This is a genomic window from Methylobacter sp., assembly GCF_036845245.1.
GTDB lineage: Bacteria > Pseudomonadota > Gammaproteobacteria > Methylococcales > Methylomonadaceae > Methylobacter_A.
In genome coordinates this window covers 57,672-109,374 of the sequence record NZ_DAIUEH010000010.1, presented here as the reverse complement: position 1 = coordinate 109,374, position 51,703 = coordinate 57,672, and the positions used below count along the sequence as shown (strand labels likewise).

46 protein-coding genes (1 of these 46 running past the window's edge) are annotated in these 51,703 nt (G+C 47.2%); 24 read left to right on the top strand and 22 right to left on the bottom strand.

Going from position 1 to position 51,703, the window contains the following annotated elements; all coding sequences use genetic code 11:
* Both V7051_RS06600 and V7051_RS06595 read left to right on the top strand, forming a co-directional pair.
* On the top strand, positions 1-1,374 hold a 1,374-nt coding region (locus tag V7051_RS06600; RefSeq protein WP_333874143.1), incomplete at its 5' end, for a cadherin-like domain-containing protein.
* Positions 1,375-1,563: 189 nt separating this feature from the next.
* A complete protein-coding gene (locus V7051_RS06595; protein ID WP_333874142.1) occupies positions 1,564-3,816 on the top strand; it encodes a DUF6165 family protein in 2,253 nt (750 codons plus the stop codon).
* 12 nt (positions 3,817-3,828) lie between these two features.
* On the opposite strand, the gene V7051_RS06590 is transcribed toward V7051_RS06595, so the two are convergent.
* The 4 genes from V7051_RS06590 to V7051_RS06575 all read right to left on the bottom strand — a co-directional run bounded on the left by V7051_RS06590 (position 3,829) and on the right by V7051_RS06575 (position 8,218).
* Positions 3,829-5,280, bottom strand: coding sequence for an efflux transporter outer membrane subunit (locus tag V7051_RS06590; protein WP_333874141.1), 1,452 nt, complete (start codon positions 5,278-5,280; stop codon positions 3,829-3,831).
* A complete protein-coding gene (locus V7051_RS06585; RefSeq protein WP_333874140.1) occupies positions 5,277-6,236 on the bottom strand; it encodes an efflux RND transporter periplasmic adaptor subunit in 960 nt (319 codons plus the stop codon). Before V7051_RS06585 ends, V7051_RS06590 begins: the two co-directional genes overlap by 4 nt.
* A 71-nt stretch (positions 6,237-6,307) precedes the next feature.
* Positions 6,308-7,054, bottom strand: a complete 747-nt coding sequence (locus tag V7051_RS06580) for an ABC transporter ATP-binding protein (RefSeq protein ID WP_333874139.1) — start codon at positions 7,052-7,054, stop codon at positions 6,308-6,310.
* Between the two features lie 3 nt (positions 7,055-7,057).
* Entirely contained in the window at positions 7,058-8,218 is a 1,161-nt protein-coding gene (locus V7051_RS06575) for an ABC transporter permease (RefSeq protein ID WP_333874138.1), read from the bottom strand.
* 309 nt (positions 8,219-8,527) lie between these two features.
* Between V7051_RS06575 and V7051_RS06570 the strand changes: the two genes are divergently transcribed.
* Entirely contained in the window at positions 8,528-9,469 is a 942-nt protein-coding gene (locus V7051_RS06570) for a DMT family transporter (RefSeq protein ID WP_333874137.1), read from the top strand.
* A gap of 100 nt (positions 9,470-9,569) precedes the next feature.
* Here V7051_RS06570 and V7051_RS06565 read toward each other — a convergent pair whose 3' ends face one another.
* Together V7051_RS06565 and V7051_RS06560 are read right to left on the bottom strand one after the other, a co-directional pair.
* A complete protein-coding gene (locus tag V7051_RS06565; RefSeq protein ID WP_333874136.1) occupies positions 9,570-10,016 on the bottom strand; it encodes a DUF1810 domain-containing protein in 447 nt (148 codons plus the stop codon).
* A gap of 59 nt (positions 10,017-10,075) precedes the next feature.
* Positions 10,076-11,113: a hypothetical protein gene (locus tag V7051_RS06560; RefSeq protein ID WP_333874135.1), complete on the bottom strand. Its 1,038-nt coding sequence runs from the start codon at positions 11,111-11,113 to the stop codon at positions 10,076-10,078.
* Positions 11,114-11,246: 133 nt separating this feature from the next.
* Between V7051_RS06560 and V7051_RS06555 the strand changes: the two genes are divergently transcribed.
* On the top strand, positions 11,247-12,248 hold the full coding sequence (locus tag V7051_RS06555; RefSeq protein ID WP_333874134.1) for an IS701 family transposase: 1,002 nt from the start codon (positions 11,247-11,249) through the stop codon (positions 12,246-12,248).
* Between the two features lie 237 nt (positions 12,249-12,485).
* On the opposite strand, the gene V7051_RS06550 is transcribed toward V7051_RS06555, so the two are convergent.
* The 6 genes from V7051_RS06550 to dusA all read right to left on the bottom strand — a co-directional run bounded on the left by V7051_RS06550 (position 12,486) and on the right by dusA (position 18,641).
* Positions 12,486-13,061 (bottom strand): transglycosylase SLT domain-containing protein, encoded by a 576-nt coding sequence (locus tag V7051_RS06550; protein ID WP_333874133.1) that lies wholly within the window; start codon positions 13,059-13,061, stop codon positions 12,486-12,488.
* Between the two features lie 10 nt (positions 13,062-13,071).
* Positions 13,072-14,274 (bottom strand): formate-dependent phosphoribosylglycinamide formyltransferase, encoded by a 1,203-nt coding sequence (gene purT / locus V7051_RS06545; RefSeq protein WP_333874132.1) that lies wholly within the window; start codon positions 14,272-14,274, stop codon positions 13,072-13,074.
* Positions 14,271-15,869, bottom strand: a complete 1,599-nt coding sequence (locus V7051_RS06540) for a MutS-related protein (RefSeq protein ID WP_333874131.1) — start codon at positions 15,867-15,869, stop codon at positions 14,271-14,273. Before V7051_RS06540 ends, purT begins: the two co-directional genes overlap by 4 nt.
* A gap of 154 nt (positions 15,870-16,023) precedes the next feature.
* Entirely contained in the window at positions 16,024-16,992 is a 969-nt protein-coding gene (hemH, locus tag V7051_RS06535) for a ferrochelatase (protein ID WP_333874148.1), read from the bottom strand.
* Positions 16,993-17,017: 25 nt separating this feature from the next.
* On the bottom strand, positions 17,018-17,566 hold the full coding sequence (gene folE, locus V7051_RS06530; RefSeq protein WP_333874130.1) for a GTP cyclohydrolase I FolE: 549 nt from the start codon (positions 17,564-17,566) through the stop codon (positions 17,018-17,020).
* A gap of 73 nt (positions 17,567-17,639) precedes the next feature.
* Positions 17,640-18,641, bottom strand: a complete 1,002-nt coding sequence (gene dusA / locus V7051_RS06525; protein ID WP_333874129.1) for a tRNA dihydrouridine(20/20a) synthase DusA — start codon at positions 18,639-18,641, stop codon at positions 17,640-17,642.
* 156 nt (positions 18,642-18,797) lie between these two features.
* Between dusA and V7051_RS06520 the strand changes: the two genes are divergently transcribed.
* Positions 18,798-19,283, top strand: coding sequence for a YchJ family protein (locus V7051_RS06520; RefSeq protein ID WP_333874128.1), 486 nt, complete (start codon positions 18,798-18,800; stop codon positions 19,281-19,283).
* A gap of 72 nt (positions 19,284-19,355) precedes the next feature.
* Here V7051_RS06520 and V7051_RS06515 read toward each other — a convergent pair whose 3' ends face one another.
* The 7 genes from V7051_RS06515 to glyQ form a co-directional block, all read right to left on the bottom strand.
* Complete coding sequence (locus tag V7051_RS06515; protein ID WP_333874127.1) at positions 19,356-19,763, bottom strand: hypothetical protein; 408 nt, start codon at positions 19,761-19,763, stop codon at positions 19,356-19,358.
* A gap of 85 nt (positions 19,764-19,848) precedes the next feature.
* The gene (locus V7051_RS06510; RefSeq protein WP_333874126.1) at positions 19,849-20,595 is read right to left on the bottom strand and encodes a lysophospholipid acyltransferase family protein; all 747 of its coding nucleotides are present in this window, start codon (positions 20,593-20,595) and stop codon (positions 19,849-19,851) included.
* Entirely contained in the window at positions 20,561-21,106 is a 546-nt protein-coding gene (gene gmhB, locus V7051_RS06505; RefSeq protein ID WP_333874147.1) for a D-glycero-beta-D-manno-heptose 1,7-bisphosphate 7-phosphatase, read from the bottom strand. The genes V7051_RS06510 and gmhB overlap by 35 nt, the downstream gene beginning before the upstream one ends.
* Before the next feature lie 106 nt (positions 21,107-21,212).
* Entirely contained in the window at positions 21,213-23,279 is a 2,067-nt protein-coding gene (gene glyS, locus V7051_RS06500; protein WP_442919631.1) for a glycine--tRNA ligase subunit beta, read from the bottom strand.
* A 22-nt stretch (positions 23,280-23,301) separates the two neighbouring features.
* A complete protein-coding gene (locus V7051_RS06495; protein ID WP_333874125.1) occupies positions 23,302-23,853 on the bottom strand; it encodes a hypothetical protein in 552 nt (183 codons plus the stop codon).
* Positions 23,843-24,940: an AAA family ATPase gene (locus V7051_RS06490; protein ID WP_333874124.1), complete on the bottom strand. Its 1,098-nt coding sequence runs from the start codon at positions 24,938-24,940 to the stop codon at positions 23,843-23,845. Before V7051_RS06490 ends, V7051_RS06495 begins: the two co-directional genes overlap by 11 nt.
* Before the next feature lie 3 nt (positions 24,941-24,943).
* On the bottom strand, positions 24,944-25,858 hold the full coding sequence (gene glyQ, locus V7051_RS06485; RefSeq protein ID WP_333874123.1) for a glycine--tRNA ligase subunit alpha: 915 nt from the start codon (positions 25,856-25,858) through the stop codon (positions 24,944-24,946).
* A 285-nt stretch (positions 25,859-26,143) separates the two neighbouring features.
* Between glyQ and V7051_RS06480 the strand changes: the two genes are divergently transcribed.
* A complete protein-coding gene (locus V7051_RS06480; RefSeq protein WP_333874122.1) occupies positions 26,144-26,599 on the top strand; it encodes a ferritin-like domain-containing protein in 456 nt (151 codons plus the stop codon).
* A 137-nt stretch (positions 26,600-26,736) separates the two neighbouring features.
* Here the strand turns inward: V7051_RS06480 and V7051_RS06475 are convergent, their stop codons facing one another.
* Both V7051_RS06475 and V7051_RS06470 read right to left on the bottom strand, forming a co-directional pair.
* The gene (locus V7051_RS06475; protein ID WP_333874121.1) at positions 26,737-28,014 is read right to left on the bottom strand and encodes a TolC family protein; all 1,278 of its coding nucleotides are present in this window, start codon (positions 28,012-28,014) and stop codon (positions 26,737-26,739) included.
* Complete coding sequence (locus V7051_RS06470; protein ID WP_333874120.1) at positions 28,001-28,615, bottom strand: TetR/AcrR family transcriptional regulator; 615 nt, start codon at positions 28,613-28,615, stop codon at positions 28,001-28,003. The genes V7051_RS06475 and V7051_RS06470 overlap by 14 nt, the downstream gene beginning before the upstream one ends.
* Before the next feature lie 395 nt (positions 28,616-29,010).
* On the opposite strand from V7051_RS06470, the gene V7051_RS06465 reads away from it, so the two are divergent.
* The 12 genes from V7051_RS06465 (at position 29,011) to V7051_RS06415 (ending at position 39,904) form a co-directional block, all read left to right on the top strand.
* On the top strand, positions 29,011-30,027 hold the full coding sequence (locus V7051_RS06465) for an HlyD family secretion protein (protein ID WP_333874119.1): 1,017 nt from the start codon (positions 29,011-29,013) through the stop codon (positions 30,025-30,027).
* Between the two features lie 104 nt (positions 30,028-30,131).
* A complete protein-coding gene (locus V7051_RS06460; RefSeq protein WP_333874118.1) occupies positions 30,132-31,046 on the top strand; it encodes a DHA2 family efflux MFS transporter permease subunit in 915 nt (304 codons plus the stop codon).
* Between the two features lie 34 nt (positions 31,047-31,080).
* Complete coding sequence (locus V7051_RS06455; RefSeq protein WP_333874117.1) at positions 31,081-31,701, top strand: hypothetical protein; 621 nt, start codon at positions 31,081-31,083, stop codon at positions 31,699-31,701.
* A gap of 93 nt (positions 31,702-31,794) precedes the next feature.
* Positions 31,795-32,361: a YceI family protein gene (locus V7051_RS06450; protein ID WP_333874116.1), complete on the top strand. Its 567-nt coding sequence runs from the start codon at positions 31,795-31,797 to the stop codon at positions 32,359-32,361.
* 40 nt (positions 32,362-32,401) lie between these two features.
* Positions 32,402-33,007: a glutathione transferase GstA gene (gstA, locus tag V7051_RS06445; RefSeq protein WP_333874115.1), complete on the top strand. Its 606-nt coding sequence runs from the start codon at positions 32,402-32,404 to the stop codon at positions 33,005-33,007.
* Between the two features lie 128 nt (positions 33,008-33,135).
* The gene (locus V7051_RS06440; RefSeq protein ID WP_333874114.1) at positions 33,136-33,315 is read left to right on the top strand and encodes a hypothetical protein; all 180 of its coding nucleotides are present in this window, start codon (positions 33,136-33,138) and stop codon (positions 33,313-33,315) included.
* Between the two features lie 112 nt (positions 33,316-33,427).
* The gene (locus V7051_RS24625) at positions 33,428-33,580 is read left to right on the top strand and encodes a hypothetical protein (RefSeq protein WP_442919632.1); all 153 of its coding nucleotides are present in this window, start codon (positions 33,428-33,430) and stop codon (positions 33,578-33,580) included.
* 21 nt (positions 33,581-33,601) lie between these two features.
* Entirely contained in the window at positions 33,602-34,351 is a 750-nt protein-coding gene (locus tag V7051_RS06435; RefSeq protein WP_333874113.1) for a glycerophosphodiester phosphodiesterase, read from the top strand.
* Positions 34,351-35,943 carry a glycerol-3-phosphate dehydrogenase/oxidase gene (locus V7051_RS06430; protein WP_333874112.1) on the top strand — a complete coding sequence of 531 codons (1,593 nt, stop codon included), beginning with the start codon at positions 34,351-34,353 and terminating at the stop codon, positions 35,941-35,943. The genes V7051_RS06435 and V7051_RS06430 overlap by 1 nt, the downstream gene beginning before the upstream one ends.
* A gap of 181 nt (positions 35,944-36,124) precedes the next feature.
* Positions 36,125-36,913: a PhnD/SsuA/transferrin family substrate-binding protein gene (locus V7051_RS06425; protein ID WP_333874111.1), complete on the top strand. Its 789-nt coding sequence runs from the start codon at positions 36,125-36,127 to the stop codon at positions 36,911-36,913.
* A 46-nt stretch (positions 36,914-36,959) separates the two neighbouring features.
* On the top strand, positions 36,960-37,895 hold the full coding sequence (locus tag V7051_RS06420; RefSeq protein WP_333874110.1) for an ABC transporter substrate-binding protein: 936 nt from the start codon (positions 36,960-36,962) through the stop codon (positions 37,893-37,895).
* A complete protein-coding gene (locus V7051_RS06415) occupies positions 37,892-39,904 on the top strand; it encodes a TonB-dependent receptor plug domain-containing protein (protein ID WP_333874109.1) in 2,013 nt (670 codons plus the stop codon). The genes V7051_RS06420 and V7051_RS06415 overlap by 4 nt, the downstream gene beginning before the upstream one ends.
* Before the next feature lie 200 nt (positions 39,905-40,104).
* On the opposite strand, the gene V7051_RS06410 is transcribed toward V7051_RS06415, so the two are convergent.
* Complete coding sequence (locus V7051_RS06410) at positions 40,105-41,409, bottom strand: DUF917 domain-containing protein (RefSeq protein WP_333874108.1); 1,305 nt, start codon at positions 41,407-41,409, stop codon at positions 40,105-40,107.
* A 259-nt stretch (positions 41,410-41,668) separates the two neighbouring features.
* On the opposite strand from V7051_RS06410, the gene V7051_RS06405 reads away from it, so the two are divergent.
* The 6 genes from V7051_RS06405 to V7051_RS06380 all read left to right on the top strand — a co-directional run.
* On the top strand, positions 41,669-42,859 hold the full coding sequence (locus V7051_RS06405) for a cytochrome P450 (RefSeq protein ID WP_333874107.1): 1,191 nt from the start codon (positions 41,669-41,671) through the stop codon (positions 42,857-42,859).
* A 125-nt stretch (positions 42,860-42,984) separates the two neighbouring features.
* Positions 42,985-45,312 carry an alpha/beta fold hydrolase gene (locus V7051_RS06400; RefSeq protein ID WP_333874106.1) on the top strand — a complete coding sequence of 776 codons (2,328 nt, stop codon included), beginning with the start codon at positions 42,985-42,987 and terminating at the stop codon, positions 45,310-45,312.
* Between the two features lie 122 nt (positions 45,313-45,434).
* On the top strand, positions 45,435-46,574 hold the full coding sequence (locus V7051_RS06395; protein ID WP_333874105.1) for a thiolase family protein: 1,140 nt from the start codon (positions 45,435-45,437) through the stop codon (positions 46,572-46,574).
* Positions 46,574-48,937, top strand: coding sequence for a 3-hydroxyacyl-CoA dehydrogenase/enoyl-CoA hydratase family protein (locus tag V7051_RS06390; protein WP_333874104.1), 2,364 nt, complete (start codon positions 46,574-46,576; stop codon positions 48,935-48,937). Before V7051_RS06395 ends, V7051_RS06390 begins: the two co-directional genes overlap by 1 nt.
* Positions 48,938-48,952: 15 nt before the next feature.
* Positions 48,953-51,385: an acyl-CoA dehydrogenase gene (locus V7051_RS06385; protein ID WP_333874103.1), complete on the top strand. Its 2,433-nt coding sequence runs from the start codon at positions 48,953-48,955 to the stop codon at positions 51,383-51,385.
* A 114-nt stretch (positions 51,386-51,499) separates the two neighbouring features.
* Positions 51,500-51,703 carry the start of an LTA synthase family protein gene (locus tag V7051_RS06380; protein ID WP_333874102.1) on the top strand. The gene runs 1,671 nt beyond the window's last position, so 204 of the gene's 1,875 nt are visible here — the first part of the coding sequence; it begins with the start codon at positions 51,500-51,502; its stop codon lies beyond the right edge, outside the window.

Below are 51,703 nucleotides of genomic sequence, written 5' to 3'. Positions count from 1 at the left end.
CATAACGCCAACTATAACCTATATCTAATGCTATTAATGCAATTAAACACTAGCAATGGCACGATAACGCTCAACACCAACGGCGTTTCCTGGACATTCACGCCTAACTCAAATTACAACGGCCCGGTTAGTTTGAACTATAACGTGATTGACGGTCATGGCGGCAGCGTTAGCGGCAGCAATTCGTTTAATTTAGCGGCTACCAACGATATACCGATATTAACCGGTACACTAGCTAACCTAGTCGCGGGCACTGAAGACACATCCTATAGCATTAAAGCCGCGGATTTATTACAAGGTTTTACCGATACTTCAGGCCATTCCTTAAGCGTTACCGGGTTGGCAGCAAACCATGGTTCTATTGCGGCGAATGCCGATGGCGTTTCCTGGACATTCACACCCAATGCAAATTACAACGGTTCAGTTGCTTTGAACTACAACGTGATTGATGGCCAGGGCGGCAGCACTACCGGCAGTAACGCGTTTAATTTAACGGCGGTCAACGATCTGCCGACAGGTGGAGTCACCATTAGCGGCACTGCCACGCAAGGCAAAATTTTAACCGCTTCCAACACCTTGGCTGATGTCGACGGCTTAGGAACAATCGGCTATCAATGGCAAGCCGGCGGCGTTAACATCAATGGCGCAACGGGCGGCACTTACACATTGACACAAGCAGACGTCGGCAAGGTCATCAGCGTTGTGGCAAGTTATCTTGATGGCGGCGGCACCAATGAAAAGGTTGCCAGCGGCCCCACTACAGCTGTAACAGCTGTAGTGACTAATGGAGATGGCTGTGAAGATGATCATGATGATGAAGACAACGATCATGACCACAATAATCATCAAAACCATTCCGGTCCTGATAGCGATGATTGTGACGATGAAGACAACGACCATAACCAAAACAATCATCAAAACCATTCCGGTACTGATAACAATGATTGTGATGACAACCACAGGAGTAATCAAAACTATTCCAATACCAATAAAGGCAACAACAGTCACTACGCCAATCTAAAACTTTCCGGCACAAATAAAGCGGATAACCTGAAAGGCGGCAATGGCGATGATATTTTATTTGGCGATAAAGGTAATGACGTTTTGACCGGCGGTAACGGCAAAGATGTTTTTGTATTTGCCAAGCAATCCGGCGTCGATCACATTACTGACTTTTCAGTGGCTAATGACAAGATTTTGCTGGTCGGCAATTATAAGTGGGGCAATGTTGCACAAAGTTATGCTAACGGCGTCGACACGATTAAAGTGGGATCCAGCAGCGATGCAATTACAATCACTCTGACAGGCGTTACAGGAAAGCTGAATCAAGACAGTTTCAGCTTTACAAAAGATATGCCTGATTATTTTAGTTAACTGCAATTCACCCAGCAGTTTTTAGCAACATCCAAAACCAACCTTCGCTCGGAACATTAGAATGAAGGTTGGTTTTTTTGTGCCTACAAAAACAGTATCTTCTGATGTCGGCAACAGCTGCTTAATTGTACGTTTTAACTGAGTAAAATTACCGCCAACCTGGCGAAAACTTCAGAATCAAAGACAGCGATGAATCCAGAGCAAATCAAAAGAGATCCTAACGGTGCGCTTCAGATAGCCAATGAGTTCTACAAGTCGGGTAGCTTGAATGAAGCATTTGATTTATTCAGAAGTATTTTGTCGCTCTATTCTAAAAACACATCCATCATAAACATTCTTGGCGAAATAGAACTCAGGCGCGGGAATTTGCAAGAGTGCGTAAAGTTTTTAAGCGCCTCGATTAGCTTGGATCCTAAACAACCCTCAGCCTATTCCAATCTGGGAGTTGCTTTAAATAAACTCAAGCGCTTTGATGAAGCTCTTGCCAGTTATGACCAAGCCATTGCATTAAAGCCGGACTTTGCCGATGTCTATTCCAATCGCGGCGGTACGTTAAAGGAACTCAAGCGCTTTGATGAAGCCCTGGCCAGTTATCAGCAAGCCATCGCACTAAAGCCAAACTATGCCGAGGCGTATTCCAATTGCGGTATTGTCTTAAAGGAACTCAAACGCTTTGATGACGCCCTGGCCGATTATGACCAAGCTATCGCGTTAAAGCCGGATTATGCCGCGGCCTATTACAATCGCGGCATTGTTTTAAAGGAACTCAAATGCTTTGATGAAGCCTTGTCCAGCTATCAGCAAGCGATTGCGTTAAATCCGAACTATGTTGCTGCCTATTCCAATCTCGGTAACCTGTTAAACGAACTTAAGCGTTTTGATGAAGCCCTGTCCAGCTATGAACGGGCCATCGCACTAAAGCCGGATTTTGCTGAAGCGCATTACAATCAGGGTATTATTTTACAGCAACTCGGGCGATTTGATGAAGCCCTGGCCGATTATGAACAAGCCATCACGCTAAAGCCGGACTATGCTGAGGCGTACTGGAACAAGTCGTTATTGAAGCTTCTTTTAGGCGACTATGAACAAGGCTGGCGGTTTTACGAATGGCGATGGAATCTGGAGTCATTTACCCGAACTAAAAGAAATTTCCAGCAATCTTTATGGCTGGGTGGAGAATCAATCGAGGGGAAAACGATACTGCTCCATTCCGAGCAAGGCTTAGGCGATACCATACAGTTTTGCCGTTATACTGCTATGGTAGCCGCTCTCAAGGCAAAGGTCGTCATTGAAGTGCCCAAACCCTTGATCTCTTTGATTTCAGGGTTAAAAGGGCATTTCACCATTGTTGAGGACGGCGGCTCACTACCGGATTTTGATATTTACTGTCCATTGATGAGCTTACCGCTCGCGTTTAAAACAACGATTACAACGATTCCATCGGCAGTGCCTTATCTGTACGCAAAGGATGAACTTGTGGAATCGGTCGCTGCCGGTTTGGATAATTTATCAGGCTATAAGATTGGGCTTTGTTGGCAAGGCTCTAAAACCCATAAAGCCGACGCCGACCGATCTCCCGGTTTGGAGCCATTCAAAAAACTCTTTGAAGTGTCAGGCGCGCATTTTTTTACCTTGCAGACCGGAAGCCGGGCTGAATTTACCAGGGCTGCAGGGGCAAGCGCTGTCGATCTGGGCCACGAAATCGACGAATTTACTTTACCCTTCGAAGAAACCGCCGCATTGATCATGCAGCTTGATTTGGTCATTACCAGCGACACGTCGATTGCTCATTTGGCAGGGGCTCTGGGGAAAACGGTATGGATTGTTTTGCCCTTCATGGCCGAGTGGCGTTGGCTGACCGATCGCGAGGATAGCCCCTGGTATCCGAATGCCCGATTGTTCCGGCAGCGTCAAAGAGGTGATTGGGCTGAATTGTTCGACCGGATTACGACTTGTTTAAAGAGTGTGATCGCAGGCGAATCATTGGCGCTATGGTCATTAAGTCAAGCCACGCAGCCTATTTCCGCCAACTCATCAAATATCCAGGTGCCTGTTTCTATAGGTGAGTTGTTTGACAAAATTACCATACTGGAAATCAAGGCTCAGCGAATTACGGACCCAAAGAAGCTGGCGAACATTGAAAAAGAGCTTGCTGTCATTGGCGCGTTGGCTGAAGCGTCGGTCGAGCTTGACGCCGATGGGCTCAAATGTCTCGATGAGCTGAGAGAAGTCAACAGCCGCCTTTGGGACATCGAAGACGCCATTCGCGAATGTGAAAGCCGTCAGCACTTCGGCGAGCATTTTATCGAACTCGCCAGGTCGGTCTATAAGCACAATGACAGACGCGCGTTACTGAAAAGAAAACTCAATGAACTGACCGGCTCGGAGCTTATTGAGGAAAAATCGTATGCCGATTATGAAGCAACGCCCGAATCCGGTTAATAAACGGAAAGTTTATTTCTTAATCTCGCTCACAATAGCCTCGGTTTGCCAGCCGCCGCCTAGTGCTTTGTAAAGGGCAACCAGATCGCTGGAAAGCTGGGATTCGCTGGTGATCAGCAAGCTTTGAGTTTGATAAAGCGCGGTTTGGCTTTCCAGTACATCGAGAAACGCGGTCAAGCCTTTTCGATAGCGCTCGTCGGCTAATTGAACGGCCAGCTGGTTTGCTTCAACGGCTTTTGCCAGCGCTTTATGCCGCTCCTGCTCTTTGCTGTATGCGATCAGAGCATCCTCCACTTCCTTAAACGCAGATAACACCGTGGATTGATAAGTCAGGAAGACTTGCTCGAATTGCGCTTTTTTACTTTTGATATTGGCGTTCAGTTTGCCCCAATTGAAAATCGGCATCGATAACGAGGACGCGGCCGACCATGATTTTCCGAGCGGGGTGAAGTCGGTGATGGTTGTGTTTTGCAAGCCGATGAACGCAGCCAGGTTGACTTTCGGGTACAGCTCGGCGGTCGCAATGCCAACGGATGCATTAGCAACAGCCAGTTGCCGTTCGGCGCGGCGGATATCCGGCCTGCGTTGTAATAGTTCGGAGGGGAGGTTGGTTATCACATTCGCGGCAACAGCCGGGATAAGGCCTTGTTGATCGAGCCGAATAGCCAGCGCGCCGGGCTCTTTGCCGAGCAATACGCTGAGAGCGTGTATCGATTGTTTGACTAAGGCTTCATAGTTCGGCAATTGCGCCTCGGTCGTGGCAGACAGGGCTTGCGCTTGCGTCACTTCCAGCATGCTAGCAAGTCCGGTTTGTTGCCGGATTTGAGTCAGCCCCAGCGTATCCAGTTGCGTATGCAAGTTGTCACGGGTTATTGCGGCTAGCCGTTGATTGGCACGCAGCTCGATGTAGTTGCGGGCGACGTCGCCCAACAGGGTAATCAGAACGTCCCGGCTGTTTTCCACTTCGACATCAATGGTTGCATCGGCGGCTTCAACCGCGCGTCTGACGCCGCCGAAAAAATCCAGTTCCCATTGGGCGTCAAAGCCCATCTGGAAAATATTGATCAGTTGATTGCCGATACCAAAACCGCCGCCTGCGGAAGATGTACCGCCGGTTTGGGAAGACGGCGTGGATGTGTTGTTGAAACGCCTGCTGATATTGCTCCTGGCGTCCAAGCTGGGCAAGCCTGCTGCAATGGTTGCGGAGCGCAAGGCACGGGCGTCTTTAACCCGTTCCAGCGCAAGTTTTAAATCCAGATTGGATGCAATAGCGTCGCCGATCAGTGTATCGAGTACCGGATCATTAAAGGTTTTCCACCATTTATCCGGTTGAAAACCTGGCGCAGCGGTTGTTTCAGCCCATTGTTGGGGAATCGGCATTTTTGGAGGTTCATAGTCGGGACCGACCGCAAAGCAGCCCGATAAAAGCAAGGTGACAGCAAGCGCAAGCGGACGGCGGATCATAACGGTGAACCGCCGTTGCCGGGATAATCCTTGGCCTCAATGAAAACGTCCATCTGCTGGCCGACATAGACCGGCAGCTGGCTTCGGTCGAAACTGTACAGCGCTTGCAATACGCGGGTATCAACCTGCTCGGTGCTGTCGCCGGTCAGCGATTTTTTCGGTATGACGTAGGGCTCGACATAAGCCGGAACCAGGTCGGTTTTGAAGTTCCGGTTGCCGCGAAGGTAGGCGACGGCCTTACTGTTTTTATCGAACCGCCAGGCATCGTTTTCGTCGATGTCCACCCGCACATGCAGCTGGTCCATATTGCCCAGCACCAGCAACGGCGTGGCTAAGGCTCCGGCCTGGGCGAACTCGCCGGGCCGGATATTGACTTGCAACACCTCGCCGCCGACCGAAGCCTGCACGGTAAGACGGGCCAGTGTGGTTTGCGTCGTTATCAATGCAGCTTCGGCTTGCTGAACCAGGGCCTTGGCGCTGTCCAGTTTAGTGGTGTTAATCAGCAGGGCATTGCGGCGTCTAAGCAGTTCCTCAGAGCTGATCGCACGGCGGTCGCTTATCGACTCGGCCAAATCGCTCAGCGATTTTGTATCTTTGACTGATGCTGAGGCTTCGTTAACGCCCGCCTTGGCTTTGGCAAGGTCGGCAAGTTTAACTGCCAGCTCGGCGCGGGTCTCGCGGTCGTCCAGGTAAAACAGCGGTGCGCCAGCTTTGACTTTGTCGCCGACGTTGACCGCCACGCTCTTGACGATGCCGGATAACGGCGTGCCGATCGCGATATTCCGGCTTTTGGCCTCGACAATGCCGGCTCCGGCAATAAAGGATTTAAACGGCGCGGAAGCGGGCGGCGCAACGGCCGGAGCGACCGGAATCGGCTTATTGCTGTTGACGACGGTATAAGCCGCAAAAAGGAAGCCGGCCGCCGCCAGTATCGGTAATGTATATTTGACTTGCATATTAGCTCTTGGATGTAATTTTACGGTTTGACCATTCGACAAGCTCGCAGTTCACCACGAAAACACGAAGTTTATGTTTCTGCTTCGTGGTCTTCGTGTCTTCGTAGTGGGCTTAATATTTGGGATGTCCCTTTTACCTGAACTATATGACCGTCATCCATTTCGGCGATACGGTCGGCAAAATCGAAAATCCGGGCGTCATGAGTAACGATAACCAACGCCCGGTCGTTATGTAACGCCACTTCCTTCAGCAAAGTCATCACATTGCGGCCGGTTTCATGATCCAGCGAGCTGGTCGGTTCGTCGCAGACAATCAGTCTCGGGCTGTGAATCAATGCACGGGCAATCGCGACGCGTTGCTGCTGTCCGCCGGAAAGTTCCGAAGATAAAGCTCTCACGCGCGCGCCCAAGCCGACTTGTTCCAGCATGGCAACGGCTTTGCGTTCGGCATCGTTACGTTTCATGCCGTTGATGACAAGCGGCACCGACACGTTTTCAGCCGCGGTGAGCGACGGCAGCAGATTAAAGGCTTGAAAAACAAAACCGATGTTGCGCGCCCTGAAGTCCAGCCTGTTCCGGCCGCTCATGTTCAGCAAATCTTCGCCGAACACTTCGCAAGAGCCGCTGTCCTGGTCGAGAATACCGGCAATCACCGAAATCAACGTGGTCTTGCCGCAGCCTGACGGCCCGACCAGCATCATCAGCTCACCCAGCGCAATGTCCAGGTTGACGCCGTTAAGCGCGGTGACTTTTTGTCCGCCGGTATCGTAAATTTTGACCACATTCCGGCAGCGTACCGCCAATGATGAAGAATTCATGCTTTAGCCTTTAAACACAATAGCCGGTTCCAGACGGATGACTTTAAGTATGCTGATCATCGCTGCGAAAATACAGATCAGGCTAACCCCGCCGCCGCTAAACAATAGCAATTCCCAGGGAAACTTGAATGCCAGTATCGTGTTACGCATCGAATAGCCGAACAATGCGGTCAAACCCACGCCTAAACCATAACCGATCGTACCCACGACAACCGCTTGTAACAAAATCATGCGCAGCAAGACCCAGTTGCTGGTGCCCATCGCTTTCAGTACGCCGAATTGGCGCAGGTTTTCCAGCGTGCTGTTGTAGAAAGTCTGTCCGGCAATCGCTGCGCCGACGATGAACCCCAACATGACCGAAATGCCGAAATTAATCGGGATGCCGGTGTTGTGCATAAAATATTCGTAAGTCAGGGACATGAATTCTTCGCGCGTGTAAGCCGCCAAGCCGGTAGCGGAGCGGATGCGATGGGTTAATTCGGCAAGGTCCTGCCCCGGTTTGGCTTTGACCAGAACGAAGGACAACAGCTTGCGTTCTTTGGGCGCATAATTTTTGGCGCGGGAATAAGTGGTGTAGACCACCGGTTGGGACTGAAAGGTACGGGTGACTCTGGCGATGCCGACTACGATTGCGCGGTGGTCGTTTAGCTCCAGACTGTCGCCGACTTTAAGCGGGATGGGCTCGCCGCCGGGCGTCGGCGAAGGCTTGCCCAATTTGTCCCGGGCGCCGTCTATATCGACGATAACGCCGTCGCTGCGGCGCAGGTCTTCAACCGTTCCTTCCAGCATGACCGGCGGGCCGCCGATCAAGGTGGCGTCATCCAAACCGACGACATTGCAGGTTTGAAAAGTGCCGTCCATCAGCCGCGCTTTTAACAGTCCCTTGTACATCGGCATCGCCCACTCCACCCCGGAAATGCCGCGCACCCGGTACAGTTCGGTATCCTGCAAGGGCTTGATGTCATCGACGAACTGCACTTTCGAGTCCATGACCCATATATCGGGCAAACCGACATCCGATATAAAACTGTAAGAACGCGCCATCAGCCCCAAAAAAATCGCCGGTTGCTGGGTCATGATCAGCGAGGCAAAGGTCAGGCCCATGACAATGCCCAAATATTTGCCTCGGTCTCCCATTAGCATTTTTAAGGCAATGTAATTCATGGCTATGAACGTTGGTTAAATTAAATGGTAAAGCATATTATCATTTGTAGCTAAATTTAAAAGGTACAATTTCAGTCAACGTCAATTGACACAGCAAAGGCCTGTCCATAGAATACAAACCATGAACCCAATCACTTTATCCCTGAAAATTAGCACACGATGGCTGCGAAAGATTATTAGCTTTCACCGCGGTGCTGTTTTTTTGGTTCATTAATCCCATTTTACCAAAGCAACTGCGGGTCTTGACCCCGTTGCTTTTGTAGTCTTTCCGGCAAGATTCGCAGTTTTTCCATCATCAAGGAGAAGTTTGTGCATCAACCCGAATCCGTTATACCTCAAAACAATCGACAGGCTATTTTCGGTTACTTGTTCGTTTTACTCGGCGCCTTTGGTTTTTCCGCCAAGGCGGTACTGGTCAAACTGGCTTTCAGTTACAGCCCGCAATTGGATGTGATCACCTTGATGGTGTTGCGCATGGCGATTTCATTACCATTTTTTCTGGCGGTTGCGTTATGGTCGGCCAACGGTTCGGCAAAAACAAACGATGCCCAACATTTAAACAGGCTGGACTGGCTGATGATTTTCGGCCTGGGCCTATTAGGTTATTACATCGCCAGCTTCCTTGATTTTGCAGGGCTGCAATATATCTCGGCAGGCCTTGAACGCTTGATCTTATTTCTCTATCCGACCTTTGTCGTTTTATTTACTGCGGCGGGTCAACGCCGGGCCATTAACCGGTATCAGGCGCTTGCATTGGCGTTAAGCTATGCGGGCATGATGCTGGTGTTTGCCGACAACCGGGGAGCAATGGCATCATCGGGACTGTTGTTAGGATCGGCATTGGTTTTGGCTAGTGCTGTCGCGTTCGCTTTTTTCTTGATGGGCAGCGGCATGATGGTCAAGCGGATAGGGTCGACACGATTTACCGCCTACTCAATGACAGTAGCCTGTTTGGCGACTGGCCTGCATTTCGTGATTCAGCATGGCGTTGAACTGTTGAGTTTACCGGCCAACGTTTATTGGCTGGCGCTGATCATGGCGGTATTCTCCACCGTGCTCCCGGCATTTTTTATGAATGCCGGTATCAGGCGCATAGGTGCCGGTTCGGCATCTATTATCAGTTCCATAGGACCGATAGGTACTTTAGCATTGGCATTTTTGTTGTTAGGCGAGACATTGACGTCGTCGCAACTGGCCGGAACGGTTTTGGTGTTGGTCGGGGTTTATGTGATCAGTCGGGCTAAGGTTTAAAGATATATAGGATATTCCGAGATACGAGAGGTCTGTTCTGAGCATGTTGAAAGCGCATCTTGTTGTTAACAGTGGGCAAAAATTTGCCCACCCAATTAGCTTATTTTGTCTGAAGTTTCTCTAATAATTGGAGCGTCAAAGCATCTCGCTCTCCATTAAAATACTTGTCAAGGACACGGGCAAACACGGAGCATGGAGCTGACACATAGGCAAACAGTGTCATGGAAGATTTAAGCTTTAAATTATCAGGATAGCCAAAGATTTCTGGAATTGATCGTCCTTCAACGGCAAAAACCGCTTCGGCGCATTCCAACAGTCTTTTTCCAAGAACAGGATGATTCAGGTATTGTCGAGCTTCTTCCAGGCTCTTAATGGCATAGTGTTTTGATGTTGTACTGCGGGCTAAGCCATCAATTTGCGGGAATATGTACCACATCCAGTGAGTGCGTTTCCGGCCGTTTTTTAACTCTGCGAGGACATTAGCATAGATGCTTTCTTGCGCAGTCGTGAAACGGCTTAAGTCGACGGTGTCGCTTGCGTTTATCATGCTTGGCTCCTTGTTGATCTGCCCAACAGGTTGTGAGTGGCTGTGGGATGGTGATTTAATTATGGTGTTTTCCGAATCAGTATCTCCCAGCCAAACGGCGCATGATAAGGACGCTCCTCCTTCTTGATAGTCGCCAACCAGTACACTGCCTTTCGATAAAATTCTGAAAGCCTACTATTTAAAGTATCAATATTATCAAAACCTATTTTGTTTAATTCCTTATGGAGAGAGCTTCTTTTTCCACCATGTACTATCTTTGATCTTATTGTGTAAGCTCCCTTCATTAATAGCTGTGCCTCTGTAAAATCAATAGACTTATCTACAGCCAACAACACCGCAGCACCATTGAGAGAGAATCTATACGATACCTCACCTTTAATAGGTTCGCTGTTTTTTACAGTTAGCAACAACGACTCCCAAGCTATTACAAAATCAACAATGCGTTCTTCTGGTACAAGTTCATCTTGTCCGATTAAGAAACGCGAAAAGGAACGCTCCAAAACACTATCTTTAGGAATAATGGTTTTAATAATTGAAAACGCATCCCTTAGACCATAAACATCGGCATTACCTAAAATAATACTGTTAAATGGATCAATGTACTTCAGTTCTATTGGACGGGTTTCTCCTCCGTCGAATAGCGGAGTATGAAGCGATATTGGATAAACTTCATAAGTGCTGGGATGATATAGCTTGATTGCTTTAACGACATTCTCAAGTATTAAATGTAGCTCAGTTTTTGCCTTACTAGCCACGTTGAAATATGACGATACGCCATGTGGAACGATTTTATATGAACCTTTTATGCTTATTTCCGTATTGAAATTTGAGTAATCTACTATTATAGGAATATCGCATGCATCGCTAAGCAAAGGTTGACGTTCATTAATGGCATCTTCATCAAGGCGAACTAGCAGGATATTTTGCTCAAGTTCAATTGAATCAGTCTCAAGCTTTACACCATGTAACCGTCCAGTAATCATGAAGTCGTGAGATTCACTGGAAGAGAGTATTACAAGTTCATTTAACTTTTTAAGCAATTGTTCTGGGTCGAAGTGTTGTTCTGATGGCAGAAATGCGCCTTTTATAAGCTTCATTACTAACTGCTCTGGCTGTGTATTTCTGCCTGCGATTGAAATCACAGTTCGCACGCTATCAAGTTTCTCAAGGTATTCTCGTAACCTAATTAGGACTTTCGCAACCCTAGTCGTATAGGTTATGTTAACAGGTATGATTACGAAATACCGTTACGTAGAATACTTGATTTGCACGCCGATCAACTACACTTGTTTCAACCTGGCCGAGCATTTGGACGATGTCAGCCACGATGTGGTGAGCAACTTTCTGAAACAGAGTCGGATAACAGCGCGGCAGGTGTGGGAGCTGGTCAAGGGGCTGATCAACAATACCGAGGACTCGTTCTTGATCATTGACGACAGCGTACAAGATAAGCGCTATTCCAAGTCGATTGAGTTGGTCAAGACACAGTACAGCGGTGCGGTGGGCGGCTTGGTGCGAGGCATCGGCGTCGTCAACCTGGTTCACAGTGACGGCCAGGAACATTATCCGGTGGATTACCGGATTTATCACAACGCGGCCGACGGCAAGACCAAGACTGACCATTTCAAGGACATGCTCGTCAACGCCATTGCCGACAAAGGACTCAAGGCGAAAACGGTGTTGTTCGACAGTTGGTATGCCTCTTGGGAAAACCTGAAGCTGGTTCACACGCTCAAGCGAACCTTTTACACGACTCTAAAAAGCAACCGCATGGTCAGCCTCAGTAAGGAAGAAGGTTATGTACATCTTGATGCGATCGAGTGGACGCCCGAACGGCTCCAAGCCGGCGTCGTCGTCAAACTGAAAAAAGTACCGTTCAAGGTCAAATTGTTCAAGCTGGTCGCCCCAGACGGCGACATTGACTGGCTCATTACCAATGAACTCGATGACAACCTGACCACGCAGGTCGCTCAAGATGCGAACGACGTGCGCTGGCAGGTCGAAGAATTTCACCGCGAACTCAAACAGTTGACCGGCTCCGAGAAATGCCAATGCCGCAAGGCCCGCTCTCAACGCAATCACATCGCCTGCTGTTACCACGTGTGGATTTCCTTAAAAGTCAAAGCCAACACCTTGAAGAAGTCTCTCTATCAAGTCCGGGCCGACTTATTTTCCGATTATTTGCGAGCTGAACTGCGTGACCCTAGAATTAAGGCTTATTCAGGAGGATAGCGAAAGTCCTACTAATATAGGCTACGTGGTTTTTGAGTGAAAAAGCTGTAAAGCTAACAGGTATATCAACTAAATCAATAAACGTAAGAGTCGTTTTGTCATTGCACAGAATCCATTTCTGGTCAGTATATTTCTTTTGACGAGAGAATTGAATGTTTGCAGCACTACAAATATCGATTGCAATTGCTTCCAGTCCTGTATACCTCATAAGGTTGAACAAGAAATCATCGTGTCAACTTAAGAGTGTCTGTTATACAAAGCCAACACTGTTTTGACGTAGTTGCGCGTTTCGGGGTAGGGGGGAATGGAGTTGTTGTATTTCATCACAGCACCTTCACCGGCGTTATAGGCGGCAACGACCAGATCCAGGTTTGAATCGAACATCCTGAGTAAATCTTTCAAATAATGAGTGCCGCCGTCAATATTCTGAATGGGGTTGTTCCTGTCAACAACGCCATAACGTCTTGCGGTATCGGGCATTAGCTGCATTAAGCCGACGGCGCCGGCGGAGGATATTGCGGTTGCATTGTAAGCGGATTCAGCCTGAATAACGGCATGAACCAGCCTAACATCAACCTGATGCCGGTTGGCCGCCTCGGAAATAAGATCGGTGAACTTCTTTTTGTTGGTGCCCATATAGGGCAGGGCAGCGGAATAATTTAATGCACGGGTACGTATGATACGTTTGTACAGGTTGTTTTTAGGCTTATCGGTATAGTAAATGCGGCCGTCATTATCCGTAAATTTGTAAATATCGGCCAGCACCTCGTTTGAGATGAGTAAAGTAGTTAAGATAACGGCAATTCTCATCATATCTTTGCTCCTACCGGTCAGGTTTAATAACGATCATACTTGCGGCTTTAACCGCTCTGTTTCTGGCCTCATCGACCGTTTCAGCGGTGGCTAATGCAACGCCCATTCGCCTGTGCGTAAAAGCCTCAGGCTTGCCGAACAATCTGATTTCGCTGGTCGGGACGCTGAGCGCCTTGTCCAATCCTTGATAAGTTACGCCTTCGGCGTCCACACCGCCTAATATGACGGCACTAGCTCCTGTGTTTTGCATGCCGGTATCGACGGGCAAGCCTAAAATGGCTCTGGCGTGCAATTCAAACTCGTTTTGTTTCTGGGTCACCATCGTCACCATGCCGGTATCATGCGGCCTGGGGCTTACTTCACTAAACCAGACGGTGTCGCCCTTGATAAACAATTCAACGCCGAATAAACCGAGCCCGCCTATCTCATTGGTTATTTTAAAAGCAATGTCCTGAGACGCTTTTATTGCGGCGGAGCTCATGACTTGCGGTTGCCAACTCTCCCGGTAATCGCCGCTTTCCTGCACATGGCCTATCGGTGCGCAAAAGTGAGTTTCGGCTTCGCCGTGCTGATTCAGGGTGCGTACCGTCAGCAGGGTGATTTCAAAATCAAAGTCGATTTTTGCCTCGACAATGACTTTTCCGGTATCCACCCGGCCGCTGGATTTGGCGTAATCCCAGGCCGCCTTAAGCCCATCTGCGCTTTTAACCATCGACTGGCCTTTGCCGGATGACGACATGGTCGGCTTGATAAAGCACGGATAACCGATCCAGCCATCAACCGCAGCCTGCAATTCATCAAAACTTTGTGCAAAGGCATAGTCCGAGGTGGGGATTTTTAACTGCTCGGCGGCCAGAGTCCTGATGCCTTCACGGTTCATCGTCAACTGAATCGCCCGGGCGTTGGGTACAACTATACACCGACCTTCCGCCTCGATGTCAAGCAGTGCCTGAGTTGCAATCGCTTCAATTTCCGGAATGATAAAATCCGGCTGTTCCAATGCAATCAGTTTTTTGACCGCTTCGGTATCGGTCATGTCGATCACATGGCTGCGATGCGCGACATGTTGTGCCGGGGCATTCGGGTAGCGGTCTACGGCAATCACTTCCACGCCGTAACGTTGCAGTGCAATTGCCAGTTCCTTACCCAGCTCGCCGCTGCCGAGCAGCAGGGCTTTGGTTGCGCTGTTTGATAATGCGGTGCCTATTTTCATTGTGAATCTGCCAGATAGTTGTCTATATCTTCTTTGGAAAAACCGATTTTTTTAGCCACGCGGTCCGCATGACTGACTCGGGAAATGCCAGGAACCAGTTTGTAGGTCGGCGCGTCATCGGCAAACTCGACCTGTCTTGGCAGGCCTATGCCTTGAGCGACAAAATGATCGACCAGCTGATGATTGTGGGTGATTAAAATGGTGCTGTTGCCTTTCCGGTAAAATCCGTTCAATACATTCGACGACGATTCCATTTTTTCTTCGAAGGTCGTGCCTTCGGATAATTCATCCAGCACCACCAGGCTTTTCGGGGTCGCGGCCAGGAAAATATCTTTGGTGCGTTTCAACTCGGTGCCGAAGCGGCCTTCACCGTCATCCAAATGGCTGATATCGGGGGCCTGATAAAAGATTCGGTCGGCGACGGTCAGTGTTGCCGTCTTGGCCGGAACAAAGCAGCCGATTTGCGTGAGCAGCTGGATTTGGGTGATGGTTTTGCAAAAAGCCGTCTTGCCGCCGCTGTTGGGGCCGGTGATCAACACCAGTTTGTCGTCATCCAAAACAAAATCGTTACCGACATAATTCGGGTTTTGTTTGCCTAAGACCGGGTTTCTGGCGTCGGTCAGGTTTATCCTGTGATGCGGCGCGTCAACCAGTTCAGGCAACACCTTGCTGCCGCCGAATGCCTCGGCAAATTTTATAAACGACAGCAATTCATCGAGTTGACCGAACGCATCCAGCGTTTCAGCTACCGCCGGGGATTTTTTGAACTCATTTCTTAGCGGGATAATGCAGCTGTCCCGGTCAAAGCCGCCGACGATCGGATAATAAACCAGCAAAAAAGGTACGAAGAAAATACTGGCAGTCGGGATGGCCTCAACCGAAACCTGGAACATGTCGGTTGGAAAAAAATGCGCCAACGCCCAGACGGCCCCGAAAAACAGGCTGATCAGCAGCGGCTTGAATAGCCGGGGTCTAAAGATAATTGCGGGCGAGAAAGAGCCTTGCCTTTGTTCCTTGCACTGAACATTGTTTTCAGTGATGTAAACAGGTCCTTCCATTAAGGAATAAGGGCGTGTTTCGGCGAAGGCTTTGATCTTGTCGCAAATATCTTTAAGGTAATCGCTTTGCGGGGCTTCTATGGATTGAATCCGATCGACCAGTTCCAGCATAAAACGGATGCCGCGTTTATATTGAAGATAGCCGTAGCCTTCAATTTCATGCTCTTCTCTGGCTGTGCCGAATGTTCCGAGAAATTCGCCGAACAGCAGTAAATAGAAGTTTTTTTCATCGGGCACAGCCTGTTGCACGATCTGTTCAAGCTGTTCTTTGAGCGCCGGATTATTACGCAATTCTTCAACGGCTTGCTGTTTGGCCTTAATCTGATCCAGTTCATTCAGCGGTTGGGTTAAAGATCGAAATAGCACCGCTTGCCCGGCAATTGTTGAGGCATGGTTGACGGCGTCGAACAGCTCATCGACTTCAATGGTATTGAAGGTTCTTTGGTCGATAACCCCGTCGTCGGTGTCCAGGGGTTTGCTGGATTTGATGGTCGGCCAGCTGCTGTCTTGCCAGTTTTGTAATAATGTTTGCATCATCTTTTACCCATTTGCCCGCTGTTTTCAACATCAAAAGTGCGTATATTCAATCAATAAATGTAAGCAGATTGATTGATTCACCACGAAGGCACGAAGAACACGAAGTTTTTATGTTGGCGTTTTCTTAGTGCCCTTCGTGGTGCAATATCTAAAATTAAAGCTTTTGCTCAAGCAGTCTAACTATAGCATCAACATGAGCTTCGGAATCATTCAGCGCCGCTATATAACGGTATTCTTCTCCGCCGGATTCCATAAAAACAGCCTTGTTCTCCATCGCTATTTCTTCCAGTGTTTCCAGACAGTCCACAGCAAACCCCGGACAGACAATATCAATTTTTTTAATGCCTTGTCCCGGAAGCTGTTTTAACGTGTCCACGCAATAGGGTTTTAACCATTGCGCTTTGCCGAAACGGGACTGGAACACAATCATCCATTGTTTCTCATCAAGACCTAATTTTTCGGCAATCAGGGTTGCGGTTTTATGACACTGGTGAAAATACGGATCGCCCCATTTAGTGAGCTGTTCGGGCAAGCCGTGAAACGACATCAACAACAGCTCGTTTTTGCCGTGTTCCCGCCAGCTTTGCTCGATGGACTCGGCAACCGCAGCAATATAATGGCTATGCTGGTGATAATCGCTGATAAAGTGAATGCTGGGCAGGTGTTTCCAGTGGCTCAGTTCTTTCACCATATCATCATAGATTGATGCGGTGGTGGTTGAGGAATATTGCGGATACAACGGCAGGACAATCAAATTATCGACGCCCGCATTTTTGAAAGCTCTTAACTGCTTCGCTATTGAGGGTTCGCCGTAGCGCATCACATGCTGGGTAGTAACACCTTTATGAAGCAGCTTATCGGCAACCCGTTCGCTTAATTGCAGGGTCAGGAAAATTAACGGCGAACCTTTTTCTTGCCAGATTTTGCGGTAGGCTAAGGCCGATTTGCGGGGGCGAAAAGGCAGCACGAAAAAATGCAGTATCATCCACCACAGCGGCCTGGGCAGGTTGACGACGCGCGGATCCCAAAGAAACTCCTTAAGAAACCGCCTGACTGCCGATGTGGTCGGTGCGGTAGGCGAACCCAGGTTCGCCAGTAATATGCCGGTCTTTTTTGCCGTCATTAGTTCGATTTCGCTCACTACGGGCTCAGGTGTGACGGTTAATCAAATTTAAAAATTCCGAGCGGGTGCTGATTTCCTTACGAAAAATCCCGGTCATCACTGATGTTGTCATCACCGAGTTTTGCTTTTCAACACCGCGCATCATCATGCATAAATGCTTGGCTTCAATAACCACAGCCACACCTCGGGCGCCGGTTGCCAGTTCAATTGCATCCGCTATTTGTTTGGTCAGCACTTCCTGGATTTGCAGGCGGCGTGCGTACATATCGATAACGCGAGCCACTTTGGATAAGCCCATGACTTTGCCTTTCGGTAAATAACCCACATGACATTTGCCGATAAACGGCAGTAAATGATGCTCACATAAAGAATACAGTTCAATATCCTTCACAATAACCATGTCTTCAGTGTCGGCAGTAAAAATAGCGCCGTTCAGCACTTCTTCCAGCGTTTTTTCGTAGCCGTTGTTTAGAAATTTGAAAGCCTTGGCTGCGCGTTTTGGCGTATCGATCAGACCCTCGCGAGTTAAATCTTCACCGACGCCCTCGATAATCTTGGCAAAATGCTCTTCCATTGTTTCAATCCCAGTTATAAAAATAGCTGGTCAGTATACAGTATTGAGTGTTGAATTTTAAAGCTCCAGCTCCCTACTTAAATGCCTCTGTAGGGAGCGCTGCCAAAACCACATTGATGTCTGCTCCGGGTTTGCAAACATTCTCGCTCAGATGACGGCGCCAGCCTTTGGCCCCCGGCTCGCCATGAAAAAGACCCAAGATATGCCGGGATATGCTATTCAATCGGACTCCGTCATTAAGCTCAAGCTGTTCCCGGATATAGGGGATTAACAATTGCATAATCATGTCCCGGGACCGCGGCTCTTTGGGTTCGCCATAAAACCGCCTGTCCACATCGGCCAATAAATAAGGGTTGTGATAAGCCTCCCGGCCTACCATGACGCCATCGACATGCGCCAAAACGTCTTCGGCCTGATCCAGTGTGGTGATGCCTCCGTTCAGGATGATTTCCAGCTGCGGAAAGTCCTGTTTTATTTGGTAGACCACATCGTAGCGCAACGGCGGAATATCGCGGTTCTGCTTGGGTGACAAACCGCTTAGCCACGCTTTTCGTGCATGGACAATAAAGGTTTCGCAACCGGTATCGGCAACTGTCGAGACAAAATGAACCAGCTCTTCATAAGAATCGCGATCATCAATGCCGATTCTCGATTTAACCGTGACAGGAATCGAAACCGCCTGAGCCATAGCGCCAACGCACTCGGCGACAAGTTCGGGTTCTGCCATCAGGCAAGCGCCGAAACGGCCGTTCTGGACCCTGTCGCTCGGACAGCCGACATTCAGGTTCACCTCGTCATAGCCGTAATCTTCAATCATCTTGGCACAGATGGCTAACTCACGCGGGTTGCTGCCGCCCAATTGAAACGCAACCGGGTTTTCAGCGGCATTAAATTGTAAAAAACGGTGGTGGTCGCCATGAATCAAAGCGCCGGTAGTCACCATTTCGGTATACAAAAGCGCGTGTTGTGAAATCAGTCGATGAAAATAACGACAGTGTCTATCGGTCCAGTCCAGCATCGGGGCAACACAGAATTTTCTGTCGGGGCCGGAGGTTTTGTTTTTATTGCTTATCAATTTCTTATCGGAACGTTGAGGGTGATTGCGGATTGACGGGGAGTTCGACTCATGAGCTTGAACATTATAACGGGACTTCTTCCCGCAGCCCATTCACAATGCTATCAAATACGGATCAATGTAAAATAAACCAAAAATTTTAACGAGGAACTTCTTTTGAATATACCGACTATCTGTCTTTGCGGCTCAGGCATCGAATATACCCAATGCTGCGGCCCATTCCATTCCGGCGAAAAAAAGCCTTTAACTGCCGAGGCTCTGATGCGCTCGCGCTTTACTGCTTACGCTATGCATAATGCCGGCTATTTACAGGATACTTGGGATGCTACGGTACGGCCTGAATTGATCGATTTCTCCAAGGAAAAAGTCGATTGGCAGCGCTTGGAAATCGGTAACACTAAAAAAGGCGGGGTTAAGGATACTAAAGGTGTGGTGGAGTTTAAGGCGTATTATTTGCAAGATGGCGAAGAATACGTGATGAATGAGATCAGCCAGTTTGTTAAACGCGCGGGCGGCTGGTTTTATCTGGATGGGCTGGTTAAGTCCATTGGCAAAGTAGGTCTACAAACTAATCTGGGTAAAAATGCTCCGTGTTCCTGTGGCAGCGGTAAGAAGTTTAAACGGTGCTGCGGAGCTGAGTGAGGCAGGGCATAAAGAGCGGCCTGCTGGCCGCTCTTGGCTGGGTTGGTTTGATCGGGTTACTCAAAAACAACGTTATTTTTCATCTTTTGTCGGTTCTTCCGATTCCCCGATCAGAGCGGACAAACAGTCCATCTGGCTTTCGGTATAGTTGGAATGGGCTTCTGCAAGCTCTTTTGCCGAGCCGAAATCATTACGTAATTCTTCAAGGGTCTTTTTAGGATCTTTAGACGAGGACAGCGTCAACATTTTTGTGTAGTTGCGGTAAGCCATCAAGCGTTTGGGATCAAAAGCAAAAATGCCGGGCATATTGTTCGAAGTGGTATCCACAACGCATTTAGCCATGCGCTCGGGAGATAACTTATAGTCTTTAATGTCTTTTTCCAGCTGCATTTGCTCCAATACAGTTTCTTCATATTGTTTTTTATCTGCGCAACCGGAGAGTAATAATGCCGACAGGGAAATGAGCAGTAGTTTTTTCATGTGAGTGGTACCGTTATTTAATTGAAAATGCGCTGTGCGGCATTATACGCATATCCGTCAGGCGCAAGGCAAAAGCTTAAAAATCTTAATCCATCTCCTTCATTGCCTGCGTTATCCAGGCTTCCGCTTCCGCATTGATGTCGGCGGCTTTGCGTCCTTTGGTCTCTATGACCGGGCCGATTTTTAATTTGATCACGCCGGGATATTTTAAAAAACTATAACGCGGCCAGAAGTCGCCGGCATTATGCGCGACAGGGACTACAGGAACGCCGGTTTTATGGGCTAACATCGCACCGCCGATATTAAATTTCAACACTTCCCTGGCTCCGGCGCGGGTGCCTTCAGGAAAAATCAGCACCCACAAGCCTTGGTTTAAATATTTAGTGCCTTGTTCGAGCAAAGAGCGTAACGAAGCGCGTTGGTTTTTTCTGTTGATGACGATGGATTTCAGGGTGAGCAGCGACCATCCCCAAATCGGCAGGTAAAGCAGCTCACGTTTTATGACTACTGAATGAGGGGGCAGAATATATCTTAATGCCAGTGTTTCCCATGCAGACTGATGATTGCTCAAAATAATGGCAGGTTGTTGCGGATTGATGTGCTCCAGGCCTTCTACTTCATAGGTGAGGCCGCAGGTAACTTTGGTTATCCAACCAATAATAGCGCACCAGGCATGACCGATTTTCCAGCGTATTTTAAAGGTCGTCAGCATGCCTAGAATCAGTAAAATTCCGACTATGGTAGCGGTAGAAAAAATGCCCACAAATAACAGGGCCGAGCCTATATAGTTTTTAGGTCTAGGGTCTTGATGTGAGGTATTTTGCTGCGTCATATAAGTTCTCAAAAACAGGAATATCGAGATTAGGATTTTCAGTTAGGGTTTTTTGGCCTTTACCGGTTTTGACCAGTATCGGGCTGGCGCCGACAGTCTGGGCTGTCTGGAGGTCGCGGAGCGAATCTCCGATAACAGCCATGCCGTTCAGGTTGACATGGTGGTCGGCGGCGAAGGCCTCAAGCAAGCCCGGCTTGGGTTTGCGGCAGTTGCAATCATCGTCCGGACCATGGGGGCAAAAATAGATCGCATCGATTTCCCCGCCTTTCTCTTCGGCCATACGCTGCATTTTTGCATGGATTTTTTCCAGCGTTGGGGCATCGAATAAACCGCGGGCCAGACCGGACTGATTAGTGATTACAACGACTTTGTAGCCATGTTCATTGAACAGGGCAATGGCTTCAAGGCTGCCTTCGATCGGCAGCCATTGTTCCGGGGATTTTATGAAATCGTCTGAATCGTGGTTAATTACGCCATCACGATCCAGCAATACGTAGCGGTTTTCAGGCATGCTTTTATATAGTGCTTCGGTACACCATTCGCAAATGATGCGCTTCACTGCGTTTAGCGCATCCTACGGTATTCTCGCCGGAGCGTGATGATGATAGACGTTTCATTTACGATTGCAGTTTGGAAATATCGGCGCAGGTCAAAAACTGTTCGGACAACAGGTTCAGCAATGCCAACCGGTTGGCGCGCAAGTCAAGATCGTCGGTCATCACCATCACATGATCGAAAAATGCATCGACGTCATTGCGCAACCCCGCCAGACGGTTAAGTGTTGCCTGGTAATTGCGCTGTGCCAATAACGGTTTAATATCATCTTCGGATTGCAGTGCAGCTTGCAATAATTGTTTTTCTTGCGGTTCAAGCAATGCGCCGATCTTTGCTGCCGGTTGCGATTCCGATTTTTTCAGGATATTGCGGATGCGTTTATTCGCGGCTGCCAGGCTTTCGGCTTCGGGCAGTTGCCTGAAAGCTTTAACCGCTTCTAAACGCTGCATAAAATCCAGCGGTTCGGTGGGCATTACAGTAATGACGGCATCGAATTCATCGGCAGTGTAGCCGTGATCCAGGCAATAGCCTTTCAAACGCTCAAAAATAAAGTCGATAACCCGGTCGGCTGTTACGGATTGATCGGCAGTTGTTTTAATTTGGGCGCCTGCGAATTCCGTCAACTCAATGATATTGATGTTGAGCTTGTTCTCTATGATGGTCCGGAGTATGCCTAATGCGGCGCGGCGCAATGCATAAGGGTCTTTGTCGCCGGTAGGAATCAATCCGACCGCAAAAATACCGACCAGAGTGTCTATTTTTTCCGCAATAGCAAGAATTTGTCCAGTTGTGCTGCCAGCAGTCGGACTGCCGGATTGTTTAGGAAAATATTGTTCTTCAAGCGCAATAGCGACCGCTTTCGGTTCGTGCTCCGCCAATGCGTAATAACGCCCCATAATGCCCTGAAGATTGCCGAATTCGCCGACCATTTCGGTCATCAAATCGGTTTTTGCCAATAATGCCGCGCGCTCGGCTAGTTCAACATCGGCGCCCAAATGACCGGCAATGAATTTTGCCAGGTTTCGAACCCGTATCGTTTTATCGTAAACCGTGCCCAAATTTTCCTGAAAAACAACGCTGGACAGGCTTTCCACGCGATCTTCCAGCATTTTCTTTCTATCCTGCTTCCAGAAAAACTCCGCATCGGAAAGGCGCGGAGTCACTACGCGCTCATTACCCTGTTGTATGGATTTGGGATTGCTGCTTTCGATATTGCTGAAGGTAATAAAGTTCGGCAGCAAACCGCCGTCTGTATTTTTAACCGGAAAATATTTCTGGTTGGTTTGCATCGTGGTGATCAGAACTTCCGGCGGCAGCTCCAGGAAACGCGGATCGAAAGTCCCGGTAATCGGCACCGGCCATTCGTTCAACGCGGCGATTTCTTCCAGCAAATCGTCTTCGATATGGGCAATGCCGTTCACAGCAGCGGCGGCTTTTTGCGCCGCGTCATGGATGATGGTCTTTCTTTGTTCAAAATCGGCAATGACGCGGCCCTGCTTGTAGAGAGCATCCGCATAGTCTTCCGGCTTGGCCAGAGTGATTTCTTCCGGCGCGTGAAAGCGGTGTCCTTGCGTAGCTGCGCCCGTTTTGAGGCCCAGAATTTCGGTGTCAATGACATTTTCGCCGTAAAGCAAGACAGCCCAGTGTACGGGTCTGACAAACTCGGTAGTAAAACTGCCCCAGCGCATACGCTTGGCAATCGGCAATCCGGCGATGCTTGATCGGATGATGTCGGGGATCAGATTTTCGGTTGCTTGTCCTTTGATGGCTTGGGTAAAGCTAAGCCATTCGCCTTTGTCGGTAAGCAGGCGTTCCAGTTGATCGAAACTGGTGCCGCAGCTGACTGCAAAACCCAAGGCCGCTTTGCTGGGTGTGCCGTCGGGGGCAAATGCCGCTTGCAGTGCGGGGCCGCGTTTTTCCACGGTTTTGTCGGGTTGCGCGGTGGATAGGTTTTCGATGAAAACGGCCAGACGTCTGGGCGTGGCGTAAGCCTTGCTGCCGGTAAAAGTTAACTCGGCGGCGTTAAGGCCTTGAATGATGCCGTTCAATAAAGCGTTGCTCAGTTTCAACAAGGTCTTGGGCGGCAGTTCTTCTGAACCTAATTCGAAAAGTAAGTGTTGTTCGGTCACGATAAGTTGCCTTTATGTGTCATTATAAGTTTATTAATTCGTGCTTATCAGCATTATAAGGATGTTCTTTTAAATACTTTGTCCAATTAGCCAACAGATTGATACCGATTGAATTTTGTTTTTGTAAGTCGCGGAATAAGATTTTGAACTTTGGATCTTTTTTACTGAACTCGTTTTTTGTCTCATTAATGAGCCCTTTTAATGTCGTTGGCAAATTATAAAACTCTAAAGAAATACCTACTTCTTGAGCTTCATCAAGAAGCCATTGCTCAATTGGAGGGTGAAAGATCAAGTAATGATTTTTTTCTTTATGTTTATATAATTTTAAATTTTGCTTTTTAACTACTAATTCAAATTCAGAAGTACGTGATAATGCTCTTCTATCTTGATCGACAATACCTACAGCAAAATTATCTTTCAATTTCCCTATCATTTCATCAACGATTTTATTGCAACTATGCTTATGGTTATATCCGTGTGTATTACCAATTCTTTCGGGAGGTACAATCGTTTCAACTAGATTAGTGTCAATATAACATTCCGGCATAATGCAAAAGTTAATATTAAATTTCATCCGTAAATAGCTCAGCATTAAAGAACAGGTCTAGTCCGTATTCATAAACATCATTTAATTCACTATCTGTCAGTCTTTTAATAACAGTCTGACCGTCTTTAAAATCGGCCATAAATATTGCTAAATCAACGCGAGCATTTTCTAAGAAAGCATCAAGAATATAAGGACTATGTGTAGCAATAAAAAACTGGTTGCTTTCCGAACTAATTATTTCTTTAGCAATATGCGTAATGTAAGGAGGAAAGCAGTGTGCTTCGGGTTCCTCAAACAGCAAAATAGAGTTTTTATTAGAGGCAATAGCTGTTTTAAAGAATATTATTCTTTGCAGCGTATCGGCTATAGAGCTGTAAGGAAACGAAACCATTGCATTATCTTCTCTCAAGGTCTTCATTATCCTTAATGTATGGCTTGTTTTATCTAAAAGAAGTTGTAACCCATACTCTGAAAACAACTTGGACAATTCCTTTTCAAGTGACTTATTACGTTGAATAACATCAAGTAAATTAACTCCAACAGGTGGTATTAAATGAGACGTTAAGTTATTAAAAAGGTCCGATTTCTTTGATATAAAAGTCTCAGGAAACTTATAGTAATTAACTTTGCTTGGCGAAAATCCAGTTGATGGGCGAGTTCCACCTTTAAATCCTAAAATAAATCGATTATTGATACCAACCTCATATATATCGCTCGCTCTAAGATTTGACTGAGCTAATATATCTTTCAAAAGAGACTCATCAATGGGAAAATCTGGCTTTAAGTCTATTTCAAATTGAACTAAATTTTGTTGCTCTAAATAATCGACAATACAATAACTATTATCATCGGTGCGAACAGTGATTTTCTTGTCAACATTCCCATCAAAAAATAATTCCGCGATATTTTCAAACCGGACCATTTGAGTCAATAAATTTTTATTCTTGCCATATCTAAAATAAGGCAAACTAAATAAACCAATCGCCTCAAGAATATTCGACTTTCCAACATTCGGTTTTCCAATCAGCAAATTAATCCGCTTGCAATCGCTTAAAGTGACATCCTTAAGCGACTTGAAATTGGTAATATGTACCGAATTGAAAAACGTGGACATGAATTACTCGGCTGAACTCTGACACATCGGAAATCCCAGCGATTCCCTGCGTTGGTAATAGGCTTCGGCTACAGATTTGGCTAAATTCCTGACTCGTAACAGATAACGTTGACGCTCGGTAACCGAAATCGCATGGCGCGCATCCAGCAGGTTAAAGGCATGCGAAGCTTTCAATACCATTTCATAAGCCGGTAACGGCAGATTCAATTCGATCAGCTTGGTGCATTCCTGCTCGTAAGTGTTGAAACACTCGAACATGAACTCGACGTTAGCATGCTCGAAATTGTAAGCGGACATTTCCACTTCATTTTGATGGAACACGTCGCCATAAGTAACGGTGCCGAACGGGCCGGTAGTCCAGACCAGATCGTAAACGCTTTTAACGCCCTGCAAGTACATCGCGATGCGTTCCAGGCCGTAAGTGATTTCTCCGGTGATCGGTCTGCATTCAAGGCCGCCGACTTGCTGGAAATAGGTGAACTGGGTCACTTCCATGCCGTTCAGCCAGACTTCCCAACCCAAACCCCATGCGCCCAAAGTCGGCGATTCCCAGTTGTCTTCGACGAAGCGCACATCGTGCTCCAGCAAATCCAGGCCTAAATGGCGCAACGAGCCCAGATACAGCTCCTGGATATTGTCAGGCGACGGCTTTAAAACCACTTGATATTGGTAATAGTGTTGCAGGCGGTTGGGGTTTTCGCCAAAGCGGCCGTCGGTCGGCCTGCGCGACGGCTGCACATAGGCCGCGTTCCAAGGCTCCGGGCCGATGGCGCGTAAAAATGTGGCGGGATGAAACGTCCCCGCGCCAACTTCCTGATCTAACGGCTGCAATAAAATACAGCCTTGGTCCGACCAGTATTTCTGTAAGGCCAGGATGAGTCCCTGAAAAGTAGATAAGTCGTTGTTTATGCTGGACACGGTTTAATGCTCTTGGGCAATAAAAATGGGGGATTATAACCGAAAAGCCGGTATTAGGCATCGTTAGATTAGGCGCGCAACTTTATACCGGTAAAACCTGCAAGCGTTTGTTATACGTAGCATTACGGGTTCTGCACGATTAGTACCTATACAAAATGGAATTGTTTATACTCGAACGCTATTAAAAATTGAAGCGGTGCCGGACATCGTTATCAGGCTTTAATGAATATGAACAGATGTTGACTTAACGTTAGATGGCGTATTTTTTATATAAGGAGAAACGACATGAACGATCAAGAAAAACAAAAAGCGGTAGAAATCCTGAATAAAATTATGGAGCTTGAACTGGCAGGCGTTGTTCGCTACACGCATTACTCGCTTATGGTTTATGGCTATAACCGCATTCCAATTGTTTCCTGGCTTAAGAGTAATGCTGACGAAAGCTTGATTCATGCACATAAAGCGGGTGAGCTGGTGACATTATTGGGCGGACATCCTTCTCTTAAAATCGGCCCTTTATTGGAAACAGCCAAGCATGATATCGGCGATATTCTAAGGGAAAGCCTGGAGCATGAGAAAACAGCGATAGCCGCATATTTTGAGCTGCTGAAACTTTCTGAGGGCGTTTCGGTGCTGTTGGAGGAGTATGCAAGAGAAATGATAGTCGGGGAAGAGCTGCATCTTGACGAGGTCAATAAAATGCTGCGGAAACCGGGCGATGTTCAGCCGTTTAATGCTTAAACCTATTCAGCATTTAGAAAAGCGATAGTTCACGAAAGGCACAAAAAACACGAAAACAAGGAGACCAGACTGTAAATTGTCGCTTAGGATGTTTGTGTCTTTCGTCGATCAAACGCCATTTCAGGGATAAACAAGGCTTACAAAACACCTACAGCATGCCGCAAATGCAGTGTAGCCAATGCGGCGTCGTAAGTGGCATTGTTCAAATTATCATGAGTGATGGTGCGTAAGTCTTCCGCTTTCAGCACATCGGTATTGGTGGATAAGCCCTGCTGGTAGCGGTCGGTAGTGACTTTTAAATTTTCATCGGCTTGAGCGATGGCTTGTTGAGTCACGGCGATGCGTTTTTGCGTCTCCTGAATATCCAGCCAGGCTTGGCGTACCTGCAAGCCGATCATGCCTGCTAAATCATCGCGTTGTTCTTTTAAAGCAATAGCTTGCCGGGTCATCGCATCGCTGCGATGACCCGAGCTGCCGTCAAATAGCTTCCAATCCATGCCGACATTGGCCATCCACATGCCTTCAAAGGCCTGATAGCGGTTTTCCTGGTATTGATAACCGCCGTTGACGGCGACTTGCGGCAACAAACCTGCTTTTACACTTTGCGCCTGTTGGTCCAGCGACTCAATTTGTTGCGCCAGCGTGACCAATTCGGGACGTTGCTTTAACGCATTGCCGCTCAGGTCGATTAATGATCCTTTCGGGGTTTCAGGGAATTGATGAGCCAGTTTAACCTCATCGGCAAGATTCCGGTCCAATAAGCGGTTATAACGGGCCTTGGCAATGTCCAGCTGATTAGTCGCCTGCACGACCAGTTGCCGGGCATTAGCCAGTTCGACATTGGCCGCCAGTACATCATTGCGCGCGACGATGCCTTGATCGAACAGGTCGTTCACATCTTTCATGTGCAGATCCAGGCTGTCGACATGGCTTTGCGCTACCTGCAAGGCTCTGTCCATGCGCAATACCGTGATATAAGCTTCCGCCACCTGCATTTTGATATTTAATACCGAGGTGATTTCATTGGATTGAACGGCTTGCAAAGAGGCTTCGGCCGCATCGATGTTATGACTGATGCGCCCGCTGGTAAAAATCGGTACAGAGGCAATTGCCTGGGCTTTGACGCTTCCGGCTTGATTGGTGCTGAACTGAGCTGTTTGGCCTGCAATCTGGGTTTTTGCTGCCGGTGTTTCACTCAACTGCGTGTAACCGCTGCTGACGTTAAGATCGGGCAACCGTTGCCCCTGCGCCGCATGCAGCTGCTGTTCGGAAGCGCTGGTATCGGCTTTCGCCGACTTGATCTGATGGTTGTTATTAATGGCGCTGTTCCAGGCGTCTTCCAGCGTTTCCGCTACAGCTGCGGTGCTGACAAAGATTATTAATGCGCCGATCAAATGCTTTTTATGCAACAGCATAGATCATACCCCGCATATAAAAATCAATGACCTGCAAGACCAGGCGTTGTTTCTCGTCAGCGGATGGCCGTAGCGTTTTCGACAATAGGCAGCGCAAATGCAGGTCGCCTTTCAGCATGCTGAAAAACGCATCCGCCGCGAATACCGGATCAGCAATGTTAAAGATTCCTTCGGCATTCAATTGCCGAAAATAATCTTCCAGCTGCGTCAATACGGTTTGTGGGCCGCTCTGATAAAACAATTGGCCAAGTTCCGGAAAATCCGGGCTTTCCGCTACCACCAGCCGGTAAATGGCCAGCGCATCTTCGGTAAAAATCAAATCCACTGCGGAGTTCGCGATTTGGGTTAGGTTGTATTTCACATCATCCGAGTCGATAGTTACCTGAGCCATGGTTTGCAATAAAGATCCGCAAAGGCCGGAAATGACTGCCGCGAGCAGGGCGTCTTTGCTGTCGAAATGGTTGTACAGTGTGGCTTTGGAAACCGGCGCAGCCTGGGCTATTTTCTCCATGCTCACGTTACGGTAGCCATGCGCCAGGAACATGCGGGTGGCGCCGTTAAGAATGGCTTGGCGCTTGGGATCTATGGATTCTGTAGTCATTTATTTGTTAAATGTAAAGATGATGTGATGGTAAATAAAGCATCACGAACGGCTGCACGGATGCAGAGCAATTGCTACTGCATCGCCCAGCAATAGTTGTCGTTCGTGATGATTCCACTCGTTCCCAAGTTCCAGAGACTGGGAAAACATTAAGAATTCGGAGTGCAAACCCAGGTTTTCACTCCGTCATTCATTAAAAATCAATAGCTTAAATGCAAGGCAACGATTTTTTAAGGCGGCTTTTTACAATACTTTCACAGTCTCTCCAGGCTGGGAGGTAATGTAATGGGCTGGTTTTCTCCGTGTCTTAATGGTGAGTTCGTTTTTTTGTTTTTGCGTAAAAGTAAACGATACGTTAGACTAAACTAAACCGTTTAGTTTATCAAGGTCGTTTTATGCCCCGTTTACGTTCCGCTTTACTGATTTTATTGATTGGCGTTCCTTTAATCGCCGGAATAGGCTATTGGCTGCTGGAGCGGCGGCATTATGAAACGACAGACGACGCCTATTTACAAAGCAACATTGTATTAATCAGCCCCAGAGTGCAAGGATATGTGACGAATGTCGCGATCAATGACAATCAGGCGGTCAAGCAAAATGACGTTTTGCTTACGGTTGACGATCGGGATTATCTTGCCAAAGTCATTCAAGCCGCAGCCGATGTCAACGAGGAAATCGCACACATCGAGCGTTTGCGTGCAATGAAACTTTCTCAGCACGCGCATATAGAAACTGCCGGAGCCAATGTAGTGGCTGTGCAAGCCAGACGGGAACAAATTCAACAGGATTTACAGCGCTTCAATAACCTGATTGATCGTGGTTCGGCGGCCCGGCAATCGCTGGATAAAATTCAATCGGAATCCAAACAGGCAGCGGCTGAACTGAAAGGTTCCCAAGCTTCAGCCAGCGCCGAACATAGCCAATTGGCCGCCCTCGATCTTGAAATCACCGAAACCGAAGCGCGTGTGGAAAATGCCAAGGCGCAATTGAGCCTGGCGAAAATCGATCTGGAGCACACTCAGGTAAAGGCGCCGATCGACGGCATCATCGGCAATCGCGGCGTGCAACTCGGACAACTGGTTCGCCCCGGCGTTGCGCTGGCCTCTCTGGTGCAGAACAGCAACATCTGGGTGGAGGCGAATTTTAAGGAAACCCAGCTACAGCATATGCGTTTGGGGCAGTCGGTTACGGTAAAAGTGGATGCTTATCCGGATCTTGAATTGACCGGCAACGTGGACAGTTTTTCACCGGCCAGCGGTTCCGAATTCAGCATTCTGCCTGAGGAAAATGCCACCGGTAACTTCACCAAAGTTGTGCGCCGGTTACCGGTAAAAATAGTCTTTGCTTCGGCTGCGAATGTGCAGTTATTGAGACCGGGCTTGTCGGTTGAAGTTAAAGTCAAAGTGCATTAATCCTAACGTCCGCGAACAGCACGAAAGCCACGAAATAGGTGTATTACAAATCGCGTTCTTTTCGTGTCTTTGGTGGACAAAATTGATTTTTATAGGTTAATCCCGTGGCAATAACAGACAAGCAAGACACAGAAACACCGCTAACGATGGGCCAGTGGATCGGCTTTTTCAGCATGGCGATTGGCGTGTTCATGGCGGTGCTGGATATTCAGATCGTCGCCAGTTCCTTGCAGAAAATCCAGGCCGGTCTGTCCGCTACGCAGGATGAGATCGCTTGGGTGCAGACTTCTTACCTAATTGCCGAAGTGATCGTTATCCCGTTGTCCGGCTGGCTGGGCCGGGTGTTCTCAACCCGCTATTTATATGTCATATCGGCAGGCGGCTTCACCGTAGCCAGCCTGCTTTGCGCATTCGCCTGGAATCTGCCGTCGATGATCGTGTTCCGCTGTTTGCAGGGCTTTCTTGGCGGCGCGATGATTCCGATGACGTTTACCGTGATTTTTATTTTGTTCCCGCCGCGTTTGCAAGCGACCATGAGCATCGTACTCGGCTTGATTGTAACGATGGCGCCGACTGTAGGCCCTGTGCTGGGCGGTTTTCTTACCGAAACCTACAATTGGGAATTGCTGTTTTTGATTAATATCATTCCCGGCATAGGGGTCTGCATAATGGTGTGGCGGTATCTCGATATTGATCAGCCCGACTGGGCGCTGTTGCAGAAAATCGATTTTGTCGGCATAGCCCTGATTGCCGTTTTCCTGGGCAGCATGCAGTTCGTGTTGGAAGAAGGCGTCCGCAAGCAGTGGTTTGAGGATTACCTGATAGTCACGCTGACGATTGTTGCCATCGTCAGCGGCATCGCGATGCTGATTTGGGAGTTAAAAAGCCCTCACCCGATTATTGATCTTTACGCTTTCCGCAATGTTAATTTTGCGATTGGTTGCGGCTACAGCTTTGTGCTGGGCGTGGGGCTTTATACCATTATTTATTTAACGCCGATTTATCTGTCCAGCGTTTAAAGGCCTTAACAGCCTGGAAATCGGCTACTACCTCATGGTCGTCGGCGTCTTCCAGTTGGTGTCGGCGTTCATAGCCGGGCCATTGGAGAAAAAAATGGATTTGCGCTGGATGCTGTGCCTGGGACTTGGCTTGTTTGCGTTGGGCTCATGGATGAATGGCAATTTAACCGGCGAGTCCGGTTATTGGGAATTCTTCTGGCCTCAGGCTATTCGAGGCAGCGCGTTAATGCTGTGTTTCCTGCCCATCAACACCCTGTCCTTAGGCCGATTGCCGATGGAAGAAGTCAAAAACGCCAGCGGGCTTTATAACCTGATGCGTAATCTGGGCGGCGCAATCGGTTTGGCGGTTGCCAATACGCAAATGATTTATTTAACCAAAGTGCATTATGCAACGTTGCGCGAATCGGTTACCGCAACCAGCTATCAGGCTCAGCAAATGCTGGAGGGATTAACCGCATCAATGGCGCAAATGAATTTGCCTGATCCCGACTTGGCCGCGTTAAAGCAGCTTACCGGGCTGGCCCTTCGGGAAGCGGAAATAATGACTTTTAATAACCTGTTTCAAGTTATCGCGGTTATTTTCGCGGCTTCGCTTGTTGTTGCGCCTTTTCTAAAGAAGGTGGATGGAGAAAAGGCAGCCGTAATTCACGAATGAGGTTGTCCCAGCGTAGGGCGCCTACATAAGTTTTGTTGACGTTTGCATGATTTAGGTGGAATTTAACTATTTTTTAAAAGCGGAGAATTTGTTATGAATAAAACCATACTCGCCCTGATTATTGGCGCTACGTTGAGCCTGCCTGCTACCGCCGCCGATTCTTATACGGTCGATCCCAGGCATACCTTTCCCAGCTTTGAAATCAACCATTTGGGTTTTTCCATTCAACGGGGACGCTTCAACCGGACCAAAGGTAAAGTGATGCTGGTTCCGGAATCAGGAACCGGCAATATTCAAATCAGTATCGACACCGCTTCGATCAGCACCGGACTTGCCGAACTGGAAGAACACCTACGCGGCAAGGATTTTCTCGATGCTGAGCGCTATCCGCATATTACCTTTACATCGGATAAATTGAGCTTTAGTAAAGACAAGCTCGTTTCTGTTGATGGCAATTTAACCTTGCACGGTATTACCAAGCCGGTGCATTTGGTGGTAGATTATTTTCATTGCGGAATGAATATGATCGCGATGAAAAACGTTTGCGGCGCCAACGCGACCACAACCATCAAGCGATCCGATTTTGGCGTAGACAAATATGCGCCGGCCCTTGCTGATGAAGTCAACATCGTGCTTCAAATTGAAGCAACCAAAGACTGATCGGCCTTGTTTTGTTAATACAGCTCAGAGGAAAAAAGTCATGAAACTTTATTACAGCAAAGGTGCTTGTTCGTTATCTCCCCATATCACAGCCTGTGAAGCGGAACTACCGATTGAACTGGTTGAAGTTGATTTGAAAAGCAAGCGTACCGTGGCCGGAGAAGATTTCCGGCTGATAAATCCAAATGGCTATGTACCGGTATTGATCCTTGACGACGGCAATAAGCTAACGGAAGGCCCTGCAATCGTTCAGTATCTTGCCGATCAGGCGCCGGATAAAAAATTAGTCCCATTAGCGGGGACATTCGAGCGTTACCAACTGCAGCAATGGCTGAACTTTATTTCAACCGAGATTCATAAAAGCTTTGGCGCTTTATTTAATCCCGCTATGCCTGAGTCCGGCAAACAAGTGGCGATTACTACGTTGATCTCACGGTTGGAGAATGTCGCAGAGCATCTTTCGAATCGGGCATTTTTGCTGGGTGATCATTTTACCGTGGCCGATGGCTACTTGTTTGTGACACTGAGCTGGGGAGCTCATGTGAATGTTGATATAGGCCGTTGGCCGGTATTGGCGAACTATGTTGCCAAGATTTCCGCACGTCCCGCAGTACAAAAAGCGTTGAAGGAAGAAGGGCTGGTTTAAGCTTCGCTGGTTTGTAGTTCGTAGGATGGGCTTCGCGGGACTCTACCCATCTACGAGCTAAATTTTTTGATTTATGGAATAGTAAAGCTTATGCTCGATTACTTGAAAAAGCCTTCTCAGAAGCATCAATGTTGCCTGAATTACAGCAAAACATGTTAGCAAGATGGATTATTGATGAATTATGGGCTGAAAAAAAATGGGATTCGCTGTTTTCTGAAACAGAAGATTCATTAGCTGAATTGGCAGATGAGGCTTTAAACGAACACAAACAAGGCAAAACGCAAGTGATGAATTTGGATGAGTTGTGATTTCCCGAACAACTGAAAAATTCAGGGCTTTGTTTATTCCTTTGCCTAATACGGTTAAAGCTCAAGCAAAAGAAGCATATCAACAGTTTAAAAGCGATCCTTATCACCTAGTCTGCAATTTAAACGTGTCCACTCAAGTAAGCCGATTTATTCAGTAAGGATAAATTTGGATTACAGTGCGGTTGGAATCATACAAGACAATGAAATCATCTGGTTTTGGATGGGCTCCCATAATGTTTATGAAAAATTGCTTAAAAAGCTATAGGCAAGCCACAAAGGAGTAACAATGAGCAACCGGAACACATGTTTGATCTTTGCCCACCGTGGCGCTAATAAAGAAGCCGCCGAAAATACCCGAGCGGCCTTTAATAAAGCATTGGAATTTCCGATTGACGGTATTGAAACCGACGTGCAGCTGAGTCTGGATGAGGTACCTGTACTTTGGCATGACTGGCAGCTGGATAAGCTGGGCCATCCGGGAAAATGCATCGACGATTTTAATTTCAAGCAGCTTGAACAAATGGATTTTGCCGGATATTGCTCATCCGATGCGTTATCGGAAGGCGCTTTAAGCCTTAAGGAGTTTATCGACACTTATCGGGGGCGTTGCGGTTTGGATATTGAGCTTAAAAGCCGCGACGGGGAATCTGATCAGCGGTTGGAAAGTAAGATATTGAAAATACTGGCCGTCATCGGCACATCGGCTACCGATGGCGTGTTTATTTCCTCATTCAGTCTGCCCGGGCTGATTTTTGCCTATCAACACGCACCGGACTTACCGCTATATTATTTGCTGTCCGGTCACCACACTCAGGCCGATATTGAGCAGTTCCTGAAAGATTACAGCTTTTTGGCCGGTTTCTGCCTGCCCATCGATATCCATAATGATTCCATTGCAAGACTTTTGCGGGAGCAAGGCAAAAGTGTCGGCGTTTATACCTGCAACAGTGAGCCAGAGATTCAAAAAGCGCTGGATCTGAAGGTCAATATCCTGATTACCGATTACCCGCAGCTGGCATTGCAGATACGAGATTAGTGAAGCGGGACTTTGCGCAGTTGGCCGGGCAGCATTTTGATGTGTTGGTTTGCGGCGGTGGTATTTATGGCGCCTGGACAGCGTATGATGCTGCGTTGCGTGGGCTGAAGGTAGCTATCGTCGATCAGGGCGACTGGGCCTCGGGTACCTCATCGGCTTCCACCAAATTGATACACGGCGGGCTGCGCTATCTGGAATCGCTGGATTTCAAATTGGTTAGAAAAGCCTTACGCGAACGCGAGATGTTAAAGAAAGCCGCACCGCATCGTGTTTGGCCTCTGCGTTTTGGCATTCCGGTTTTTAAGGATAACCGGCTAAACAGCATTCGCTTGAAACTCGGCTTAATGCTGTATGATTTTTTTGCCGGAATGCTTAGCTCCGATCAAGCCCACCGTCATTTCAATCGGGTCGCATTTGCGGAGCGATTTCCCTGCCTTGATCCGGTCTTATTAATAGGCGGCTTTACCTACGCCGATGCACAGACTGACGATGCCCGTTTGGTTCTGGAATTGATTGATGGTGCGTTATCGGCTGGAGCAGTCGGTATGAATTACTGCAAAGTGACTGGCTTTATTAAAGATGGGGGAAAAGTCTCTGGTGCTAAAATTCAAGACAGGGTTGGCGGAAAAATCGCCGAGGTATATGCCCGTCAAATCGTTAATGTAACTGGGCAATGGACGGCTGAAAGCGGTTGCCGGTTAACTAAAGGTGTGCATTTGATCTTGCCTAAAGTACTGGGCAATGAAGCGTTGTTGTTGACCGCGAAATCGGATGGGCGGGTGTTTTTTATAATTCCGTGGTACGGTCTGACGCTGCTGGGTACTACCGATACCGATTATACCGGCGATGTCGATCAAATCGGTGTAAAAGCAGATGAAGTCGATTATCTACTGACCGAAGCTAATCATGTGCTCAATATAAAGTGGACTGAGGCCGACATTATCGGCCGTTATGCAGGGCTGCGCGTTTTGAAAGAGAATTCAAAAGCAATGCCATCTGCGCTCAGGCGCGACTGGGAACTGAAAGTTGCCGATAGCGGTTTGCTGACTTCCATCGGTGGAAAAATCACTTCAGCGCGTGAGGATGCGGCTCAAATTGTCAATACACTTTGTGAAAACCTAGGCAGCAATGAACCATGCAAAACTTACGGCAGACCATTTCCGTGGTTGCCGGATGAAGATTACCGGCTATGGGCAGATGCGGCTTTGCTCAAAGCCGTAACATTGGGCATAGATAGGGAAAGCGCCCAATGGCTCATACGGCGACACGGAAAACGCGTGTCGATGATTTTTCAATTAATCGAGCAAGATGCTGCGTTGGCACAGCGGATAATACCCACGCTGCCTTTTATACTCGCCGATTTAGTGTTCTGTGCCGATAATGAAATGGTTGTACATCTGGACGATCTGCTCAGACGGCGGATTCCATTGTTAATTTTGGCAAAAATGACTCAGTCCGAGCTACGTTATCTAGCCGAAATGGCAGCAAGAACATTGGGCTGGGATGAGGTTACTTTAACTAACAAACTTGAAATATGCGTCAAAAAATATGGGCTGCAAGAAATTCATTTCGACCGCTTTTTAGAGCCTTGAACGACTGTATTAATGATTCATTGAAGGAAAAAATTCATTAATATCCATACGTATTTTTACGGTGCTTTATTTTTCTTTAAAGGCTATTATTGCGGCTTATTATAAATTTTAAAGATATCGTAATGATCCACCCAAAGACTTCTTTCTTGGTATTAGCGTGCGGTAACGAAAGATACTAGAAATGAAACACATCTTGTCTATCTTCTTTATTTTTTCTGTGTTTATTACCGGAGGTTACTGGTCCGCCCATTCTGATGAGGGATCGGTTATCTATTTTTATAATCCGGAAACAAATATCAATAATTTTGCCACGCTAAAAACAGCTTTTGATACGTATTTGGTAAATCATGGTGGTTATTATTTCCAGCCTTTTGATCTTAGAGAAAATTTTGAATCGGTAATCAAGGAAAAAAAAGGCGATGTTTTTTTATTATCCAGTTGGCATTTAAAGGCATTACAGCAAAAAAATATACCGCTGAAAATTGCCTTGGTCGGCACGTCAAAGGGCAACACCATGCAAAGGAAGGTATTAAGTACGAAAAAAGACATTACCGATGTCGCTATGCTTAAAAATACCGTGGTTGCAGGTGCAGGAAGTGAAGAATACATTCACAGCGTGTTAAAGCAAATACTCGGTAAAGAGCAGGAGGCTCTGCTTAAAGATATAAAAATACTCCTCGTGCCTAAAGACATCGATGCAATTATGGCGGTGGGTTTTGGAATGGCGACTGCCGCCATCTCCGCAGAAAGTAGCTTAGACAAACTGGCAATGATTAATCCCAATCAATTTCGAGAGCTACATGGCTTGGGTTTTAGCGAGAAAGATTATTTATTAGTCGCGGCAACATTAAAAAAACCGGAGCAACAAGAAGCACAGCTACTTGAAGTGTTACGAAAAATGTCGGAGGCCGATGCAGGTGAAGAAAATTTAAAATTACTGGGGATAGATGGTTGGAGGGCAATGCAATGAAATGCTTCAATAATCGCCGCACGTCTTATAAAGACGGGAACCCACTATGAAAATAATAAATTTTTGTAAGGTCTTAATCCTATTGAGTGTCTTTTTGGTTAACACCGGATTTGCCCAGCCGAGTAAAGTTCTGATTGTTAATAGCGATAATAGTGTTTTCCGATATGAAGCAATCGCTACGGAATTCAAAAAAGTCATACAGCAAAGCGGTTATCAATGGACCGAGTTTAGTTTAAACAGTCGCTCCAATGCTGAAGCGGAGCTGAAACAGCTTATTCAACAAGAAAACCCTGAGCTTATTTATTGCATAGGAACCAAAGCTTATTCGTTAGCACGTAATTATGCTAATAACAAGAAGTTGTTATTTTCAGCTGCTATTAATTGGCGCAGATTGGATATTGGCGAAGGAACTTATGGTGTAGCCAATGAATTGTCGTCAGCGCAAGAAATATCGTTATTACGATATTTTTTTCCAACGATTAAAAATATCGGCTTGCTCTACAACGATAAATTTAGCCGGGAATACGTAGAAACCATTAAAAAAGATGCCTTAGCATTAGGTATAAATATCATTAATCAGCCCATCAATGATGCGCAAGAAATAGGTGAGGCACTCAATGAATTATTGCCGAAAATAGATATGTTCTGGATTATTTCCGATCCGGTTCTTTTAAGCAGCAAAGCGTCGGTACAGCAAATTTTTCAATCGGCGCAACAACAAAAAAAGCCTGTTTACGCCTACAGTGACGTGTTTATAGAACAAGGAGCGGTTTTGACAATTTCTGCCGATCTTGCAACGATCGGACGGCAATCGGCAAGTTTGGCCCTGATGATGGATAAGGATAAAGTGCTTGGAGGAACCGTGCAAAGTCCTGCGGGTTCAACAGTTACTTTAAATAAATGTGTTCTTGAGGCATTGCGGCTCAAATTTAATCAAGATGCGCTGGATTCGGTTAATAAAATCGTGGGGTGTGGCAAATGATTAAATATTTATACACTCTGTTGGTAGGTGCATTGGTCTTGAATTCGAGTGCTTTTGCAGATGCATCTGCACAGAATGATGATCTGGAAAAAGAATTGGCCTATCTCGCCGCAGAAAGGCAAGTTGTGGTTACAGCCTCGAAAATAGAAGAGCATGTGGACAAGACTATAGCCACAACTACCGTTATTACTCAAGACGATATTGCGCATATCGGCGCACGTAATTTGTTGGATGTGCTGCGTTTGGTTCCGGGGATCGGTATTACTCAAACTCAGTTTGGATTTCGTGAAATTGAAGTGCGCGGTGTTAAAACATTGGCGTCTGAAAAAGTACAGATTATGTTGAATGGTCATCCATTGGATCATAACCTGCAAAATGCCGGTAGTGTCTGGGTTTATGATGATTTGCCGGTTGATACAATTAAACGCGTGGAAGTGGTGCGCGGACCGGGCTCGGCTTTATATGGCGCGAATGCTTTTCTTGCCGTCATCAACATTATTACCCAAAATGCCAAGGATTTGAATGGCGTGCAAACTTCAGCCGGTTGGGGTAGTTTCGACACCCAACAATACCGGGCATCCTGGGGCAAGCAATTTGATAATACCGCTGAAGCCGCGTTGCATTTTAATTTTGCCGATACCAACGGTATCAATTCGCCGATTCCTGCTGACAGTTTGAGCATTCAGGGAATCAATTCTTCGGCTCCCGGTAGAAGCCAGCTTACTGAAGGTCGCTACGACTTGGAATGGCAGTTAGGATTCCAGGACTTTAAACTGGACGGGCGTTATATCAATAAAAAAATGGGCACATTTTTTGGTATATCATCTGTTCTTAGCGATGATAGAACTCAACAAAATTATAACGATTATTTCCTACGCTTAAGCAGAACTTGGAAGATTAAAGATAATTTCACGGTAGACACCCAAATATTTCACGATTTTTTTAGTGCAGATAACACATGGCAACTTGCTTCTACCCAATTTAGTCGTACCGGCTTTCAGGACACTCGTACAGGCGGTGAAATTCAAGCTAACTACCATATCAGCGATAGACAAACCATAATCAGCGGTTTTTCTTATGCAAAAGAACGGCAGGGTGACCTCATTGATCAGTTAGGACTCGATCCGGCGCACTTGACGCCGACACTGCCTACTACAGAAGAAAGAACACGCAGACGTTGGGGAGTTTATATTGAAGATGTCTGGGATCCGTTAAAAAATGTACGAATGACCTTGGGGGCTCGCTATGACCGATACAGCGACTTTGGTGGCACATTCAATCCCAGAATGGGTTTTAATTGGGAATTTATTAAGAATTATTCTCTGAAATTTTCTTACGGTACCGCTTATCGAGCGCCTGCCTTCGGTGAACTCGGTCTTGTCAATAATCCTGTGTTATTTGGCAATTCAATGCTTAAACCAGAGGAAGTTAAAACCTTTGAAACGGGCATTATCGCTCATCCTGTGGTGGGTTTGACAACTCAGGCTACGTATTATCATTCTGCAATTAATCAAATTATCTCGCCCGTTTCTTTTCAAACGACGGCTTTGCATTACGACAATAATGGCAGCGTGGTTGCCGATGGTGTTGAATTGGAGGCCCGTTATGATTTCAATGGCGATCTGCAAGGGTCTTATATCAGCGCCAATCATGTTTTACAGCATAGCGTTCAGCTTGGTCAACAGTTAGCGGATGTACCGCGGCATCGCACCAACCTGATAGCAAATTGGGCATTTGACAATACCTGGAGTAGCTTTGCCCATGTCCTTATCAAAGGCAATACATTGCGCAATTTAGGCGATACTCGCAATGATGTTCCCGGATACGCCTTATTGGATGTGGGCTTGCTGGGGAAAAATATGTTCGGTAAAAAAGTAGACATTAGTTTTAATGTCTACAACTTATTCGATAAACGTTATTACGATCCGGCTCCCAGTAGCTTGAGTTTTATCGGCGATTATCAGATGCCTGGAAGAGTGTTTTTTGGGCATGTCAGCCTGAAATTTTAATTAAGGAACACGCATATAGAGAGGTGGATTGCCTTTCGGCTAATCCACCTACAGATTAGAATTTTAATAGAAATAGAACATATCGATTCTCCATTCAAAAAGATTATGTGAAAAACTCACTGGTTATGAGCATCGGTTTGCCCCATATCAAAAACGCAATCAGGAGGGGCGATCCTGAGTGTCATCTAACAAGTTATTCCCTATGTTTTGTAATTCGAAACTAAATCCGACAGGGCGACATAGCTATCGGGAACAGGTACATGATCTTCAGGGAATGCAGCCAAAGTCTCTTCAATATTTGATAAAAACAAGTCAACAAGCACAGTATCTTGCAACTTTTCAGAAGCACATAGTCCAATAATACCAATTGCTGTCCCTAATGGTATATGTTTGGGGTTTTTTTCGGAGTCACTATTTATATCGGCATTCGACAAGGGTTGAGCATCGTTCTTGGCAAGAAAATTTATTGAATCAGGACCCATAGCAACATAGCATTTTTTTGTTGCATTCCATGCCAATAAACTTTCATTTTTATAATAGATAAAAAATGTTTCATCTTTATTTGATACGGTAATTTTCCCGGCGTCAAAACCGCTTATTTCTCTCTCTTCTTTGTTGCTAATAATGCCTTCAAATAATGTATAGCTAGTGACTGGAAAGCTACTCAAAAGCTCCATGAATTTATTATAGTTCCTGGATTCAATCATATTTCGTCCCAGGTTCCATGCCAGTCCTACTGTCCATTGATTAAATTTAGCCCAATTTTCATCGGAAAAATTTGAACAATTTAAATCAGCTCCTTGCATCGGATAACATGCCAGACCAGCTGTGCTGTTATTTGACTTGGCGAAACGCCGCGCTTGGTTTTCCGCATCTATCGCATCATTTACCTGTACGATTATTTTTTGATAATGTCCTGATTCGTCTGTATCTGAAGTTAAGATAACAGGATTTATAGGTAATTTATTAATGTTGAAGAGCGTCATGCTCAATTCCGGCATTGCCCTGCCACAAGGATCTCCATTAATTATCTCAATTCCTTTTCGAGCTGAAATTATAAAAGGGATTAGGACATTAATTGCACCCATTTCAACCGGTATTAAATAACCCAACGGTTTTTCGCCGGAATGAGTTAAATAATTATTCATTTCCAAGAAAGCATTTAATGACGCGGTTTGCCCGAAACCTTCAAATACCTTATCAGGCGAGCCTAAGCCTGCTACAAAAGCTATGTTTTTATTTGCCTCAAGGCTATCAGGATTTACATAATGCATAACATCGGCGTCGTGAATCGTTTCGTCCATAAAAAGCAAAGCCAATCCAATTGATCCGCCGCCGCCGGATGCTAAAAAACACGCGCCATACACGATATAGCTAATGTCTTTTTTTGTTAATTGATAATTGCCGGGGCCAAAGTATTTTATTTTGTAGTTACTTGCATCGACTTTTTTTACCTGTTCTCTTTTATTAATAGATGATTTTTCAATTGAAATATCATTAAGCATAAAAAAACTCTTCCTTAAAATTAAATGAATTATATTTATCTCGGTTGAAGCTTATCTTCGTCAAATATAAAAGAAATATTGGGTTGACTTGGATAAAATATTCTTAACAGGCTAAGGGGGATATTGTAAGCTGTAACGTCAAAAATATGCTGCAAAAGCTGACATAAAAATTAACCGCTGCTATTTTCAGTATTTGCAGACAACGCGATTGATCCTTTATCACATCGAAAAATACCCATTAATTAAGAGATCTTAAATTATGCAAATAGACTTTCAATCTCCCGAATTTATAGCGAATCCTTATCCGGTTTATGCCAGATTGAGAGAAGAAGCTCCAGTCTATCAATTAGAGCCTGGGGCTTGGTTAATAACGCGTTACTACGATGTCGAAGACTTATTGAAGAGTCCTCTTTTAAACAAAGACATACCTTCTATGTTTAATCAACGTTATGGCCGAGATATGAGTGATGAACCTGTTTTTCGTATTCATAATAAGTTCTGGGCATCAATGGATTCACCTCTTCGACGTAAGCTGATCGTCAAAGCACTTAATGCCAGTAAAATAACTGAGGTTCGTGCTCTGGTTCAAAAAAGCGCGGAGCAGTTGGTAGATAAATGGATAGATTACGGACAAGCCGATTTAATGAATGTTTTTGCTTGTCCGTTACCTGTGCAAGTTATTTGCAATATGCTTAATATCGAGCTTGAACAGAATCTTGATTTTTTGGCGGAAACTAAACTTCTTCTGAGGCCTGCTGAATCTGATCTGCTTACTGCTGAAGAGCTCGATGTTGCCAATGCTGGAGCATTACGATTGGAAGATTTTTTTAGCAAAATTTGTAAGCAAAGACGCGAAAAACCGGGTAACGATCTGGTTTCACAATTACTGTCAGCCGAGGAAGATGGAGAGCGTTTAAGCGAGGATGATATTATTTCCAATCTTATCATACTGTTTGTGGCTGGGTACGGAACTACCGCCAACGCATTATGCAACACTTTACGTTTGTTGTTTCTTTATCCTGATCAAAGGGAATTGCTAATCACTAAACCAGAGCTTCTATCCAAAGCCGTAGAGGAAGGTTTGCGTTTTAGCTCTTCGGCGCCACTTACCTTTCGTACCGCTATAGAATCGTTCGAATTTAATGGTGTTCAGATTGCGGCTGGAGATGCGGTCTATCTTGCTCTTGATTCGGCAAATCATGATCCAGAAGTGTTTATCGATCCTGATCGTTTCTGGATTGAGAGGCCGACGACTGTTAAAAAGTTACTCTCTTTTGGCTATGGTGGTCATTATTGCTTAGGAGCAAAGTTGGGAACCATAGAGTTAGAAGTCGCGGTGGAAATATTATTCCGCCGATTGCCGAATTTGACTATCGATAATGTAGATCAGTTAAAGTGGGAACAGACTTGGGTAGTTAGAAGCCTGGAATCTTTACCCGCAAGATGGTAGAAAAATATCTTCTACGATAGCTAAGGAGTATTATCGGGCTGGTTTATAGAGTAACCCATATTGAAAAACGTGAATTTGGCACAAGGATGATTTCTTAGACTTCTACCCTTAAACAAGAAGGTGGCATGAATAAAACACCTTATCCCGATGATTGGCCCGATATAGATACCAAGCTCTACAATAGATCGGTCAAGCTGTTTAATGCCGTCAAAAACATGCTGAGCGTCCGGCTTGATCTGCATGCCGATCCTCAGGTTGTTTTGGAAGGCGACATCTTCTTGTTCAATCACTTTTCCCGGTTCGAAACGTTCATACCGCAGTTTCTTATTTACGAGAAAACCGGGGCTTACAGCTGCGCAATTGCCTCAGGAGAATTCTTTAAGGAAGATAATGTACTGTCCCGGTACTTAAAACATGTCGGCGTTTTTCCTCATGATCATGAGCGGCTGTTTCCGTTACTCGCCGGGCAAATTTTACGCGGCCGTAAAGTCATTATTTTTCCTGAAGGCGGCATGGTAAAAGACCGGCGGGTTATCGACAAGCGCGGTCATTACAGTATTTATTCCCGTATCACCGGCAACCGGCGCAAATTGCATACCGGGCCTGCTGTGCTGGCTCAGGGCTTGGAAACCTTTAAAGCGGCTATCCGCCACGCCCATAGTCAAAACGATGCTGCGCTGCTTCGGCAGTGGAAAGATGTCTTGCAAATCGATAGCGTCGATCAGCTGATAGCCGTTGCGAATAAACCGACGCTGATGGTTCCCGCCAATATTACTTTTTATCCGATTCGCTCCTCTGAAAACCTGCTGTTTAAAAGCGTTGAATTATTTTCTGACGGCCTGAGTTTGCGCCAATCCGAAGAATTGCTGATTGAAGGCAATATCATGTTGAAAAATACCGACATGGATATACGCATGGGTGCCCCGATTAATCCTTGTACCGTCTGGGACTGGCGTACCCGATATTTGGTCAATGACATTGCCCCGGAAATTAATACGATAGACGACGTGTTTGTGCTGAATTCCAGGCCTCAAAATTGGCGGCAACGTTTATTAGGAACGTACTTTACAAAAAACGCCCAAACGTCACGCGATCGATACATGCATGGAATTTACGCCAATGTCACTGTCAATTTAAGCCATCTGGCGTCAACGCTGATTATGCATTACATCGGGCAGGGGAAGACGGATATCGAAAAAGACAAGTTTTATCGTATCTTATATATCGCTATCAAGAGCCTGCAAACCAGCACCGCCATTCATCTGCACCGAAGCCTGCTCAATCCCGATGATTATAGCGACCTGTTTAAGGCCACTAACAAGCGTTTCGAATATTTCATCTGCGTGGCAAAAGAAGCCGGTTTGATCAGCGAAAATGAAAACTGTTACCGGTTTTTGCCCAAGCTTTGTATTGAATCCGATTTCGACAGTATCCGCCTGGAAAACCCGATAGCCGTTTACAACAATGAAGCTGCCCCATTGCATATCGTTTGCGATACGCTGATCGAGGCTATAGCCGAATGCGGCAATGCCGATAAAAACAAGCTGGCCGCCTGGCATTTTGAAGATGAATGCCGGAGCTTGGCATGGGAGAAGCAGGCTTATTCAAAACCATTATTTGCCGACATCAACAATGAAGAAGTCGCTGTCGCCGACCCCACGCCTTTTTTCATCCAGCCGCCTGTTCTGAACCGTGACGAAGGGGAACTTGCCAATGGCTTCGGCGTTTTGCTGGTTCACGGGCTGCTCGCCAGTCCCGCTGAATTGAGAGCTTATGGCGAATACTTGGTTAAACAGGGTTACACGGTATTGGGTATCCGGCTAAAAGGCCACGGCACGTCGCCTTATGCATTACGCGATCAGAGTTGGGAGGATTGGTACGGTTGCGTGCAACGAGGGTTCAATATCCTCAAAGTGCATTGTTCGCGTATCTTTGTTGTGGGTTTTTCCACCGGCGGCGCATTGGCATTAAAACTGGCCTCTGAACACTATCCTGAAATGATCGGCGTTATCGCAGCTTCGGTGCCGCTAAAATTCGTCAATCCCGCTTTTATGCTGGTGCCGTTGCTGCATGGTACCAACAAGCTGGTCGATTGGGTTTCGGCCAATGAAGGCGTAAAGCCTTTTATTGATAATGAACCGGAACATCCCAATATTAACTACCGCAATACGCCGGTCAGGGCGCTTTATGAACTGAGGCTGTTGATTGCGCAGTTTGATGACTTTTTGCCGCAGATTAGCCTGCCTGTACTGATTATGTATGGTGACGAGGATCCTATCGTTTCTGCCAAAGGAGCGCCGATCATTATGGATAAACTGGGTTCCGAACATAAGCGGATGCATGCCGTTAAATCCCATCGCCACGGTATTTTAATGGAAAATATCGACGGTGCCTGGGGGGTGATGGACGATTTTTTGAATGAATTAACTGCCGACAATGAAATAAAAATGTAGTTTTAATATTTTTATTTCCTCATGAAGGCATGAAGAACACGAAGTTTCTACCTTGGCTTTTTGCTTCGTATCTTCCTGGCGATGCTTTCGTTATTTAAAACAAATAGATAGGAGGCAATAAAATGAAAAACGTAGTGATTGCAGGATATTGCAGATCGCCTTTTACTCCGGCGCAAAAAGGCCAACTGGCTAAAGTCAGGCCGGATGATCTTGTCGCACAGGTCATCAGGAGTTTAATTAATGATACCGGTGTTGTCCCGTCGGATATTGAGGATTTAATTTTAGGTTGCGCCTTCCCGGAAGGCGAACAAGGCATGAATTTGGCGCGTTTAGTCGTTCATCTTGCCGAGCTGCCTGTTACCGTAGCAGGCACCACCATTAACCGCTTCTGCGGCTCCTCAATGCAGGCCATACATAATGCGGCAGGAGCGATTCAAATGAATGCCGGTAAAGTATTTATCTGCGCCGGTGTTGAATCGATGAGCCGGGTGCCGATGGGCGGCTTTAACTACCTGCCCAATCCTGACCTTTATAAATCTTATCCTCAAGCCTATATCGGCATGGGCGAGACCGCGGAAAACCTGGCCTTGCAATATCATATCGACCGTCTGGCCCAAGACGCTTTTGCATTAGCCAGCCAGCAAAAAGCGGGAGCGGCCCGGCAAAACGGATTGTTCGCCGCTGAAATTATTCCCATTAAGCGAGCTGACGGCGAAACCGTTCAATATGACGGCTGTATCAGGGCGGATTCAACGCTTCAGGGATTATCCGAATTGCAACCGGCCTTTGTTAAAAACGGCAGCGTGACGGCCGGAACTTCTTCGCCGTTAACCGATGGCGCTGCCGCGGTGCTGGTATGCAGCGAGGCATACGCAGATGAACACGGTTTGGAAAAACTGGCCCGTATCAAGGCCATTGCAGTGTCCGGTTGTGAACCTGAAATCATGGGCATCGGGCCGGTCAGCGCCAGCCAAAAAGCCTTGAAGCGGGCCGGTTTGACTTTGCAGGACATCGATATAGTCGAGCTGAACGAAGCCTTTGCCGCGCAATCCTTGGCAGTACTTCATGACTTACCCCTCTCTTCGGAAAAGCTGAATCTGGACGGTGGCGCGATTGCTCTAGGCCATCCGCTGGGCGCATCAGGCGCCAGAATTACCGGCAAAGCCGCCAGCCTGCTGAAACGGGAAAATAAGCAGTTCGCTCTCGCCACCCAATGCATTGGCGGCGGCCAAGGCATAGCGACTATTTTGGAGGCTATCTAATGGACATTAAAAAAGTTGCGGTGATTGGCGCCGGGGTCATGGGCGCCGGTATTGCCGCCCATATTGCCAATGCCGGAATTCCTGTTTTCTTGCTGGATGTTGTTCCTAAAGATAGCGATAACCGGAATAGTATTGCCGAATCGGCGATTGCCAAGTTACTCAAAGCCGAACCCGCAGCATTTATGCATAAGAACTATGCCCGTTTAGTTACGCCAGGCAACATTGAAGACCATCTGGACTGGTTGAAAGAGGTTGACTGGGTCATTGAAGCCGTGATTGAAAATCCGGTCATCAAGCAGGAACTTTACCGGAAACTGGATAGCATCTGTCGCCCCGACACCCTGATTTCATCGAATACCTCGACATTGCCCTTGAAGCTGCTGACCCGGGATATGCCGGACAGTTTTAAACAGCGCTTTATGATCACCCATTTTTTTAATCCGCCCCGCTATATGCGGCTGCTGGAACTGGTTTCATGCGTCGAGACCCGGCCGGAACTGGTTGATGCGGCAAGCCGGTTTGCCGACATTTATCTGGGTAAAGACAGCGTTACCTGTAAAGATACGCCGGGATTTATTGGCAACCGCATCGGTATTTACTGGCTTCAATTGGGCTTGCTGGAAGCGATTAAACTGGGATTAACTGTCGAACAGGCTGACGCGGCGATGTCTACACCGTTCGGTATACCCAAAACCGGCATCTTCGGTCTGCTGGATTTGGTCGGACTCGACCTGATTCCTCATGTTCTGGGCAGCATGAAACTGGCCTTAGCCAAAGAAGATGCGTTTCATCAGGTCAACATTATTCCGCCATTGGTTCAAGCGATGATAGCCGACGGTTATACCGGTAGAAAAGGCAAAGGGGGTTTTTATCGCTTGAATGAGGTGAATGGAAAACGCGTTAAAGAATCCATTAACCTGCAAACCGGCAGTTATCAGCATAGCGAAAAATTCGACTTGCCGGAATTGCCCAAGACGCAGGATGAGCTCGGCGGCATGGATGCAGGAGGTAGAGCAACGCAGGGAGCTGATACTGCTAGGGCATTTTTGTCCGGTGATGATATGAGTTGCCGGTTTGCTTGGCAGGTGCTGTCCAATACGCTGGTTTATAGCGCCGGGCTGATTCCCGAGATTGCCGATGACATTGTTTCTGTCGATACCGCGATGCGCCTGGGTTATAACTGGAAATACGGCCCGTTCGAACTGCTGGATCGTATCGGGGTGGATTGGTTCGTTGACCGATTGCTCGCAGAAAACCGTGAAGTGCCGCCGTTGCTGGTTAATCGCCAGAGCCTGTATCGAGTGGATTCAGGCAGGCGTTTGTTTGTCGATTTAACCGGTAATTATCAGCCCGTCCGCCGAACCGGCGGCTTATTGCTGTTATCCGATATTAAATTGTCGGCTCCGGCCGTGCTGGAAAACCCGTCGGCCAGTCTCTGGAATATTGGCGACGGCGTTGCCTGCCTGGAGTTTCACAGCAAAATGAATACGCTGGATATGGATAGCCTAGAGATGGTTCGGCAAAGCGTCGAAAAGGTCAAATCCGATTTTTCTGCGTTGGTCATTCATAACGATGCCGACAACTTTTCGGCCGGGGCTAATTTAACCTTACTGGTGCAGGCTATCCATAGCCAAGATTGGCCTGCGGTTGAACAATTGATCAAGCGGGGGCAACAGACCTATCTGTCCCTGAAGTATGCACCGTTCCCGGTAGTTGGCGCGCCTTCCGGTCTGGCTTTGGGCGGCGGCTGCGAAATATTGTTACATTGCGACGCGATTCAGGCCCATGCAGAACTGTATATCGGTCTGGTCGAGGTGGGCGTTGGATTGGTTCCGGGTTGGGGCGGCTGCAAGGAATATTTGCACCGCTGGCTGGGATTTTCGAGACGACCCGGCGGCTCGATGCCTGCTATCGCCCAGGCTTTTGAAACGATCGGCATGGCAAAGGTGTCCAAATCGGCGGCGGAAGCCAAGGAGATGCTGTTTTTATCCAGCACTGACAGCATTACCATGAATAAAGACCGCTTATTGGCTGATGCCAAAGCCAAAGCATTGCTGCTGGCGCGAGCTTATACGCCGCCTGAACCCGCCAGTTTTCAGCTGTCCGGCGCTAGTGCCAGGGCAGCAATGGATGTCGCGATCCACAACTTAAAGCTGGCCGGCAAGATAACAGATTATGACGTGGAAATTTCGCAGCAACTGGCAGACGTGCTCAGCGGTGGCCTGTGCGACATCACCGAGCAGCTGACCGAAGATGATTTATTAAATCTGGAGTTGAATGCGTTTTTGCATTTGGTTCAGCAGCCGGGCACTTTGGCAAGGCTGGAGCATCTTTTAAAAACAGGTAAGCCATTGCGTAATTGATTTAAGGAGCTTCCCATGATCTGGTTGATCGCATTACTCATTATCCTAGGCGTGCTGGCTTATATCAGGGCGTCCATTCATTTCACCACACTGGTTGTGGCCGGATGGTTAGGGCTTTATTCCCTGACACTTGGGGATGGCATTCTCGTATTCCTGCTTTGGGTTATTTTCGACGTTGTTTTTATCCCGTTTAATTTTCCGGCTATCCGCAAACTATTATTCAGCAGCATGGTTTTCAGGATCATGAAACCGATGCTGCCTCCAATGTCGCAAACCGAACGCGAAGCGTTGGAAGCAGGCAATACCTGGTGGGATGCCGAGCTGTTTTCCGGTAATCCCGATTGGAGTGTCTTGTTGGATTTACCGCCGGCTAAACTGAGCGCCGAAGAACAGGCATTTATCGACGGTCCGGTAGAGACGTTATGCAGCATGCTGGATGATTGGGACATTACCCGTAACCGCTTTGATTTGCCGGTTGAAGTTTGGGACTTTATCAAGCGGCAAAAATTCTGCGGCATGATTATTCCGAAACACTACGGCGGCCTAGAGTTTGGCGAGTACGCGCATTCCGAAGTGGTGATGAAAATTTCCAGCCGCAGTACCACCGCGGCGGTCACCGTCATGGTGCCCAATTCATTAGGCCCGGCCAAATTACTGCTGGCTTACGGCACCGAGCAGCAGAAAAATCATTACCTGCCGCGTCTGGCAAAAGGCGAAGAAATCCCCGCGTTTGCGCTGACCGGCCCCCATGCAGGCAGCGATGCCGGGGCAATGCCCGATACCGGAGTGGTCTGTTACGGCAAATTCGACGGCAGGGATCAGGTGCTGGGCATACGCCTGAACTGGGAAAAACGCTATATCACTTTAGGCCCGGTCGCCACGGTGTTGGGCTTGGCATTCAAGCTTTACGACCCGGAACACCTGATCGGCGACAAGGAAAACATCGGCATTACCGTCGCGCTGATTCCTACCGATACCGCCGGTGTTTCTATCGGTACACGTCACTTCCCGCTGGATTCGGCGTTCCAGAACGGCCCGAACTGGGGCAAAGACGTGTTTATCCCGATGGACTGGATCATCGGCGGCGTCGGGCAGGTCGGCAATGGCTGGAAGATGCTGATGCAATGCCTTGCTACCGGCAGGGCGGTGTCCTTGCCTGCGCTCAGCACCGGCGCGTCGAAAATGGCCAGCCGCAATACCGGCGCTTATGCCCGTATCCGCAAACAATTCAATCTGCCGATCGGCGAGTTTGAAGGCATCGAAGAGCCGCTGTCACGCATAGCCGGTCAAACCTATATTATCGATGCCGCGCGCAAGGTGACTGCCGCCGCGCTGGACGACGGGCAAAAGCCGTCGGTTATTTCCGCTATCATCAAATACGAACTCACCGAAAGAATGCGTCGGGTCATTAACGACGCGATGGACATACAAGGCGGTTCCGGGATTTGTCTGGGGCCTAAAAATTATCTCGGGCGAATGTACCAGGTGATTCCTGTCAGCATTACCGTCGAAGGCGCCAATATCCTGACCCGTACCATGATGATTTTCGGCCAGGGTGCGGTGCGGTGCCATCCTTACATTCAAAAGGAAATGGCCGCTTTAAGCCAGGACAATCCCGGATTGGCTTTGCAGCAGTTTGATGAAGTGCTGTTTGAGCATATCGGTTCCATGCTGCACAATCTGGCTGCCGGTTTCTGGCTGGGATTAAGCAATGCCCGCTTTATTAATGTGCCCGGCGATCAAAATACCCAAGGTTATTTCCGGCAGATTGCCAGACTCAGTGTTGGTTTTGCGCTGGTTACGGATTTTGCGTTGCTGACGTTGGGAGGTTCGCTTAAACGCAAGGAAAGAATCTCCGGGCGTTTTGCCGATGTACTGAGTAACCTTTATTTATGCTCCTGCGTACTTAAAAATTATCAGGATCAGGGCAGTCCCGGAGACGATTTGCCGCTATTGCATTGGGCCTGTCAACAAACCCTGCACCGCGCCCAACAATCCCTGCTGGCTATTTTTCATAGCTTGCCCTCGCGTATTCCGGCTTATCTGTTAAGAGCCGCACTTTTCCCCGGCGGCAAGCCCTACACGCCGCCTGCGGATCATTTGATCCACCAGGCTGCGGCGCTGCTGCTAAAAAATTCTCCGGTTCGCGACCGCTTAACCCATGGTATTTATATTAACGAAAAGCCCGATGATGCGACCGGCAGAATTGAAGTCGCCTTCCAGGCAGTGCTTGCCGCAGCGCCCGTGGAAGCCAAAATCCATGCCGCGCAAAAGCAAAAACAGCTGACGAAAGGCGCGATCCTTGATGTGCTGGATGAGGCGGTAAGCAGAAATATTGTTAGTAAAAAAGAAGTCGAGTTGATAGTGTCAGCCGAAAAAGCCCGATTTGCAGCCATTAGCGTGGATGATTTTAGCCCTGAGCAATTAAGTAACGGTGGTGTAAAATAGCCATTAATGTATCAGCGACACTCAAGGCGGCTTTGGTCGCCTTTTATATTTTGTTTTCGGGAAGTAGCACACATGGGCTTAAACGCATTATTTTCAAAGTCACGATTTACTATCGTGTTACTGTTTTTATCGATTAATTTAGCTACCTTTGCATTGCTCAGGATGGCCTTGTTGATTAAGCAACTGGCCGACATCGACTCTCCTGTTTATCAGATAGCGCTGGCTTTTCTGATAGGGCTGGTTCACGATCTGGCTTTTTTCAGTTATTTGGTAATCCCTTTCGTTTTGTATCTGCTGGTTCTGCCGAATCGTGTTTAT

What these genes read in the sequence shown, in the direction of transcription:
- V7051_RS06590 (WP_333874141.1), bottom strand. Translation starts at nt 5,280, where the DNA reads ATGATCCGCCGTCCGCTTGCGCTTGCTGTCACCTTGCTTTTATCGGGC.
- V7051_RS06440 (WP_333874114.1), top strand. Translation starts at nt 33,136, where the DNA reads ATGTTGCCTGAATTACAGCAAAACATGTTAGCAAGATGGATTATTGAT.
- V7051_RS06450 (WP_333874116.1), top strand. Translation starts at nt 31,795, where the DNA reads ATGAATAAAACCATACTCGCCCTGATTATTGGCGCTACGTTGAGCCTG.
- V7051_RS06395 (WP_333874105.1), top strand. Translation starts at nt 45,435, where the DNA reads ATGAAAAACGTAGTGATTGCAGGATATTGCAGATCGCCTTTTACTCCG.
- V7051_RS06405 (WP_333874107.1), top strand. Translation starts at nt 41,669, where the DNA reads ATGCAAATAGACTTTCAATCTCCCGAATTTATAGCGAATCCTTATCCG.
- V7051_RS06475 (WP_333874121.1), bottom strand. Translation starts at nt 28,014, where the DNA reads ATGCTGTTGCATAAAAAGCATTTGATCGGCGCATTAATAATCTTTGTC.
- V7051_RS06410 (WP_333874108.1), bottom strand. Translation starts at nt 41,409, where the DNA reads ATGCTTAATGATATTTCAATTGAAAAATCATCTATTAATAAAAGAGAA.
- V7051_RS06560 (WP_333874135.1), bottom strand. Translation starts at nt 11,113, where the DNA reads ATGAAGCTTATAAAAGGCGCATTTCTGCCATCAGAACAACACTTCGAC.
- gmhB (WP_333874147.1), bottom strand. Translation starts at nt 21,106, where the DNA reads ATGCCTGAAAACCGCTACGTATTGCTGGATCGTGATGGCGTAATTAAC.
- V7051_RS06510 (WP_333874126.1), bottom strand. Translation starts at nt 20,595, where the DNA reads ATGACGCAGCAAAATACCTCACATCAAGACCCTAGACCTAAAAACTAT.
- V7051_RS06580 (WP_333874139.1), bottom strand. Translation starts at nt 7,054, where the DNA reads ATGAATTCTTCATCATTGGCGGTACGCTGCCGGAATGTGGTCAAAATT.
- V7051_RS06400 (WP_333874106.1), top strand. Translation starts at nt 42,985, where the DNA reads ATGAATAAAACACCTTATCCCGATGATTGGCCCGATATAGATACCAAG.
- V7051_RS06415 (WP_333874109.1), top strand. Translation starts at nt 37,892, where the DNA reads ATGATTAAATATTTATACACTCTGTTGGTAGGTGCATTGGTCTTGAAT.
- folE (WP_333874130.1), bottom strand. Translation starts at nt 17,566, where the DNA reads ATGGAAGAGCATTTTGCCAAGATTATCGAGGGCGTCGGTGAAGATTTA.
- hemH (WP_333874148.1), bottom strand. Translation starts at nt 16,992, where the DNA reads ATGACGGCAAAAAAGACCGGCATATTACTGGCGAACCTGGGTTCGCCT.
- V7051_RS06565 (WP_333874136.1), bottom strand. Translation starts at nt 10,016, where the DNA reads ATGATAAACGCAAGCGACACCGTCGACTTAAGCCGTTTCACGACTGCG.
- gstA (WP_333874115.1), top strand. Translation starts at nt 32,402, where the DNA reads ATGAAACTTTATTACAGCAAAGGTGCTTGTTCGTTATCTCCCCATATC.
- V7051_RS06595 (WP_333874142.1), top strand. Translation starts at nt 1,564, where the DNA reads ATGAATCCAGAGCAAATCAAAAGAGATCCTAACGGTGCGCTTCAGATA.
- V7051_RS06480 (WP_333874122.1), top strand. Translation starts at nt 26,144, where the DNA reads ATGAACGATCAAGAAAAACAAAAAGCGGTAGAAATCCTGAATAAAATT.
- purT (WP_333874132.1), bottom strand. Translation starts at nt 14,274, where the DNA reads ATGAAAATAGGCACCGCATTATCAAACAGCGCAACCAAAGCCCTGCTG.
- V7051_RS06465 (WP_333874119.1), top strand. Translation starts at nt 29,011, where the DNA reads ATGCCCCGTTTACGTTCCGCTTTACTGATTTTATTGATTGGCGTTCCT.
- V7051_RS06420 (WP_333874110.1), top strand. Translation starts at nt 36,960, where the DNA reads ATGAAAATAATAAATTTTTGTAAGGTCTTAATCCTATTGAGTGTCTTT.
- V7051_RS06390 (WP_333874104.1), top strand. Translation starts at nt 46,574, where the DNA reads ATGGACATTAAAAAAGTTGCGGTGATTGGCGCCGGGGTCATGGGCGCC.
- V7051_RS06550 (WP_333874133.1), bottom strand. Translation starts at nt 13,061, where the DNA reads ATGATGAGAATTGCCGTTATCTTAACTACTTTACTCATCTCAAACGAG.
- V7051_RS06385 (WP_333874103.1), top strand. Translation starts at nt 48,953, where the DNA reads ATGATCTGGTTGATCGCATTACTCATTATCCTAGGCGTGCTGGCTTAT.
- V7051_RS06490 (WP_333874124.1), bottom strand. Translation starts at nt 24,940, where the DNA reads ATGTCCACGTTTTTCAATTCGGTACATATTACCAATTTCAAGTCGCTT.
- V7051_RS06470 (WP_333874120.1), bottom strand. Translation starts at nt 28,615, where the DNA reads ATGACTACAGAATCCATAGATCCCAAGCGCCAAGCCATTCTTAACGGC.
- V7051_RS06540 (WP_333874131.1), bottom strand. Translation starts at nt 15,869, where the DNA reads ATGATGCAAACATTATTACAAAACTGGCAAGACAGCAGCTGGCCGACC.
- V7051_RS06495 (WP_333874125.1), bottom strand. Translation starts at nt 23,853, where the DNA reads ATGAAATTTAATATTAACTTTTGCATTATGCCGGAATGTTATATTGAC.
- V7051_RS06425 (WP_333874111.1), top strand. Translation starts at nt 36,125, where the DNA reads ATGAAACACATCTTGTCTATCTTCTTTATTTTTTCTGTGTTTATTACC.
- V7051_RS06455 (WP_333874117.1), top strand. Translation starts at nt 31,081, where the DNA reads ATGGTCGTCGGCGTCTTCCAGTTGGTGTCGGCGTTCATAGCCGGGCCA.
- V7051_RS06435 (WP_333874113.1), top strand. Translation starts at nt 33,602, where the DNA reads ATGAGCAACCGGAACACATGTTTGATCTTTGCCCACCGTGGCGCTAAT.
- V7051_RS06585 (WP_333874140.1), bottom strand. Translation starts at nt 6,236, where the DNA reads ATGCAAGTCAAATATACATTACCGATACTGGCGGCGGCCGGCTTCCTT.
- V7051_RS06555 (WP_333874134.1), top strand. Translation starts at nt 11,247, where the DNA reads ATGATTACGAAATACCGTTACGTAGAATACTTGATTTGCACGCCGATC.
- V7051_RS06575 (WP_333874138.1), bottom strand. Translation starts at nt 8,218, where the DNA reads ATGAATTACATTGCCTTAAAAATGCTAATGGGAGACCGAGGCAAATAT.
- V7051_RS06515 (WP_333874127.1), bottom strand. Translation starts at nt 19,763, where the DNA reads ATGAAAAAACTACTGCTCATTTCCCTGTCGGCATTATTACTCTCCGGT.